This window comes from Sphingobacterium puteale (assembly GCF_003627955.1).
GTDB lineage: Bacteria > Bacteroidota > Bacteroidia > Sphingobacteriales > Sphingobacteriaceae > Sphingobacterium > Sphingobacterium puteale.
This window is the reverse complement of record NZ_RBWS01000005.1, coordinates 173,014-230,684: the sequence shown is the minus strand read 5'-3', so window position 1 is coordinate 230,684 and position 57,671 is coordinate 173,014. Positions and strand designations below refer to the sequence as shown.

37 protein-coding genes (2 of these 37 only partly in view) are annotated in these 57,671 nt (G+C 43.8%); 31 read left to right on the top strand and 6 right to left on the bottom strand.

Going from position 1 to position 57,671, the window contains the following annotated elements; all coding sequences use genetic code 11:
- Together D7322_RS06500 and D7322_RS06495 are read left to right on the top strand one after the other, a co-directional pair.
- A protein-coding gene (locus D7322_RS06500) for a Crp/Fnr family transcriptional regulator (protein WP_245971270.1) crosses the window boundary here: on the top strand, positions 1-99 show its end. It extends 516 nt beyond the left edge of the window; the window shows 99 of its 615 coding nt (coding positions 517-615); its start codon lies off the left edge, out of view; its stop codon occupies positions 97-99.
- A gap of 155 nt (positions 100-254) precedes the next feature.
- Positions 255-1,064, top strand: coding sequence for a helix-turn-helix domain-containing protein (locus tag D7322_RS06495; protein WP_220700026.1), 810 nt, complete (start codon positions 255-257; stop codon positions 1,062-1,064).
- Here the strand turns inward: D7322_RS06495 and D7322_RS06490 are convergent.
- Positions 1,048-2,193, bottom strand: a complete 1,146-nt coding sequence (locus tag D7322_RS06490) for an MBL fold metallo-hydrolase (RefSeq protein WP_121122440.1) — start codon at positions 2,191-2,193, stop codon at positions 1,048-1,050. The two genes, D7322_RS06495 and D7322_RS06490, sit on opposite strands and share 17 nt — an antisense overlap.
- A gap of 236 nt (positions 2,194-2,429) precedes the next feature.
- Positions 2,430-2,618: a hypothetical protein gene (locus tag D7322_RS28900; RefSeq protein WP_245971268.1), complete on the bottom strand. Its 189-nt coding sequence runs from the start codon at positions 2,616-2,618 to the stop codon at positions 2,430-2,432.
- A 358-nt stretch (positions 2,619-2,976) separates the two neighbouring features.
- Between D7322_RS28900 and D7322_RS06475 the strand changes: the two genes are divergently transcribed.
- From D7322_RS06475 to D7322_RS06450, 6 genes are all read left to right on the top strand, one after another.
- A complete protein-coding gene (locus D7322_RS06475; RefSeq protein ID WP_121122436.1) occupies positions 2,977-5,583 on the top strand; it encodes a hypothetical protein in 2,607 nt (868 codons plus the stop codon).
- Between the two features lie 250 nt (positions 5,584-5,833).
- Complete coding sequence (locus D7322_RS06470) at positions 5,834-9,031, top strand: SusC/RagA family TonB-linked outer membrane protein (RefSeq protein WP_121122433.1); 3,198 nt, start codon at positions 5,834-5,836, stop codon at positions 9,029-9,031.
- A gap of 18 nt (positions 9,032-9,049) precedes the next feature.
- A complete protein-coding gene (locus D7322_RS06465; protein WP_121122431.1) occupies positions 9,050-11,023 on the top strand; it encodes a RagB/SusD family nutrient uptake outer membrane protein in 1,974 nt (657 codons plus the stop codon).
- A 10-nt stretch (positions 11,024-11,033) separates the two neighbouring features.
- Positions 11,034-11,765, top strand: coding sequence for a DUF3823 domain-containing protein (locus tag D7322_RS06460; RefSeq protein ID WP_121122429.1), 732 nt, complete (start codon positions 11,034-11,036; stop codon positions 11,763-11,765).
- A gap of 169 nt (positions 11,766-11,934) precedes the next feature.
- Positions 11,935-12,915, top strand: a complete 981-nt coding sequence (locus D7322_RS06455) for a family 43 glycosylhydrolase (RefSeq protein ID WP_220700025.1) — start codon at positions 11,935-11,937, stop codon at positions 12,913-12,915.
- Between the two features lie 95 nt (positions 12,916-13,010).
- Positions 13,011-15,266 (top strand): GH92 family glycosyl hydrolase, encoded by a 2,256-nt coding sequence (locus tag D7322_RS06450; protein ID WP_121122427.1) that lies wholly within the window; start codon positions 13,011-13,013, stop codon positions 15,264-15,266.
- 169 nt (positions 15,267-15,435) lie between these two features.
- Here the strand turns inward: D7322_RS06450 and D7322_RS06445 are convergent, their stop codons facing one another.
- Entirely contained in the window at positions 15,436-17,916 is a 2,481-nt protein-coding gene (locus D7322_RS06445) for a glycoside hydrolase family 95 protein (protein ID WP_121122425.1), read from the bottom strand.
- A gap of 3 nt (positions 17,917-17,919) precedes the next feature.
- Positions 17,920-19,161, bottom strand: a complete 1,242-nt coding sequence (locus D7322_RS06440) for a glycoside hydrolase family 71/99-like protein (protein ID WP_121122423.1) — start codon at positions 19,159-19,161, stop codon at positions 17,920-17,922.
- 253 nt (positions 19,162-19,414) lie between these two features.
- Between D7322_RS06440 and D7322_RS28400 the strand changes: the two genes are divergently transcribed.
- The 6 genes from D7322_RS28400 (at position 19,415) to D7322_RS06415 (ending at position 22,073) form a co-directional block, all read left to right on the top strand.
- A complete protein-coding gene (locus D7322_RS28400; RefSeq protein ID WP_183078621.1) occupies positions 19,415-19,555 on the top strand; it encodes a hypothetical protein in 141 nt (46 codons plus the stop codon).
- Positions 19,556-19,570: 15 nt separating this feature from the next.
- Entirely contained in the window at positions 19,571-20,152 is a 582-nt protein-coding gene (locus D7322_RS06435) for an RNA polymerase sigma-70 factor (RefSeq protein ID WP_121122421.1), read from the top strand.
- Positions 20,153-20,247: 95 nt separating this feature from the next.
- On the top strand, positions 20,248-21,246 hold the full coding sequence (locus D7322_RS06430) for a FecR family protein (protein WP_121122419.1): 999 nt from the start codon (positions 20,248-20,250) through the stop codon (positions 21,244-21,246).
- Positions 21,233-21,529: a carboxypeptidase-like regulatory domain-containing protein gene (locus tag D7322_RS06425; RefSeq protein WP_183078620.1), complete on the top strand. Its 297-nt coding sequence runs from the start codon at positions 21,233-21,235 to the stop codon at positions 21,527-21,529. The genes D7322_RS06430 and D7322_RS06425 overlap by 14 nt, the downstream gene beginning before the upstream one ends.
- A gap of 4 nt (positions 21,530-21,533) precedes the next feature.
- Positions 21,534-21,758 carry a hypothetical protein gene (locus tag D7322_RS06420; protein ID WP_121122415.1) on the top strand — a complete coding sequence of 75 codons (225 nt, stop codon included), beginning with the start codon at positions 21,534-21,536 and terminating at the stop codon, positions 21,756-21,758.
- Positions 21,759-21,830: 72 nt separating this feature from the next.
- Entirely contained in the window at positions 21,831-22,073 is a 243-nt protein-coding gene (locus tag D7322_RS06415; RefSeq protein WP_121122413.1) for a hypothetical protein, read from the top strand.
- Positions 22,074-22,283: 210 nt separating this feature from the next.
- Here D7322_RS06415 and D7322_RS06410 read toward each other — a convergent pair whose 3' ends face one another.
- Complete coding sequence (locus D7322_RS06410) at positions 22,284-25,034, bottom strand: substrate-binding domain-containing protein (protein WP_121122411.1); 2,751 nt, start codon at positions 25,032-25,034, stop codon at positions 22,284-22,286.
- A gap of 291 nt (positions 25,035-25,325) precedes the next feature.
- On the opposite strand from D7322_RS06410, the gene D7322_RS06405 reads away from it, so the two are divergent.
- The 6 genes from D7322_RS06405 (at position 25,326) to D7322_RS06380 (ending at position 35,891) form a co-directional block, all read left to right on the top strand.
- Entirely contained in the window at positions 25,326-26,648 is a 1,323-nt protein-coding gene (locus tag D7322_RS06405; RefSeq protein WP_121122409.1) for a sugar porter family MFS transporter, read from the top strand.
- Positions 26,649-26,733: 85 nt separating this feature from the next.
- Positions 26,734-27,690, top strand: coding sequence for a carbohydrate kinase family protein (locus D7322_RS06400; protein ID WP_121122407.1), 957 nt, complete (start codon positions 26,734-26,736; stop codon positions 27,688-27,690).
- Positions 27,691-27,764: 74 nt separating this feature from the next.
- Positions 27,765-30,890 (top strand): SusC/RagA family TonB-linked outer membrane protein, encoded by a 3,126-nt coding sequence (locus tag D7322_RS06395; RefSeq protein ID WP_121122405.1) that lies wholly within the window; start codon positions 27,765-27,767, stop codon positions 30,888-30,890.
- A gap of 89 nt (positions 30,891-30,979) precedes the next feature.
- Positions 30,980-32,665, top strand: coding sequence for a RagB/SusD family nutrient uptake outer membrane protein (locus D7322_RS06390; RefSeq protein ID WP_121122767.1), 1,686 nt, complete (start codon positions 30,980-30,982; stop codon positions 32,663-32,665).
- Between the two features lie 54 nt (positions 32,666-32,719).
- Entirely contained in the window at positions 32,720-34,324 is a 1,605-nt protein-coding gene (locus D7322_RS06385) for a glycoside hydrolase family 32 protein (RefSeq protein ID WP_121122403.1), read from the top strand.
- 61 nt (positions 34,325-34,385) lie between these two features.
- Entirely contained in the window at positions 34,386-35,891 is a 1,506-nt protein-coding gene (locus D7322_RS06380; RefSeq protein WP_220700024.1) for a glycoside hydrolase family 32 protein, read from the top strand.
- A gap of 62 nt (positions 35,892-35,953) precedes the next feature.
- On the opposite strand, the gene D7322_RS06375 is transcribed toward D7322_RS06380, so the two are convergent.
- Positions 35,954-37,102, bottom strand: a complete 1,149-nt coding sequence (locus tag D7322_RS06375) for an alginate lyase family protein (protein WP_121122399.1) — start codon at positions 37,100-37,102, stop codon at positions 35,954-35,956.
- Positions 37,103-37,258: 156 nt separating this feature from the next.
- On the opposite strand from D7322_RS06375, the gene D7322_RS06370 reads away from it, so the two are divergent.
- The 11 genes from D7322_RS06370 to D7322_RS06320 all read left to right on the top strand — a co-directional run.
- Positions 37,259-37,858 (top strand): RNA polymerase sigma-70 factor, encoded by a 600-nt coding sequence (locus tag D7322_RS06370; RefSeq protein ID WP_121122397.1) that lies wholly within the window; start codon positions 37,259-37,261, stop codon positions 37,856-37,858.
- Between the two features lie 67 nt (positions 37,859-37,925).
- Positions 37,926-39,200, top strand: a complete 1,275-nt coding sequence (locus D7322_RS06365; RefSeq protein ID WP_147430303.1) for a FecR family protein — start codon at positions 37,926-37,928, stop codon at positions 39,198-39,200.
- 248 nt (positions 39,201-39,448) lie between these two features.
- Positions 39,449-42,985 (top strand): SusC/RagA family TonB-linked outer membrane protein, encoded by a 3,537-nt coding sequence (locus tag D7322_RS06360; RefSeq protein WP_183078619.1) that lies wholly within the window; start codon positions 39,449-39,451, stop codon positions 42,983-42,985.
- A 23-nt stretch (positions 42,986-43,008) separates the two neighbouring features.
- Complete coding sequence (locus D7322_RS06355; protein WP_121122765.1) at positions 43,009-44,766, top strand: RagB/SusD family nutrient uptake outer membrane protein; 1,758 nt, start codon at positions 43,009-43,011, stop codon at positions 44,764-44,766.
- Between the two features lie 72 nt (positions 44,767-44,838).
- Positions 44,839-47,481 carry an alpha-L-fucosidase gene (locus D7322_RS06350; RefSeq protein ID WP_121122391.1) on the top strand — a complete coding sequence of 881 codons (2,643 nt, stop codon included), beginning with the start codon at positions 44,839-44,841 and terminating at the stop codon, positions 47,479-47,481.
- Between the two features lie 29 nt (positions 47,482-47,510).
- Positions 47,511-48,476, top strand: a complete 966-nt coding sequence (locus D7322_RS06345) for an SGNH/GDSL hydrolase family protein (protein ID WP_121122389.1) — start codon at positions 47,511-47,513, stop codon at positions 48,474-48,476.
- Positions 48,477-48,529: 53 nt separating this feature from the next.
- Positions 48,530-50,371 carry an alpha-L-fucosidase gene (locus D7322_RS06340; RefSeq protein ID WP_121122387.1) on the top strand — a complete coding sequence of 614 codons (1,842 nt, stop codon included), beginning with the start codon at positions 48,530-48,532 and terminating at the stop codon, positions 50,369-50,371.
- Positions 50,372-50,480: 109 nt separating this feature from the next.
- A complete protein-coding gene (locus D7322_RS06335; protein WP_121122385.1) occupies positions 50,481-51,764 on the top strand; it encodes a Gfo/Idh/MocA family protein in 1,284 nt (427 codons plus the stop codon).
- Between the two features lie 516 nt (positions 51,765-52,280).
- The gene (locus D7322_RS06330; protein ID WP_121122383.1) at positions 52,281-53,291 is read left to right on the top strand and encodes a LacI family DNA-binding transcriptional regulator; all 1,011 of its coding nucleotides are present in this window, start codon (positions 52,281-52,283) and stop codon (positions 53,289-53,291) included.
- Between the two features lie 195 nt (positions 53,292-53,486).
- Positions 53,487-56,072, top strand: a complete 2,586-nt coding sequence (locus D7322_RS06325; protein WP_121122381.1) for an alpha-amylase family glycosyl hydrolase — start codon at positions 53,487-53,489, stop codon at positions 56,070-56,072.
- A gap of 11 nt (positions 56,073-56,083) precedes the next feature.
- Positions 56,084-57,671 carry the 5' portion of a SusC/RagA family TonB-linked outer membrane protein gene (locus D7322_RS06320; RefSeq protein ID WP_121122378.1) on the top strand. It continues 1,379 nt past the right edge of the window, so the window shows 1,588 of its 2,967 coding nt (coding positions 1-1,588); it begins with the start codon at positions 56,084-56,086; the stop codon falls past the right edge of the window.

The window sequence follows — 57,671 nt, the reverse complement described above, 5'->3', positions numbered from 1 at the left end:
ATATCACAACGGGTACCACAATATTATATCGCATCTTATCTCGGTGTTTCACCCGAGTTTGTCAGTATCATAAGGAAAAGACTTGCCACAGGTAAGTAATACGCACATGGTTTCTTTTTTTAAGATTAAAAGCGTGGAAAGCACCACTTAAGCCCGTATTGGAATAGATATTTGCTATCTTGGGGATAGGTTCAACTTTTAGTACGGGGATAGCTAAAGTGCTATATGAATTGATAAAATTGAATATGATGAATATGGAAGAAAAAGATTTTGGAAAGGCTTTTTTATATTCCTGTTATGTGGATAAGGCATTTGGTCATGAACAGTTTATTCCTGAACATGTGGTGCTTTTCCAGTTGTCCGGTGAGACACATTTTGACCTTGAAAAGGGAAAGCTGGTGACAAAGGAAGGACAGCTATTGGTCGCCCGGAGAAATCAACTGGCAAAGGCGTTCAAACACCCTTCGAAAAATTCTGTTTATCAGTCTATCTCCATCATGCTCCATGCAGACCGGCTCAAGAAGTATGCCCTGGACCATCAGCTGTCTTCGGATAAGAAGCAGCAGTCGGACACGAATATTCTCCTGGAGGGTGATATCTTTATCAAGAGTTATTTTGAATCATTGGCGCCTTATGCGGAGGCTTCGGACCGCGTCAGCCCGCAGATGGAAACCATCAAGATCTACGAACTGATTACTTTACTGTTGGAAAGATATCCCGCTCTGAAAGATCTTTTGTTTGATTTCTCCGAACCGCATAAGATAGATCTCGAGGAATTTATGCTAAAGAACTATAAATATAATGTCCCTTTAGAAAGTTTTGCCAAATTATCAGGCCGTAGCTTGGCTAGTTTTAAGCGTGATTTTGAGAAGATGTTCCGCACCTCGCCCCGTAAATGGTTGAAGGAAAAGCGTCTTTCCGAGGCTTATTATCTGATTGAAAATAAACGGAAAAGACCTGCGGATATCTACCTGGATCTTGGCTTTGAAAACCTTTCCCATTTTTATGCTTCTTTTAAAGAGAAATTTGGGATAACGCCGGCGACAATCAATTCCATTGCTTAATCAGATAGTTCCTCCACCAATAGCTCGAACCGTTATCGGCATGATCAAGATCGACAACCTCACCGATGCGTGGGGTGATCAATATTTGCTGCTGCTGCTGGGCTTCTTTTGAAATGCGCTCCAAGGGTTCATACCATGCATGGTTGGCTAGGACAAATTTAGAGGAGTGAACGGGTAATAGTGCCGCTGCTTGTAGATCTTTTGCCGCCTGCACCACTTCTTCGGGCATCATGTGGATGTATTTCCAGCTCAGGTCATATTGTCCATTTTCGAGGATAGCCAGATCAAATGGGCCCAGTTTTTCGCCTATTTCTTTAAAATGAACATCATAACCACTGTCTCCGCCAAAGTATAGTTTACGGCTTGGCGTCACAAGCACATAGGAGGCCCAGAGTGTATTAGCCGACCAGATGCTGCGACCTGAAAAATGCCGTGCCGGTGTGACTGTTACATGAAATCCGTTTCCCAGATCGACCTCTTCCCACCAATCTTTTTCAATAATCTGATCGTTACGGTAGCCCCAATATTCCAGATGTTCACCCACACCAAGTCCAACGATTATTTTGCCAACTCGGGGTTGCAGTGTTTTGAGCGTTTTGTAATCCATATGATCGTAATGATCATGTGAAATAAAAAGGTAATCGATGGCCGGCAGGGCATCGGCTGTGGTTACATCAGCTCCCGCAAAGGCTTTGCCACTTCCCGGTATGGGCGATATGCTACCGCTTAGTACCGGATCGACAAGGATTGTTTTACCGTCTGTACGCAGTAGATAGGAGGAATGCCCCAGCCAGACCAAACCATGGGATTTGGTAAAAAGACTATCCCAATTGACCGGAACCGAAGGTATCCTACCTTTAGGGCTGGTCTCGTCTGATTTTTTGAAAAGATAATCGGATAGCGCTACCGTCCAGTTTTGTGTCAGCTGTGGTGTCGGGCTACTGTTTCGAAATTTACCATCCTTGAATTGTTTAGATTGTTCGATACGCTTAAGTCTTTCGCCTGAAGGCCTTTTGCCAAATTGGGGATGCATCATATATAAAGTGATTAATCCGATGAGAACAACAAGTGTCAGGGCGGACCATTTCAAAAACCGGAAGAAGCCTGTAACCTTGTGCTTTGATTTCATCTTGAAGTTTTTTTATAACACAAAGATAGACGGACGGGATAACGATTTTTTTTGTAAAAAGCTCAAAGTTTATGTTGTGTACGGCTCATGATTTGGTGTGTGATTCATAAGCCTGTGCCCCATTGTTCGAGCTCCGGAAAACAGCGCATTTACCCTGTGATGTGCTGCATTTACCCCTGCGAGAAAGCTTACCCGCGAGGGCGTGCATACGGGCGTAGCATAAGCATTACCAAAATTTACGGAATGTTCGACCAACGATTCGATGTATGAAACTTCCCATTAATAGCTGTTTTGGTGGTATAAAATGGTTCGGACATGTCCTGCCAGCCCAGGTCATCCACAAAAAATACGACAATATTAGGGCATTCGCTTGTGTTAGGGGCCTGTGGATGATTGGCCGACGGTGCTTGATATCCTAGTCGCATACTATTGAATAAAAGCAATACAATCGAGGTGCTGTTTTTTTTAAAGGATATCATAGCGAAAGATGAAATGGTTTGCCATCAATGGTGCTATTCGAAATTTCATCGTGAACGACGCGCTCGAAGAATAAAGACTTTTTATTCCAGTGGAAAGCCGGATATGCTCTGTTTGTCCTGATTCGATAGTTGCGAAAAACAAGAACATCCACGGATTCCGCATAGCGTATGGGGTCAAAGGAGAACAACATATGTCATAGTTGGTATCGAAAAATAGGCTGTTTTGACGAGCTGTTAATAGTTGGATAAATGTTCGGTTTCTCTCTAAAATTTTATATTTTTGAGATCAGGCTAAATCTAAATTGTGAAGGGAATATCGAACCGTCTTTTGCTGTGTTTTTTGTTTTTACTGATCTGCAGGATTGGAGCAGCACAGTATGGATTGGAATTTGCCAGCCACAATCAAGAGGCTGACAAGCGCACGAGCCTATTGATCGGTGCCCGGGAGCCTCTTTCATTTGAACACAGGCTTTCCGTTGCATTTGACCTTTCGTTTTTACCCTTTCAGCAGGATTATTTTGGTTATATCTTTCGGCTGATCACGGAAGATGGTGTCAATATTGACTTGATGTACGACCGGCGTCCCGATCAGGATAAACATTTCAAACTGGTGGTTGGCGAGGATTTTACACCGGTATCCTTTAATATTTCACCCGCCAGGCTGTATTACAATTGGACGCCTATGCGTCTGGAACTCGATGCGGACAGAAAGCAAGTCTATTTTGTGTGTGCTGGGAAGCGGTACAGTTACAAATTGAATAAAAATTTCGGTACACGGTTCAAACTTGTATTCGGTGCAAATGCCATCAAAAACTTTCAGACCATGGATGTGCCCCCCATGCGGCTCAAAGATATCAAAATCGAAGACAACGGCCGATTAAAATTCCATTGGCCATTGAATGAATATGCAGGAAACAATAGCTCAGATGTCCTGCGGAAAAATAAGGCAGAAACCATAAATCCCGTCTGGATCAAACAACAACGGAGCGAATGGAAGCAGCAGGCCGCATTTACCTTGGAAGGACAGGCAAGCGTGGCCTTCGACCAGACTGAAGAGACCTTATTTTTTGTTGGTAACAAACGTATTGTGATCGGTAAGATCGGTGGAACAGATTTGCGTACGCAGGAATATGCCAACGGGAAACTCCTGCTTGTCAATGGCAGCCAGTCTTTATTTGATCCCATACAGAAAAGGGTTCTTAATATTTCCATCGACCAGAAGATTGTTTCGGCTTATGATTCAACTACGCGTTCCTGGACGAAACAGTTTGATTTCCCCGCTGTGGGTACACATTATTGGTTGTTCAATAAATTCTTCAGCCGTTCGGATACCAGTATTTACATGATCGGTGGCTACGGCCATTTTAAATACACATCGGGTGTGTTGCGCTATCATCTTCCCAGTCAGTCCTGGGATAGTATCCCTTTTACCGGTGACGAGATCTTTCCGCATTACCTGGCAGGAATGGGGCAGGGCAAAGAAGGTGTTTATCTGGCGGGAGGATACGGTAGTTCCACGGGTGACCAGATGCTGAGCCCCCGTGTGTCAACAGATTTTCTGCGACTTGATTTTCAACAAAGAAAGGCCCTTAAAATCCATGAATTTTCAGCCCGGTTTGCTGAAACGGTCTGGGCAAACAGTCTGGTTATTGATGATAGCCGAAAGACCTTTTATGGATTGATCTTTCCCAATAATAAATTCAAAAGCCAGCTCCAATTGGTAGAAGGTGAATTAAGGGGAACTGAAACCCAATTTTTAGGAAACCCGATTCCTTTTGATTTTCATGATATTCGTTCTTTCGCTGATCTGTATTATGCCGCAAAGTCGAAATCCCTTGTTGCCATTACGCTATTCTATGATGATAAAACCGATCTGACAAAAGCATCGATTTATACCCTGATGGGACCACCTTTGGCAGCAGGGCAGGGGATGAATACTGTGGTAAATCCATTGACATCACGATATATTTTGTCTGCTTGCTTGTTCGTTATTGTCCTGCTGATCGGTTGGTGGCTTTATCAAAAAAAACGAGCAAGGGCAAGACTGTCCGCTCCGCAAATAACTGTAGATAAGGCTGTAGGTTCTCAGATAGCTGTTCAAGGGCAGCAGGAACAGGCAATCCAGCAACAGGAACAAGATCGTGATCAACAGCACAAGGTGAAAGCATTCGCTGCAGACACAATGCCGCAGCATACGGCAGGGATCTATCTCTTTGGTGGCGACATACAGATCTTGGATGGCGGTAAGGAAATCACTAAAAAGTTTTCACCTTTGTTGAAAGAGCTACTGCTTATCTTCATTATCTATACCGTACGCTGGGAAAGAGGGATCAGTTCCGAAAAATTGACCGAGCTCTTTTGGTCAGACAAAACACAGTCGAGCGCACGAAACAACAGGTCCGTCAATATTGCTAAACTCAATAGCTTGCTGGAACAGCTGGGAGACTTTAAGGTAACAAAAAAGAGTGGTTATTGGTGTATCGAACCTCTTGATGAAGTATATATCGACTACCTGCGTTTCAGTAGACTGGTTTCGAACAAGAAAAGTTTTACCGAAACAGAAATCCGGGAACTGTTGCATATAATTGATAAAGGCGGTTTCCTCTTTGAAGTGGATTACGAATGGCTCGACCATTTTAAAAGTGAGATGTCCATACAGGTATTGACGACCCTTGGAAACTTTATAGAAAACCTGCAGGTTACCGAAAATGCTGAACTGATTATCGAGATCTGTAATAAAATATTTTATTTTGACGAGATCAATGCCGAGGCAATGGTTTATAAATGCCGTTCACTGCTCCAGCTCGGCTATCACAGCCTGGCACTGCAGTGTTATGATAATTTTTGTCAGGTCTACCGGAGATTATATGGTGAAGCTTATCCAAAGAGCTTCAAAGACAGTCTGGAATAAAAATATTAATATTTTAACAGGTTGATATATAGGTTGTAAGGTGGTTTTTTGCGCTTTGTTAATATTCTGTTAATCTTCTGTTATACCCCTTCCGATATATTCGCTTTCATACTTAATAACCAATCCAATGAAAGCGAAAAAAATACTTACATTCTTCCTGAGGGAGTAGTGGTTATGGACAGCTTAATATAGTGATGTCCATTGCACCGAATAAACCTTTATAGCATTTAAAACCAATTTAAAACAATTCATGAAAACAAACTTCATTTTTAATGAAAGGCCTCTACTGTGGCATAAACTCAGCAAATACCCCCGGCAGTTGGCCTTGTCTTCGCTGATCTTGCTGGCGCCACTTGCTGCGCTCGCACAGCAGCAACAGATCGAGGGGAAGGTGCAGACTCTTAACGATAAACCGATTGCGGGTGCCTCAATAACCGATCTGAGGACGGGGCAGACAACCTCCTCGGATAGTAAAGGGCGCTTTACGATCGACGCTTTGCCCGGAGATAGGCTGCTGATTACCTATGTGGGGTATCAGAAAACTGAAATGATCGTTGGACAACAACGCCTGATGGACGTACTGCTCAACGAAGACAATACGAGCTTAGAAGAAGTCGTGGTGGTGGGCTATGGTACGCAAAAGAAAGCATCATTGACCGGGGCTATTTCTTCGGTCAACAATAAGGAAATTGCGGTCACCAAAAATGAAAATGTGGTTAATATGCTTGCCGGAAAGCTTCCGGGCGTACGTATCAGCCAACAATCGAGTCAGCCCGGATCCTTTGAATCGAATATCGATATCCGTGGCATGGGCGAACCACTCATAGTGGTGGATGGTATTCCCCGTGACAAAGACTACCTATCCCGTATGGATGCCAATGAGATTGAAAGTGTATCGGTGCTCAAAGATGCTTCGGCGGCGGTATATGGGGTACGTTCGGCAAATGGAGTGCTCCTGGTTACCACCCGAAGGGGGAGCAGTGCAGATGGAAACTTCGAAATAAATTATTCTTACAATCGCGGTTGGCAGAAGTTTTTATATGTCCCCAATACAGTGGATGCACTGGCTTATATGCAGCTTAAAAACGAACAGATAGGTCGTGATTTTAATAGCAATTATCCGGTTAAGATGCCCAATATCTTTGGCGAAACGGACTTCGAAGCATACCGCAACGGTGCAAAAAAGACATCCAATTATGTCGATGCCGCTTTTGATAAAGTATCACCCCAGTATCAGCACAATTTGTCCATCAATGGTGGTGGTAAGAAAGTGAACTACTTTTTCAACTTGGGACATATGGATCAGATGGGAGCCTACAAAAGTAAAAGCCTGAATTACAACCGCTGGAATTTTAGATCCAATATTGATGCGCAGATTACCAACCGCCTCCGGGCTTCGCTCGATCTCGGGGGTTATGCAGATGAAACAAACCAGCCGCGCACGGATATCTGGGCGGTCTATAAGCAGGCCTGGCGTCAGCGTCCAATCGTACCCATTTACGTCAACGATAACCCGCTCTATCCCAATTTTGAGATGATAGATAATGAAAATCCGGTTGTTGTGACGGACTCGAAACAGACGGGGTACCGCAAATTTCTGCGGAAACAGTTCAATGGTATTATTGCGCTCGATTATAAAGTACCTTTTGTGGAGGGATTGAATGCCAAGGCAACCTATAACTACGATTTTAAATACAGTGATAATACGGATTATAAAAAGTCGTACTTTCTCTATAGCTATACACCACCGGTCTACGATGGGAATGGCCAGATCATTACACCCGAAAAGTATAATGCACATGAAAAAAATGCGCCTACAACAGTACGTCGAAGTGCCTATCCGGACACACATTCCTTAATGCAGTTTTCCCTGAATTATAACCGTCGTTTTGCAGATAAGCACCAGGTATCCGGCTTACTTTTATTTGTTGAAGAATATAATAAGTGGGATAGCTTCTACGCACAACGGGAGATTATGGTCAATTCCGAATACCTTTTTGCCGGGGAAGACAAAAACCAATTGGCCAATATGGAAGGGATTGGGGAGCGAACCGCAAGGGGGCTTGTGGGCAAATTCAATTACGATTACTCGGGCAAATACCTAGCGGAATTCAGCTTTCGCTACGACGGGTCCTCTAAGTTTCCGAAAGAATCCCGCTGGGGATTTTTCCCTGCTGCTTCCTTGGGCTGGCGGATCAGCGAAGAGTCGTTTATTAAGGACAACTACAAATTTATCAATAACTTAAAAATCCGGGCTTCCTATGGTAAGCTCGGAGATGACCGTTCGGCAGGAAATTATCCATCGACTATCGTGGGGTACGCACTAGAACCCAATGAAACAGGTTGGATTTTTGGCGGTAATCTTGTCAATGGTGCATTGCCAACAGCGATCCCCAATCCAAACTTAACTTGGTATACTTCCAAAACAGCTGATCTGGGCTTGGATCTTGATCTCTGGAATGGAAAGCTAGGGATGGTATTTGATTATTTTAACCGTAGCCGTACGGGATTATTGGCGACGAGCCTGGATCTTATTCCGGGGACAGTAGGGGCAAATCTTCCGCAGGAAAATCTGGAAAGCGATCGGACCTTTGGTTACGAACTATCCTTGACCCATCGTAATAAAATAAATGATTTCCAGTATTTTGTGAATGCACAGGTTTCATCAACAAAAAATCAGTTTGTGGACCGTGTCGAATCCAAGGCCGGAAATTCATACGATAACTGGCGCAATCGTAATTCCAACCGTTATAAAGACATCTGGTGGGGAAAAGAATATGCAGGCCAATTTGGGTCCTATGAACAGATCTATAGTCACCCGACTATGGTCAGCAGTGGTACACTCCCTGGTGATTACTATTATCAGGACTGGAATGGTGATGGGCTGATCAATGATGCGGATAACCATCCCATTGCAACTTACAATATGCCTTTGATCAATTATGGGCTTAGTATTGGCGGCTCATGGCGCGGTTTTGACCTGGCGATGAACTTTCAGGGGGCCGCGAAAGTATACGTCCAATATAGCGAGGTGCTGGCCGGACCGCTCCAGTTTGACGGTGGCGCATTGACGCAATTTTTGGATCGTTGGCGTCCAGCAACAGCCGGAACAGATCTTTTTAACCCAAGTACACAGTGGATCCCGGGATACTACCCATCGACAGGCTCAGCGATGGCCGAAGGAACCCGTGCGGTACAAAATGCATCGTACCTCCGGTTGAAAACATTGGAATTCGGGTATTCCGTACCCAAGGAGTGGCTCAAAACACTTAAAATCAAGAACCTCAGGATCTATGCCAGTGCGTATAATTTGCTGACCTGGACAGGGTTGAAATATACCGATCCTGAGCATCCCGGATCTGCTGGCGGCTCATCATCTGGAGACATTGACGTGTACAAATACCCGATCAATAAAACGTATAACCTGGGCGCATCCATTAAATTTTAATTTCAAAACGTACAAAACATGAAAAAATCAATCACGATGGCAATAATTGGCCTTTTCCTGTGTTCGGGGATGCAATCCTGTAAAAAAATGGACCTGGATCCGCTTGGGGTACTGGGCGAGGATGCTCTTTTTGGAAATGAGGCTGGTGCACGTAAATACGTGGCCGGAATGTATAGCTACTTACCCATAGAAGACTTTGTTTATCATCCGGAACGTGGATTTAGATGGGATAACTATTGGCAGAATTCGGAAACACTGGCTGCTATGAGCGGCGAGATGACGGGGCAATTTTGGGGCGTAGCGGGCGCTCAGGGCTTTGGATACTGGCCTTACGACCGTATACGGAATGTTAATACCTTGATCGCGGGTCTGCCCAAATATAAAGCCAATTATACGGAGCCTGGATATAACCAAATTTTGGGCGAAGCCTATTTTCTGCGTGCTTTCTATTACTTTGCCTTAGTCAAGCGATACGGTGGGATACCGATTATCACCGAGGTACAGGATCCTACAGGCGATAAAGAACAGTTGCAGGTAAAAAGAAGCAAGGAATCGGAGGTATACCGTTTTATTTATCAAGATTTGCAGCAGGCAATGACACTGATGGCCGCAACGAGTGAACGGGGACGAGCCAACAAGTATGTTGCGGCGGCATTATGTTCGCGCGCGATGCTCTATGCCGGCAGTATTGCCAAATACAGTGGGTATAGCAATCTGGCCGGAGATGCGACAGAAAAGGAACTGGTCGGTATCAAAAAGGAAGAAGCCGAATGGTTTTTTAAACAGGCCTACGACGCGGCAACACTTGTGCTGACCGGACCTTATAGCTTGTACAATAAGAACGCTCAGGACAAGGAACTCAACTATGTTAACCTATTTTTGGATCTGGATAGTCCCGAAGATATTCTTATCAAAGAATACAGCCTCACAGCACCGCACAACAATCGACTTAAGCACAGCTATGATGCCACGCATTTACCCAATCCGACTTTTTCGAGTGACAATGAGTCTGCGGCATACCCCGTATTGAATATGGTGGAACTCTTTGGCGAGCTGCCCATCACGGATGCGACCGGTAAACCCATTCGTTACTCTGACAGGAAACAACTTTATTCGGAGCTCGAACCACGGCAGCGGGCTACTTTTTACTTTTCGGGAATGGAATTGCGCGAGGGGGCCGAGCGCCGTGCTTTTGACATCCAGCGTGGACTCTATAAAACTTTTCCGGGAAAGGCCGCCGATGCACAGATGGGCTCGGGAACCGCAGCGATCAACAGCGAGTCAAACCGGATCCTCGCCGGACCCAAAAATAGCCTGTACGATTACAACGGTACTAAGATCAATATCACGGGTGAGCACGGTATGTGGAAAGATGGGCATGCCAACAACACCCGCACAGGCTTTTATATTCGTAAATACATCAATTATAAAATGTCAACCAAGGATGTTAAGCTATACAACAGTACGCAGCCCTGGAAAATATTCCGGCTGGCTGAAATCATGCTGAACAAGGCCGAAGCTGCCTACGAACTAGGTCTGATCAAAAACGATGAAACACTCAAACAGGAAGCTTTTCAGTATATCACCCAAATTCGGGACCGTGCCGGAGCAAAGCCTTATCGCTACAATAGTGCTGCGGCTAACCTATCGGGCAAATATGGATATCCTCTGGACGGTAATCTACAGTTTATCCGTGAGGAACGAGAGCGTGAACTTTGTTTTGAAAATCACCATTGGTGGGATATCCGTAGGTGGCGTATCGCCGATGTGGAGCTCAACAACTTTGTGCCCAATTCACTCATGCCTTACCTTGTACTGGATGAACTGAAGTATGCACCCAATGGTGAACGCATCAACTCCTTTATCTTTATCCGTGAAAAGGAGCCTTGGAACAAAACCTTCAACTTTGAGAAAAAATGGTATTATGAACCTATTCCGGGCGGGGAATTGAATAAAAATCCCAATCTATATCCGCAGAACCCTATTTATTAAATGAACGACAATGAGAACGTTATTTTTATATACAGCTTTGGCAGGCCTATTTTTTTTAAATGCCTGTGCAAAAACAGATAACTACGATGGCCCCAATGCTAGCATGCAGGGTCAGGTGATCGATAAGGTGACCAAGAAACCTTTATTGACGGGGCAGGGTGAATTTAGTATCCGCCTGCTGGAAACCAGCTGGAGCGACAATCCAGCGCCACAGGATCTTGCTGTCAGGCAAGATGGCTCATACAGCAACAGCAAACTTTTTCAGGCTACCTACACGCTGCAGCCCTATGGTGGAGCCTTTTGGCCTGCTGAAAAAATCGAAGGCTTTCAATTGGGGGCCTCTGCCGAACAGAATTTTGAGGTGACACCTTACTTACAGATTAAAAATGTGAAATGGACCTTGAAAGCTGAAAATAAATTGGATGTATCCTGCTCACTGACGGCTCCGGTTACGGCTGGGTTGCCGCAGGTCATCGAAGTACGCCCATTCCTGAGTTTGACACCTTACTGTGGCGTGGGAAATCGGATTGATGCTTATTACAAAGATGAATACCGGACATTGATCAATAAAAACTGGTCCGAGATCGGCGATATGCAGACTGGAGAAGGTAACGAAACATATACCATCAACGGCCTGCCACTTAAATCGGGATACACCTATTATGTCAGAATGGGGGCAAAAGTTCGTGACACGTACGAGAAATTTAACTACTCGGAGATCGAAGTGATCAAGGTCCCTTAATAGCAGCTGATGATCATCGCTGCGATATCCAGGTAAAGTTCCTCCGTGAGGAGGAGCGTTTACTTGATAAGAGATCAACGCGGATAGCCGATCAAAATTGCTATTAAACAGGCTGTTTCAGCAGGAATGATTTCATGATAAAACAATTAGTGAACAAAATAATATGAAGATGAATAAATTAATCAAAGCCGGTTCCAGATGCTTATTGGGCATGTCATTACTTTTTACCGAAAATCTGAAGGCGCAGGAGAATCCATTTATCAAGCATATGTATACCGCAGATCCTTCCGCACGGGTATGGGCGGATGGTCGCCTGTATGTTTATGCATCCCATGATATTGCCCCACCACAGGGTTGTGATCTGATGGATCAATACCACGTTTTTTCAACTGCCGATATGAAGACCTGGACCGATCATGGTGAAATATTACGTGCGTCGCAAGTACCTTGGGGTAGGAAAGAGGGCGGGTTTATGTGGGCTCCGGACTGTGTTTTTCGCAATGGGACCTACTATTTTTATTTCCCGCATCCCAGTGGTACCGAATGGAACAAAACCTGGAAGATTGGGGTTGCCACCAGCAAGTCGCCCGCAAAAGATTTTGTCGTCCAGGGGTATGTGACCGGAGCAGATGCCTTAATTGATCCACATGTATTCATTGATGACGACGGCCAGGCATATTTCTATCAAGGTGGGGGCGGTGTGTGCAAAGCGGGCAAGCTCAAAGATAACATGATGGAAGTGGATGGTCAGCTGCAAAAGATGGAAGGACTGGAAGACTTCCATGAAGCTTCATGGGTACATAAGTATAAGGGGAAATATTATCTTTCCTATTCCGACAACCACGATGATAACCAAAAAGATGGTGTTAAAGGTGACAACCGCATGCGGTATGCGATTGGCGATAGTCCGCTGGGACCTTGGAAATCGATGGGGATTTATATGGAGCCGACAAACAGCTATACCAACCATGGCTCGATCGTTAAGTTTAAAGGCAAATGGTATGCCTTTTATCATAATAGTGAACTTTCACAAAAAAACGGCGAGTTCAATGATTGGTTGCGTTCGATCTGCGTAGACCGCCTGGAGTATAATGCTGATGGTAGCATTAAAAAAGTAAAGCAGACCGGACTTTTAACAGGGCCCAAATAATGTAAGCTAAGACAATAAATGTGGTCAAAAAAAATTAACTTTAAGGGCGAAACAAATGTTTTGCCCTTAAACCATTAATCACTTAATAATTTAGAATGCTAAACAAGAATATCAATCTGAAACATAAAACCTTTCTACGGACAGTCTGTTGTTTCTCTTTTTTGTCTATCTTTTTGCTAAAAGGTTTTTCCCAATCCCAAAAGCCGAAAGACTTTGTGGATTATGTGAATCCATATATGGGTAATATCAGTCATTTATTGGTGCCCACTTATCCGACTGTTCACCTGCCGAACAGTATCTTGAGGGTCTATCCCGAAAGAGGGGATTTTACCTCGGACCGTCTCTATGGTCTTCCACTTATTGTTACAAGCCACCGTGGATCGTCAGCTTTTAATCTGAGTCCAATGCTACAGTTGCCCAAGGAACTTAAACCTGTGCAGTTGTACAGTTATGATCAGGAAGAGATTAAGCCTTATCGCTATGCTGTTGTGTTAGATCAGGAAGATATTAAAGTAGATTATGTGTTGTCGCATCAGTCGGGTATGTACACGTTTACTTTTCCAGGCGCAGCGGCAAAATACCTGCAATTCAATTCGCGTGACGGGGAATTGAATTGGGATGGACAAGCCCTTTCGGGCAGTCAGGAAATTGGTAACGGCACACGTGTATATATCTATGCCGTTCCCGAGATCAAGCCGAGTGTGGTGAGTAAGCTCCAGGGAAAACAGCTGGAAAAAGGTACAGGTGCAAAAGGCAGAAATGCCTGTCTGATCTTGCAATTTGATAAGGCGGGGGCCGGTTTAAAGATGAAGTACGGTGTTTCCTTTATCGATGCCGCACAGGCTAAGGTTAATCTAAACCGGGAGATTGCTGATTTTGATCAAGAGAAATTAGCGGAAAATGGCCGTAAAATCTGGAATCAAGCACTTGGAAAGATCGCTGTCGAAGGTGAGAGCGAATCGGATAAAAATGTCTTTTATACCTCTTTGTACCGCACTTATGAGCGCCCGGTTAATATTTCCGAAGGTGGTCGTTATTTTAGCGCATTTGATGGCAAGGTGCATTCGGACGAAGGTAAACCATTTTTTACGGACGATTGGATCTGGGATTCGTACCGCGCGCACCATCCTTTACGCGTTTTGCTGAACCCCGCTGCGGAGTCGGATATTCTCAATTCTTTTGTGCGGATGTCAGAGCAGATGGACAAACCTTGGTTACCCACTTTTCCGGAAATCACCGGGGATAGTAGAAGGATGAACTCCAACCACGGTGTAGCAACTTTGTTGGATGCCTATCGCAAGGGAATTCGTGGTTTTGATATACAGAAAGCATATCTCGCCGCAAAAGGAGCGATCACGGAAAAAACCTTAGCGCCATGGTCGGATAAGCCGGCGGGAAAAATGGATGACTTTTTTAAAGAAAAGGGATATATCCCAGCTTTGTACCCAGGTGAAAAGGAGATTTATCCCGAGGTACATGGTTTTGAGAGACGTCAGCCGGTAGCGGTTACCCTTGGTACTTCTTATGACCTGTGGTGTCTTGCGCAACTGGCGAACGAATTGGGTATAAAAGCGGATTATGAGCTATTTATGAAGCAGTCTTTCAATTACCGAAATCTGTTCAACGAACAGACTAAATTTTTCCACCCCAAAGATGAAAAAGGTAATTTTATCATGCCTTTTGACTATGTTTTCGCCGGAGGACAGGGAGCCCGGGAGTATTATGGTGAAAATAATGCCTGGATCTACCGTTGGGATGTACAGCACAATATCCCGGATCTGATTAAATTGATGGGTGGCAACCAGCTGTTTGTCCAATATTTGGATGAAATGTTTCAACAGCCATTAGGACGTTCCAAATTTGATTTTTATGCGCAACTGCCAGATCATACAGGAAATGTTGGTCAGTTTTCGATGGCCAATGAGCCCGCCCTCCATATTCCGTACCTCTATAATTACGCTGGACAACCCTGGATGACACAAAAACGCATCCATAAACTGATCGGCGAGTGGTTTAGAAATGACCTCATGGGGGTACCGGGAGATGAAGATGGCGGTGGTATGTCGTCCTTTGTGGTTTTTTCGCAGATGGGGTTTTATCCCGTTACACCGGGACTGGCATCCTATAGCATTGGGTCACCATTTTTCCGGAAAACAACGCTAAGCCTGCCAAATGGAAAATCTTTTGTCATTATCGGAAAAAACGCTTCAGCAAAAAATAAGTATATCCAATCAGCTACGCTGAATGGAAAACCATTGAATAGCACAGAGCTAAAGCATGCAGATATCCTAAATGGCGGTACACTTGAGTTCATTTTGGGCGACAAAGCGAACAAAAACTGGGCAAATTAAAATCGCTCTTTTTCTTTTTGTTTGTCGGTAGCTGATACGCTGGTTTATGGCTATTATATTACTGATAGCGCTGTTACTTAATAAAAGGTCCTTTGGTCAATTGACCAAAGGACCTTTTTCGTTAAGTTTTTCCTTAGCTCATTTTTGTTGCATATAAAGCTTGCTCAAGCTAAAACATCTGAGATGTAATGTGGATAGATTTTCCTTTGATTCCTTCCACTTGGATCTGCTTACCTGCATAACTGATACAGATCGGTCCATTTTTGCTTGGGATAAGTTCGGCATGTTCAAGTACACCATTGCTCCACTGGATATTGACACTGATATTGCCGCGTGCTTTCAACCCAGTGATACTGCCTTTATTTATATGTTTGCTTAAAGCGGGTAACAATTCGATTAAATAATTGTTGTTTTTATCGCGTACCTGACTCTGTAGGAGCATTTCGGCGATGGCAGCTGTAGCACCAAAATTGCCGTCAATCTGAAAAGGTGGATGATTGTCAAATAAATTGGGTAAGGTCTTTTCACTGATAAGATTGTAAAGCAACTTGTAGGAATGTTCACCGTCATGCAGGCGGTTCCACATATTGATTTTCCAGGCCAGGCTCCAGCCGGTGCCATGATCACCCCGGCTCAGCAGAGTCTTCTTTGCTGCTTCGGCTAGATCGGGTGTATTGGCAACGGAGATCTGATTGCTCGGGTGTAGCCCAAAAAGATGTGAGGTATGTCTGTGATTCACTTCCGTTTCCTGATAATCTTCGATCCATTCCATAATCCGTCCGGTCTCTTTGCTGATCTGCGTAGGAATCAGTTTTTGTAGGGCAGCCTGGCATTCTTGCCTAAAGTCTGGATCGTTGTCGAGCAAGGTCGATGCTTCAATATAGTTTTGTAGAAGATCGCGGATAATCTGCGTATCCATCGTAGCACCATATGTAAAACTGGAAACCTCACCTGAAGGTAAGATAAAACTGTTTTCGGGAGAATGGGAAGGATTGGTTGTCCAGTATCCCGCAAACGGTTTATCAGAAGGAATCTGTATCATGAAATCCAATATAAAGCGGGCGGCGCCTTTCATAATGGGATAAGCCTGTTCTTTCAGAAACTGACGGTCGCCAGTATAACTGTAATGTTCCCAGGGATGTTGCGCTAGCCATGCTGAGCCCATGGGCCAAATCCCCTGTACGCCATCCGCCGGAGCGGTATAGCCCCAGGCATCAGTAAGGTGGTGCACTACCCAGCCCCGGGCCCCATAAATGGTGCGTGCTGTGCGTTTACCAAAGGGAATCAGGGCTGAAGTGAGGTCAAAGAGGGGCTGATGCAATTCGGACAGATTGGTTAGTTCAGCAGGCCAATAATTCATCTGCAAATTGATGTTGGTATGAAAATCGGCATTCCAGGGCGGGTCCATCTGCCAGGCCCATAGACCTTGCAGGTTTGCCGGCATATGCCCTGGGCGCGAGCTGCTGATCAACAGGTAGCGGCCATACTGGAAAAACTTGCTGATGAGTGCGCTTGGAATCTGCTTTTGTCCACGTGTAAGCTTAATCAGTGAATCCGTGGCAACCTGCTCCCATTTTTGCTGCTCTGCATCAGCGAGATCTAACTGTACACGTTTGAAAAAATGCTGGTAATCCGCAATATGCGCTTGCTTTAACTGTTGATAATCCGATTTTGCCAATGCGTGAATTGTCTCACGACAGCTTACCAACGGATCTATGCCAGCTTGTTTTGCGGAATAGCTGATCTGCTTTAAACCCGGATAATCTGTTGCTGCAGTGATCAGTAGTATGATCTCATCCGCGCCAGTAATAGTTATCCGGCCAGCCGTGTTGGTCAGCCTGCCGCCTTTAAGAAAAACTTTTGCAATAGCGGAAAATTTGGTACCCTTCTCGCCTTCGCTGCTTGACTGCCCGATCTGGCCTTGAAGCAGCAATTGGCTGGGATCTTTTGGATCCGTAAGACAAGTGAAATCCTGGGCACGCTTCCAGCTGAAGTTCAGGTCCAGTGCCTGCTTTTTGTTGGCACTATACCGAATGACCATGGCATTGGCTGGTGCTGAAATAAAGGATTCACGCGTGTATTTTATGCCTTTATATTGGTAACTGCTCTGCTGTATGGCGGTCTCCATGTTCAAAGAACGTTGATAGTGTTCAACGTGGAGATGCGGCATATCGAGCCACAATTCACCTAGCGATTGATAGGGCTTAATCCTTTTTGGAGTGCCCATCAGCGTGCTATCAGCCAGTTCGACGGCTTCCTTGTTTTTTCCTTCAAAGAGCAATTGTTGGATACGTGGAAGGTAGGTTTTTCCTTTTGGGTTATTGGGATCCTGAGGCGCACCGGCCCATAATGTACTTTCGTTAAATTGGATACGCTCATCGGCAATTCCTCCAAAGACCATGGCGCCAAGCTGTCCGTTACCCAGGGGCAGTGCTTCCTCCCAGACCTTCGCCGGACGCGTATACAGCAGGCTTAAGGGCGCTACGGAAAGTTTTTCCAAGGGTTTAATCTGCGCTCGGTCGGTCCAGAATTGATCTATCTTTTGTTGCCGTTGACTGGCAGCTGTGGTATTGTTTTTCTGTTGTTGTGCCTGACTTTGGGTAAAGCATAGGAGTGCCAGGAGCGTACTGCTTATAAATTTTATAATCATCTTTTAGTTTCTTTTTGGTTGCGTAACGGGTGCTGCGGTTTTAGCCTTCAGGTATTTGCCAGCTTGTCCCGTTAACCAAAGATAATGATCATTGGGTAAATTATCTTCAATTCCGATAAATGAACCTTCTCCATTGAGCGGAACATCTTTTTGATGCAGGGTTTTGAATATGGCCGTACCTTCATCGACCTCGTCAAACATGGCAATATAGAGCATTTCGGCACCAATAGAAAGATTGTGCTGTAGCTGTTTCCAATAAAAGTTGCCCGAGTCACGTGGTACAAAGGCGCGAGAACTTCCGGTCATATTGGTCCATGAAAAACCCGGAAAGCAGAGCGGAACATAGTCTACCTTGTTTTTTTTGCACCAGTCCATGTCGGCTCGAATCAAAGGTTTGAACTGGTCAAATCCGGCTTGATTATAACGGCCGACAAACCAGGGCATAATGATGTCGGACTTTTTGATCAAGCTGTGTAAGAAGGGATCAGATTCGGTGTCCTGGCGAAGTTCGCGCCAGTAGCTCGGAACACCCAATAGCACACTATAGCCATTTTGTTTGAGGTAATTGACAATGCGTTCGGCTGTTTTGAGGTTATACTTGCGGCCATCGTTGAAACCTACGCCCCACACGGCAATCAGTGGTTTGCCTTGATGGAACAGGTAGGTATGCGCTTTACTGCGTCGTTTTAATTCCCATTTCTTCTCCAGTGCAGCCACATCATCCATGAGAATCTTCTCGTCACCGTCCTTGATGCCACTGAGATCATACATGATACAGACTGCGCGGTCCGATTCATTGGCCGACTCAATTGCAGATTGCAGCACCTTGTTGAAATGATTTAACCCACTTGGATTGGCGATTTCGCCAACAAAACGTTGCATAAAAACCCCGTCAATACCATACTGCTTCATCCATTTAAAATGAAGATTGACGGAAGAATAATCATGAGCGCTGTACAATTTTGCGGGTTTGCCCGCCTTGGTCATAAAGGGACTGTCGTAGGTCTTCTGGTAGGCGCTAACATCAGGCCAAAAGTCGATATTCGTTGATCCGGGCTGAAAACCATTTTTTCCCCGATAATGGTACCACCCGCGGTCAGCACCGTCTCGTGGACTATTAAACCAGCCTTGGTAACCGGCCATGACCAGACCCTTGTAGGAATCGTATTGCTTTTGAGCCAATAACATGTTTGTTGGTAGCAATAGCATGCCGAGCACATAAAGTTTGAGCGTTTTAACTAGCATAAAGATTTATATTGTTTGTAACTCCCAATATCAACGGATACCATTAATAGTCCATTAACAAAAGCATTAATATACATAGAAGAACCAAAAGAAGGATGAAAATAAGTGTATTCGACGATCTAAAGCAAGCAGTTAAAGATCGCCACTGAGCCGGATGATGACCCAGCGAATGGATATGTTCAGTAGTAAAATGGGGGAGCATTTGACTTAACAGAAACATAATACTAAACAAACACTACCCACATATTTCTTTATGAATTTAGTCATGGAATATGTACACCTGTCGATCAGCTCCATAACAGAGATGAGCCAACTTCGGGTGGATGAAAAGATTCTTGGGGACGACTCGCTCCTGAAGACAGACATGGACAGATATAGCATTATATACGATTGAAATTATTAACCAGGGGTGAATTATCATAGCGCATCAGATCGTGAATTATTGGAAAGCTGTTGTCTTTATGAAGACCTGAAAGCTTATAATGAATTGGTGGCCCGTTACTCGCCCAAGCTTTATGCTGTCTGTAAGTATTATCTAAACGATACTTTTCTAGCAGAAGAAATTGCACTCGATGTTTTGTTCTGGCTCTGGAAGAAACGGCAGCAGCTCGAAATCCCCGTAAACGTATCGGCTTATCTGCACCGTGCTGCCCGCAATGCTGTCATCAGTCACATGCGGAAGCAAAGTCAGCATATTGTTTCGACAATTGAACAATATGCTGAAGATGATGTTGTCGAACAGCACATGGCTGATTATGCCATTATTTGCCGGGAAGGAGAAGATCAGTATAAACAGCTTCTCGCAGAACTCAGCCCGCAGCGCAAAGAAGTCTTTGTACTCAGTCGGGAAGGTGGCTTCAGCTACAAAGAAATAGCACAGAAGACCAATCTTTCCATCAATACGATCGAAAATTATATTTCCTCCGCACTCAAACATTTTCGAAAAGGCATCTTGCCGATTGTTATCCTCCTCCTTAATCAGCTTGTGTAGTGAGTTTTTTTTGTTGATTATCAGTTTGTTGTGATTTTCGCTCTTTTTTTATTGATCACGGTAGGTGGTAGGCAGTTATTTCTGCGCCTACAGTAATGAAGGAGCAAATAATGGGCGAACAAATGATTACAAATGAGCTGTTGAAGCGGTATCTTCAGGGAAAATGTACACGAGCAGAGAAGAAACTTGTTGCGGATTTTCTCGCAGATCCTGATCATACTGCTGTTCTTCATCGGCTGATGGAGACAGAAACAACATTTATATGGGATCGGCCCGAAGAAGTCGAACCTATCGATGCAGCGAAGATTTCCGAATGGCAGCTGCGGTTGAAGGAAAGAATAGGACCCGTACAACCCATGGTCCAAGCAGAAGAAACACAGCCTCCGATAAAATCAAAGATTGTTGCTATTGGAAAGAGAACAATACGATATGTTGCGGCGGCACTTCTATTCGCTATGTTGGCCGGATTGATTTGGTCGCTAATGCAACGCGATGATTTTAAAGAAAATCAGATTGCTGACTTAAAAAAGGAAATCGTCCCCGGAAGTGAAAAAGCCATCTTGAAATTGGCGGATGGATCCACGATCTCTTTGTCAGATGCAGCCAATGGAAACATTGTGGATCAAGGCGGCGTGAAGGTCCAAAAGACAGCGGAGGGTGAAATTGTCTATGCCGCTTCAAATAGGAATGCATCCCCGCAATCTTATAATAGTATTAGCACACCCAATGGCGGACAATACCGTGTCACATTGCCCGATGGAAGCAAGGCCTGGCTCAATGCGGCTTCTTCATTGACCTACCCTGTGGAATTTGAAAAAAAAGAACGTCGGGTAAAAATGACCGGTGAAGTGTACTTCGAAATAGCCAAAATCAGTAACGAAAATAAGGAACGTGTACCATTTTTTGTGGAGACCGATAAACAGGTAATCCAGGTGCTGGGAACCACCTTCAATGTCAACGCTTATGCCAATGAACCTTTTGACTGTACAACGCTGGTGGAAGGGAGCGTGTGTCGTCAATTTTTAACATTTACTATAACTACAAGACAAAAGTATGAATTTTCATCAAGTCATGCGTGTTATGAAACCAAGTAATGAAAAAAAGACGAAACGTTGGATTCAGACCACTACGATCCGTGGGCGGGTACTGGACGGAAGTACAGGACAGGCTTTGGCTGGAATTTCGGTGAGTGTCAAGGATACCAGGAATTCGACGTCAACGGATGCAAATGGAAATTTCGCTATCGGAATTTCCGGACAAAATGGAGTACTGGTTTTTACCTCGCTAGGATATCAGCGTAAGGAGTTATACGTCAATGTGAAGCAAGGCGATGTGACCGTTCGGCTACAAGCGACACACCCTGACATTTTCGGCTGACGTGATGAATCTGACCAACTTACTTTCCAGAAAATGGGGAGTACAGTACTTTTCGCCGAATACATTCAATTCCACCAGTTCGGTGGGATTGACACCGACGCTTTTTTCACCACAGCAGAATGAGGGAAATTGGCCTGTATTTGAATTCCGGAACCCCGGAACCCCGTATAGTATTGATTATTTTAATTCGCGGGCCCAGGTACAGCTCGGCTTGCGCTATTCATTTTAGATCATGTCACAGGATGAGGCATCCTGGGTTTTCTTGCCCCAGATGTCTATCTTGTTTAAATAAAAAGAAAATTTGGCTACCGGAATAGATAAAAAGCAGCATAAATTGCTGATAGAATGTATCGATAGGTTGCTTGAAGGAGAGACTGACCCACAGGAATGGCTCAAACGCAAAGAGGAACTGGAAGATAGATTTGGAGAATTACTCTGTGCGATACGACAGGTCGAACAGTCCATTGTTAATTATAAAAATTTGTATGCAAGTATTCGGCCTTTAGCGGCCAAAGCCCATCGGAGGCGCACTAGGAAATCATAAAAGTCTTTTCACAAAGATTCTGACGAAGGTAAGCAACATAAATTCCATTTTATAGGGATTAAACAATCGATTCCATAAAAGCGCTGATCTGTGGTCTTTAACTTCATTTCATAATGAAAACCGTTCTGGATAAACGCGAATCTCCCGATACCTAGGTCTTTCGAAGCTGCTGCCGATCCTATTTTTTTTAGTTTACGGCATTTGTTGCTATTATTTTCGGTCCAGCTCTTTTTTAAAAGTGCTTGGCGACTGTCCATATCTCTTTTTAAATGCTGAAGCAAAATAGGAAGCCGATGAAAAACCGACACTGCTGAAAATCTCATTGATATGGAGGCCATCTGCCATCAGGCTTTTGGCTTTTTTGAGCCTCCTTTCTACAATATATTCGCTGATGCTACAGTCGAGCAACTGTTTAACCTTTCGATAGAGCTGCACGCGCGATAAGTGAAGTTCGCTGGCAATATCGTCGACGCTCAGCCTTGAATCAGCCAGCTTTGATTCAACAATCGTCGAAAAACTATTGAGAAAGCGTCTGTCGCTCTCGTTAATGCTATCAGACTGTGAAGTATCAAATTGCTCCACAGTGCTGCTATATTTTTCTTTCAGCTGATGCCTCGATTGTAGGATATTGGCAATCCGCACCTTAAGGAGGGCTGCATTGAATGGTTTGGTAATATAGTCATCTGCTTTTAAAAGGCTTCCCTCAAGGATAGTCTCTTCGTTGGCAAGTGCACTCAACAGAATGACTGGAATATGAGCGGTCTGATAGAAGGTTTTAACATCTTTGAGGATATCTAGGCCGCTGCCGTCAGGTAGCATAATATCGGTGAGTACCAAATCGGGGAAGTGCGTTTTCATAAAATTATTGGCTTGACGCGAATCTCTGGCCAACAATAAATTGTAGTTGCTTTCTAAGATAGATCTGAGGTAGTCTCTGATTTCATCATTATCTTCGACAATCAGAATGCTTTTTGATTTATCAGAATGAAAGGAAAGATTCTTTTCGGGGGACTTGACCTCAGGCTCCAGATGTTCTTGCTGCTTGAATACGGGCTTTATGCCAGATTCATCTTTCAGGAGCTCTTCCTGCTCGTAATGAGCATTGCCGATGGGCATCCGTAGTGTAAAGATCGAACCATGGCCTAATTTGCTGCTGGCCGTGATCTGGCCATGATGTAGCTCGACAATCTGTTTGGCGTAAGCAAGACCAATCCCAGAGCCATTCCTGCTACCGGTCCCTTGATAGAAAGGATCAAAAATATGCTCTATATCAATAGGAGCAATTCCTAAACCATTGTCCAATACGCGTAAGTAGAAGTAATCTTTGAAGCTATTTTCTTCCAATGAGATTTCAATTCTTCCACTGGCTGCGGTATGTTTTATGGCATTGGAAAGGAGGTTGGATAGCACCTGTTCCATCAGGTATTCGTCAATCCATACTTCTTTTAATATACTTTTGTTAACGTAGCTGACGGATATTCTGTTTTTTTTGAGCAGCGGCTTGAAGCTGTTGATTACCTGTTGTATAAAAGGGTCAATCTGTACTGCTGAAACTTGAAGCTTGATCTTTGCTTTGCTGATGCGATGGATATCGATGAGATCGCTTACCAGGCGTTGCAATTTTTTCGCACTTCGTTTGACACGTGACAATTGATCTTTGATATCGTCGGCAAGATCCTTCCGTGTTTCGAGATCCTCTATCGGCGCCAGGATAAGGGTGAGGGGAGTTTTGAACTCGTGGGAGATGTTGGTAAAAAAATTGTTTTTAATTTCCGCTGCCTGCTGAATCTGACTGTTCATCTCAACGATTTGTTGCTGCTGGGACAAGATTTCGCCATTTTTGATTTCGAGATGTTTGTTCTTCTCCCAATTGCTTTTGATGACAATGACTGAAACACCGCCAAAAACGACTGCGAGCACCAGACTGACAACAAGGACATTGAGTACAGACTTTTGATTCTGATAAATACGGTTCTGTTCGGTAATAAATTCCTGTCTTTTGTCGATATCTATTTGTTGCTGTTGGATCTTATGGGATTGCAGTGCGAGTAGTTCTGCATTTGTTTTGTCAATAACGGAGGTAGCAAGGATGTTCTCGCGTTTATAAGGCTGATTGTTGATAATCGCTAGCGCTATTCGGATTGCTTCAGTGCCGCCTGTGGGGTACAGCATGGAAGCATACATATGGCCTTGCATAATCTGTTCCAAACCATTGCCTGGTCCGGGCAGCGCATCTACACCGATGATTTTAATATCTTTTTTGGACTGCGCTTCGTCCAGGGCTTTTTTTACGCCCATGGCCATTTGGTCATTGAAAGTAAAAATGACATCGCATTGCGCCATCTGACTGATGTGCTTTCGCGTTTCGGCATAGGCAGTATTTTTTTCCCATCCCCCGTGGATAATACTGCTTATTTGCATGCCAGATGCTGCCAAAATACTTTGTTTAAAACCCTTTTCGCGCTCGATGGAAGCCGATGTCCCCGATAGTCCGGTCACTAATCCGACTTTGCCTTTGCCTGGAAGGACAGTTTGACTATATTGACCTGCAAGTTTACCAATGGCCAGGTTGTCTGCCCCTACGTATGCATTATATTGACCCGAGGAGGTTTTGCGGTCGGTTACGATCACAGGGATATGAAGCTGGTATATGGAATCAACGATGGGAGTAAGCGGCTCGGCCTCATTGGGTGAAACGATCAACAAGTCTATATCTGCTTTGGCAAGTTCGCGTATCTGGTCAATTTGCAGTGCATTATTGCCATGGGCATCCCGGTATAAGAATTCAATGTCGGGATTAAAAGAGAGTTCGCGTTTCATTTCCTCGAGCATAGTCTGCCTCCAGGCATCGTTCCCAATGCATTGCGAAAAAGCGATGATCCGCTTCTTTTTTTGGCTTACTGATTGACAACCCAAAAAAAGGAATAGGATCAATAGGCTATAAACGGTGTGTCTTCCCATGATTTTTTTCCCTTTACAATCCGAATATACATCATTTCGCTTTTTTTAGATAATCAGTATATGGTTAGTGTATTCATTACACTAAAGTGGATTGAGATAAATATGTATCATTTTCTAAAGGATATGTCTAAAAACTAACAGTTTTAAAAGATTGTTTTATTGTAAATTATTGATATATAAAGGTTTATTGTGTTTTTTAAAATGTTACATAAATATATGTTTTTGCTGTGTCCAAATTTAAGTTAGCATGAATCCTGGGTTAAATTTGAGTTAATCAATTATAGGGAAAACATGAACAAAAATACCGTATTAGCCTGGTCATTTGTAGTGGCATTAGGCGGATTCTTATTTGGCTTTGATACAGCAGTGATTTCTGGAGCTGAAAAGGCAGTACAGGAGCATTGGCATCTAAGCGAGTTTCAGCATGGGCTTACAATGGCTATTGCCTTAATAGGTACTGTTGTCGGTGCTGCATTGGGGGCGTTGCCTTCGGATAAGCTTGGTCGGAAGAATACATTATTTGCTGTGGCGGCACTTTATTTTATTTCCGCCATTGGGAGCGCATTGGCGAATGACTGGACTGTATTTATTTTATTCCGTTTTTTGGGGGGAATCGGGGTCGGTGTGTCTTCGGTGACGGCGCCAATTTACATTTCGGAAATTTCCCCTGCGGCTTCAAGAGGCAAGTTGGTGGGCCTCTTTCAGTTTAATGTGGTATTGGGAATTCTGATTGCCTACTTATCCAACTATTTTATCGGACAATTGGGAGAAGAATCCTGGCGCTGGATGCTGGGTGTGCAATGCTTTCCGTCGCTCTTGTTCTTTATATTGATCTTCTTTATTCCCGAAAGTCCGAGGTGGCTGTTATTGCATAAAAATAATTTGTCCGAAGCAACGAAGATCATGAAAAGAATAAATTCTGAAGATTACGAGCTTGAAATCGAGAAAATTCAGGAATCCAATGATAAGATGGCGGGCGAAGGTAAATTATTTATACGTGAAAATGCCAAACCGATTTTGTTAGCCCTCTGTTTTGCGCTATTCAACCAGCTTTCGGGTATCAATGCGATTATTTATTATGCGCCGCGTGTCTTTGAGATGGCTGGCCTCGGCTCGCAGAGTTCGCTGCTATCCACAGTCGGTATCGGGGTAATCAATTTTATTTTCACCTTGGTGGCGATCAATTTTATTGATAAGGTAGGCCGCAAAAAATTGATGCTTGTGGGTTCTCTGGGTTTGATCGTATCGCTAGCATTGGTCTCGCAGGCTTTCTACACCGAACAGACAACAGGATTCGCCATTACCATTTACCTGATGAGTTTTATCGCTTTTTTCGCCTTCTCGCAGGGAGCAGTGATCTGGGTGTTTATTTCCGAAATTTTTCCAAATGATGTAAGGGCCAAAGGGCAGACATTTGGTAGCCTGACGCATTGGGTGATGGCAGCAATTATCACTTTTTGTTTTCCAGCACTGACGGAGATTCTTGGCGGTGGTGGCACCTTTCTGATGTTTGCCCTGTTTATGGTATTGCAGCTTATTTATGTAGTGAAATTTATGCCCGAGACAAAAGGACGGTCTTTGGAAGATATGGGGCAGACCATCAATCTGCATTAAATAGGTATTTGTAAGGGAAATTAAAATAATCAATTCGGTACACTGTTTTGGCACTCAGCCAAAGCGCGTATAAAAAAGAGTAAATATGAGAAACGGAGATAAATCAATACAGGGTATTTGTTTTGGAGAGGTTCTTTGGGACAATCTACCTACAGGCAAAAAACTGGGTGGCGCTCCTTTGAATGTAGCGTATCACCTGAATAAACTAGGTGTTGTGACGCGTATGCTGACACGCATAGGGCGTGATGAAAATGGAGATGAACTGCTTTCTGCGTGTGAGCAACTGGGAGTTCCGACAACATTTTTTCAGTTTGACGACAGTTTACCCACCTCAACGGTCGAGGTTACGATTGATGCGGAACGCAATGTACAATACGAAATCGTTTATCCTGTTGCTTGGGATAGAATAGCGGTGGATACTGTTGTGCTGGAAGCGGTTGCGGCCGTAGACTTTTTGGTATACGGCAGTTTAGCCTGTCGGGATGAGGTAAGTTTTCAAAGCTTGTTGTTGTTACTGGAAAAAGCACGTTTCCGCGTGATGGATGTCAATTTGCGCGCTCCATATTTCGGTCCTGAAAAAATACATAGCCTTTTAAAATACGCTGATTTTGTGAAAATGAATGCGGAGGAACTGCACATTATTTCGGACTGGAATGGTGCTACAGCTACCTCTACTGATCAGCAGCGTGTAGATCTAATCATGGAACGTTTTGCAATTCAGGAAGCTATAGTAACGTATGGTGCAGACGGAGCAGTGTATCATTTTAAAAGAGACAATATAAGTTACCATTTTCCGGCATTGAAGGTTCAGGTAGAAGATACGATTGGGAGCGGGGATTCCTTTTTGGCAGCTTTTCTGGCCAAGAGGTTTCAGATGCAGGATGGTGTTCAACTTGAGGAAGTACTGGAATTTGCTGCTACGCTCAGTGGTTTTGTGACGCAGAGCAGCGGTGCATGCCCCGCCTACAGTCCTGAAGATATCAACCGCTTCCATTGGCTGAATCCAATCTTTCGCGATAGCGACCTAAAGCTGAAACAATAGCTGTTTATGACAAAATAAAATAACCAACAACAAGACAAATAATCTAATTAATAATCTACTTATAATAACCAATTATGTTTACAAGACAGCAAGTGATGTTGCTCCCGTCTTTGGCGCTCTTTTCGGTAGCTGCTTTCGCGCAGCAGACAGAAATTCGGGGGCGGATTTCGGACAGCGGAACAGCAGCTCCTATCGCTGGAGCGTCATTAGTGGTCAAGGGCACCACTCAGGCAACCAAATCGAATGAAAAAGGGGAATTTGTGTTGCAGGTATCGGGTAACAAAGGTACTTTGGAAATAACCTATGTAGGCTATGAACCTCAGACTATGCAATTGGGTGATCGGAAATTTCTGGATATCCGATTGATCAGCACCGAAAAGGGACTTGACGAAGTGGTTGTTACAGGCTACCAGACCGAGCGCAAGAAGGACCTGACTGGGGCGGTAAGCGTCGTCAATGTGACAGAAATGATGAAAGCGCCTGAAAATAATCCAATGAAAGCACTTCAGGGACGCGTAGCAGGTATGACGGTAACCTCTGACGGTAGTCCCAGCGGAGCTGCCACGGTACGGATGCGCGGTATCAGTTCGATCAACAGTAGCCAAGATCCACTCTATGTCATCGATGGCGTACCTACACAGGGTGGAATGCATGAGCTTAATGCTAACGACATCGAGAGCATTCAAGTCCTGAAAGATGCCTCATCAGCAAGTATCTATGGATCACGCGCAGCAAATGGCGTTATCGTGATTACAACCAAAAGAGGAAAACCCGGCGCAACAAAACTTACGGTTGATGTCTATGCAACCAGCACACATTTTAACAACCGCATGAAAGTCCTTAATGCCCAGCAGTATGGACAGGCGCTATGGCAGGCTACGATTAATAGCGGTGGTAATCCAAACAGCAATAATATTGGCTATCAGTTTGAGTGGAACAATGACGCCAATGGTCTGCCACAGCTGAACAAGGTCGTTATACCACAATATATCGATCGTGAGCATACTATGTATGCCGCGGATACCGATTGGTTCGATGAAGTTTCCAAACCAGGTCTGCTCCAATCCTATAATGCCACTTTGAGTTCGGCGACGGATAAGTCGAGTTCATACTTCTCCTTGGGTTATCTGCGTAATGATGGTACTCTTCGTTATACAGATTTCCAGCGCATATCAGCTCGGATGAATGCCGATTACAAACTTTTTGATGGTAAACTGGTTGTTGGGGAGAATTTTACGGTGAACAATACAGGTGAAGTACAGGTACCCGGAGATGTGCTTGATCTATCCCTGAAAGCATTGCCTATCATACCGGTACATACTGTTGACGGCATTGGTTGGGGCGGTCCAGCGCTGGGAATGAACGATCGCCATAATCCGGTACGCCTGCTGCATGACAACAGAAATAATAAATACAACTATTGGCGGTTATTTGGGAATGTCTATGCCGATTTGCAGCTTATTAAAGACTTGCATCTCCGGACAAGCTATGGGATAGATTATGGTAATTATTATAAACGTAACCTGCAAGTTTCCTACCGTTCGGGTTTTATGAGCAGCGATAGAAGTGCTGTTAATATGGAACAGTCACATGGAATGAAATGGACTTGGTCGAATACGGCAACCTACCGAAAAGAGATTGCTAATCATACGATAGACCTATTGGCTGGTGTTGAAATGAATCGTCAGAATGATATTAATTTTAATGCATATACCGGTGGCGATGGGTCTTTTTCGATCGAAACGCCTGAGTATATGTGGCCTGGCGTGAGCACTGGAATTGCTGCCGTCGGTGGTACCTCGACAGGCTTTTCGCTCCTCTCTTATTTCGGAAAGGCAAACTATTCTTTTGATGACCGTTATTTGGCTTCCTTTACAGTGAGACATGACGGCTCTTCCCGTTTTGGCAAAAATAACCGCTTTGCAACTTTTCCGGCCGTAACAGCGGGCTGGCGGATTTCATCCGAACGTTTTATGGCGAATACCAAAGATTACATTTCTGATCTTAAATTACGTGTGGGCTGGGGGCAGACTGGTAATCAGGGAATTGGCAATCTAGCGACTTATGCACTTTTTGTGCCTGAGTATGGGATCGGTGACCCAACATGGAATATCGTCGACGGTACTGCTTATGATCTTTCGGGTTCGGGAACCGGAATCTTACCTTCGGGATACCGGAAAATTCAGACAGAAAACAACGACCTAAAGTGGGAAACTACGACACAAACCAATATCGGTTTGGACTTCACGCTGTTTGGCCAAAGTCTTTACGGGTCGGTTGATTGGTATGTCAAAGCAACGAAAGATATGCTGATTAATCCCGCCTATATTGGTGTTGTAGGTGAGGGTGGTTATCGCTGGGCCAATGGGGCCTCGATGGAAAACAAAGGCCTGGATTTTACTGTGGGGTACCGCAATAAGACCGCTTTTGGTTTGGATTATGATGTGACTGCTGTCTTATCGTCGTATAAAAACAAGGTAACTCACTTGCCTGTAGCCGTGGAAAACTCCTACGGTGGACGCCAGGGGGATAATATTATTGGTAGACCGTTGGGTTCGTTTTATGGTTATTTAACCGATGGAATCTTTCAAAATCAGATGGATGTTGACAATCATGTCAACCAAACGGGGAAAGGGATTGGGCGATTGCGCTACGTAAATGTATACGATGCAGATCAGCAAATTACAGACATGGACCGTACTTGGATCGGAAACCCACACCCTGATTTTTCCTATAGTTTGAATATCGCACTGAAATATAAGGGCTTCGACCTTTCAGCCTATTTTCAGGGGGTACAGGGGATAGATGTTGAAAATTGGCTGAAAAAACAGACTGATTTTTGGAGTGTAGATGATGTAAATTCCAACAAGGGCGTGCGCCTGCTCAATGCTTGGACACCGCAGAATCCAACTTCGACAATTCCAGCATTGCAGACGACAAACAATAATGATGAAGGCCGACTGTCCAATTACTTTATTGAAAACGGATCCTATATGAAACTTCGAAACCTGTCTATTGGATACACGTTACCCGCAGCAACCGCTTCTCGTTTGCGGATGAACCGGTTACGCGTCTACCTTACGGGACAGAATCTGTTTACTGTCAAATCGAAGAATTTTACAGGTGTAGATCCGGAGAATGTAGGCTGGGGCTATCCTATCCCTACGACATGGACTGCGGGAGTAAATATTGGCTTTTAGCAAAAAGAAACCGGGAATCCTTAAATAATGGACAAAATAACCAAAAGAATCATACATCCATATGGAGCATGTTAATAAATAGAATTCCAATGAAAAAAATAACCAATAAACTAGCGATAATAATGATGCTGTCAACCGGTCTACTTTCCGGATGTACCAAGTTTCTGGAGCAGACCCCCAATGCTGTACTCAGCTCCGACCAGGTAAAGGAACCTGAAAGATTACTGACGGCTACATATGCCGCTTTGGGCAATGACCATTATGATGTACCTTTTAGCCTCTGGCCTTATGGTACAGTAAGGTCTGATGACGCGTACAAAGGTGGTTCGGGGCCGCAGGATATTCAAACGTTCCATTTTTTGGAGGTATCCAGCAATATTACGACCAATTTTGCGGAGTTGGATAAACTATGGTTTCAGCTGTATGTAGCCATTTCACGTGCCAATACGACGATCAAAACGATTCAGGAAATGAATGGTTTTGAAGGGAAGGAGGGAAAATTGGCCGAAGCAAGGTTCCTGCGGGGGCACTTCTATTTTATGCTTAAGACGCTCTTTAAGTATGTACCCTATATCGATGAAAATGTGCCAATAGACAATTATGAAACGGTATCAAATCGAGCGTTGAGCAACGATGCACTCTGGCAAAAAATTGTCGATGACTTTCAGTACGCGGTAGATCATTTGCCGACCGCGCAAACGGCAATTGGTCGTGCCAACCGAATTGCAGCTGCTGCCTATCTTGCGAAAACATACTTGTATAAAGCTTATCGTCAGGACAATGCCGAGCGACACGCCGTAACAGGAATTAGTTCGGACGATCTGAATAAAGTGTTGGAAAATACAGACATTGTACTTTCCTCAAATCATGTACTTGAAGCGGACTTCGCTTTCAACTTTTTGCCCGGGAAATATGAGAACGGTACAGAAGCAATTTTTTCAGTTCAATTTTCAAAAGATGATGGAACTAAGTTTGGCCGTGTGAATTTCTCGGATGTGCTCTCTGTGCCAATGGGTGTGGGCTGCTGCGATTTTAATAAACCTAGTCAGAGCTTGGTGAATGCATTTCGCACGACAGGAAAGGGGGTACCCCTTGATAACTATAATACTTTAAATACGTTCAACGCTTCAGAAAAATATGATCCCAGGTTATTTCACACCGTAGCGATTCCGGGACTGCCTTATAAATACAATACCAAACGCACCTATCAAGAGAGCTGGAATCGTAATCCGGCAGACTATTCGGTCTATGCTTCGCTGAAAGAGAACGTTGATCCTGATTGTGATTGTTTTGTACCAATGGCTCCCTTTTTTGCGAATACGAAAAATCGTATTGTGCTGCGTGTGGCCGATGTCTTGCTAATGCGTGCCGAAGCACTTATAGAATCGCATCGTTCGGCCGAAGCCTTACCTCTGATCAACCAAGTACGTCTGCGTGCAAAAAATAGTGCCACAATGACGGGGTATGCTACAGATAAAATGCTGATCGAAACGTATAAAAATGGTGACAATATCATATGGAATGAGGAAAATGCACGGAAGGCTTTACGTTGGGAACGCCGTTTGGAATTGGCGATGGAAAATGGCCGATTCTTCGATCTGGTACGCTGGGGAATTGCGGATCAAACCATGAATGCGTATTATGAAACGGAGAAGTCACGGCGTTCTTATTATGCTGTAGCTCATTTTACGGCAGATAAGAATGAGTATTTGCCTATTCCCGAAGCACAGATCAGATTGAGCAAGTACCTCTATAAACAAAACCCAGGATATTAAAACACTGTAGGAATGGGCAGAACAATATGTATAATGGTATTATTGAGATCCTAAATGAGAACAAAATTATATTTAATTCCGGTGCTATGCTTGATGGCGTTGCTGACAAATTGTAAAAGTGTTGATCAAAGCTTGTCTCTCGATAAGCCGAGTGATCCAATAGCAGTAGATCGGTCTACTTCCTGTACTTCGGTACAGGAAGCCGGTCTGTTTCAGACTTTTTATAAGCCACAAGAAGGATTTGTCGGAGATCCCATGCCGTATTACAATGCCGATGATAAAAATTATTATTTGTTTTATCTCTACGAAAATGCCAATCGCCATCCGATTCAGGTGACCAAAACCAGCGATTACGCCACATTTGATGGTTTTACAGAAGTATTGCCTGCTGGGGTTATGGGAAGTCAGGATGAATGGATAGGAACAGGCAGCTTTATTAAAAAGGATCAGACCTATTTTTGTTTTTATACGGGGCATAATGGCAACCTGAATCCGGCCGAAAAAGTGATGATCGCGACTTCGACAGATTTACTGAACTGGACAAAGCAGTCCGCCTGGACAATACAGGCCGCTCCGGGTTATGACCAAAACAATTTTCGGGATCCTCATGTCTATTGGGACGAAACTCGCGGCAGTTATGTGATGTTGGTGACGACGCGTAAGGATGGCAAGGGTGCTATTGCACGATATATATCTGCAGATCTGAATAATTGGTCTAGTATAACACCCATTGTAGCGACAGATGCACAAGCTGTAGGGATGTATCAGATTGAAACGGATGCAGAAATACTGGAGTGTCCAGATCTATTTAAAATGGGTGACAAATGGTATTTAACATTCTCCCGGATCAACCGGGACGCGCATCGCAAGACTTTTTACCGCATTGCTGATTCACCCGATGGCCCCTGGAAAATATGTAGAGATGAAAACGGCCATCATGAAACTTTTGATGGCTTATACCTCTATGCTGGCAAGACAGCCAGTGATGGAACAGCGCGCTACCTATCGGGTTGGTGCTCTACAGGGCAGACCATCAATACTAATAATGAACTGCCCTGGTCTGGAAGCTTAATTACGCACAGGCTGCTGCAGGGGCCGACAGGGAGGTTATATCCGGTTATTCCCGATGCTGTGGACAATAAGTTTAATAAGGAGCTGTTGTTTGAAAAACTGAATGCCGTTGGAAATGTTTCAGAAAATAATAAAACATATCGTATAACAGCGCAGTCCAATCGGAGGAGCTATGCACAATTCAACCGGAACAAAACCGCTGTTAAAATATCAATGACGATAGATGCTTCGCAATCTGACCACTTTGGATTCACTTTTGGTGCTTGTGACAATCCTTCTGAGTTGTATAGTATTGCCTTCGACCTAACTTCTGCAAATCGCTGGGGCATGCCTTCGCTCTTTATGCATCGGGAACTCAGTCTTGTGGGAACAGCTGGAAAAACAGAACTTAACTTTACGCCGTTGATCATACCTGCCGATAAACGTTTTGACGTAAAAATTGTCATCGAAAAATCTATCTGTGTGGTCTATGTTAATAATAATGTCGCTTTTACCAATCGTATTTATAAAATGGAGCATAATCCATGGACGATTTATGCTGATCAGGGTACCATTAAAGTCAATACGATGAAAGTCGAGAAATCATAAAAATTATCACTATTTTATGGACAGACATAAATAACCTAAAATGATATAAACTAAATGAGCTATGAATAGAATAAAGAAATATGGAACTATGCTGCTTCTTGCAGGTATAACGAGTACAGCATTCGCGCAAGTTGGTTCGAAAGAAATAAAAGATACAGAGGAAAAATACCGCCCGATCTACCATTTTGCGCCCAAGCAGGGCTGGATGAACGACCCGAATGGCATGGTATATATCAACGGGAATTATCACCTCTTTTTTCAGCATAACCCCGAGAAACCAGTCTGGGGGCCTATGCATTGGGGGCATGCGACCAGCAAAGATCTGCTTCATTGGGATGAAAAAAAGATTGCCTTATATCCGGATAGTTTAGGAACTATTTTCTCGGGAAGTGCTGTAATTGATCAGGATAATACAGCCGGTTTTGGAAAAGGTGCGATGGTCGCTATTTTTACCCATCATAATCATCAGGAAGAGGATCGGAAAACAGGATTACATGAAAATCAAAGTTTGGCGTATAGTCTGGATGAGGGTGCTACCTGGACAAAGTATAAGGGGAATCCAGTGCTGCCTAATCCGGGAATATGGGATTTCAGAGATCCAAAAGTAATGTGGCATGCGCATAGTCAGCGTTGGATCATGACTTTAGCAACCAAGGATTGCATTACTTTCTATTCATCTAAAAACTTAAAGGAATGGAATAAGGAAAGCGAATTTGGTAAGGAGGTGGGTGCACATGGCGGAGTCTGGGAATGTCCTGACCTTATCTCAATGAAATACAAAGGCGAGACGAAATGGGCTCTATTGGTGAGCATAAATCCTGGAGGACCCAATGGGGGGTCGGTAACGCAATATTTTGTCGGTGATTTTGATGGAAAGCAATTCAAAGCTGACGATACAGCAATTAAATGGTTAGACTGGGGACCGGATAACTATGCTGGTGTAACCTGGAGCAATATAGGCGATAGACCTCTGATGATTGGTTGGATGAGCAATTGGCAATATGCTAATGAGGTGCCTACGACAGGATGGCGTTCCTCAACAACCATACCCCGTGTTTTATCCTTGGAAAAAGTTGGACAGTCTTTCTACGTCGCGAGTACTGTGCCCAAAGAAATTGAAACTGCATTTCGGCCTTTAAAAAAATACCATGGCGGCGGAGCGAAGGAAGTCTCATTCGAGGAACACCTCCCACAAGCGTACCGTTTGGACCTCAAGAAGTTGGAACAGCAGGCTTTTAAAGTGATCTTATCGAATGAATCTGGTGACGAAGTGGTCATTGGTTATCGTGAAGACCAAAATGCATATTACATCGATCGTGCTAAGTCCGGCAAAGTGTCTTTCAATTCGGAATTCGCTAAAACGGCTTTGGCGCAACGCCTACTGAATAATGGAACTTTGTCTTTTAGCTTGTATGTTGATGTGAGCTCTGTGGAGCTTTTTGCAGATGGCGGACTGACGGTAATGACCAGCTTATTTTTTCCGAATAAGCCAATAACCAAAATTCGTGTCGTCGGGGATAAAAAGCTGGAATTTCGAGAGTTAAGCATTGCTGAGTTTAAAAAATAAGCGCTGGTTTTGTGCAATTAAAGCGATCCTTTGTCATGACAAGGATCGCTTTATTCCATGCGTTACTTGGTCGTATTGTCCGGATGCAAGTGTGCCGGCATTAGTGTCGGGAAGGTCCACGCAAAATGATTTTTTTTGTAAGCTATTGGACGATAAATTGAGAGGTACGAATCAAATTCAGGTGTATGATAAATATCCTTCATGGCTTCAAATAGATTGGAAGGCCAGACTCCTGCTGTCCTGTCCGGAGTGTCAACATCAGGATTCTTAAACCAGGGCCATGCTGTTGGATGTTGATTGTAATAAAATAAGTAGTCTATAGCCCGCTTGATTGATTTTCCATCCTTTGTTGCTGCAAAAAGGTTTTCTCCGGTGGCGTTGTATATGCACCACATGGAGGCTGTCAATGGAGCCAAAGAAAAGTACGTATACCATAAACCTTTCTCACCCCGTTTTACTTCTTCAATAAGATGGCCATCCGCTGCGATCTTTTCAAAAAGATCAGCCTTGATTAAGGCTACTGTAAAAGAAAGCTCTTTTTGGTCATCAAGAAAATTTGCCGAAAGTAGATTAGCAAATCTTGCCCAATCCGCAATATTATTTGGTCTTTCGCGCAAGAAATGTGTCGCTTTTTGATAGACCTTGACAGTCCAGGTTTTGAAATGATCATGGTCGTTCTTCGTCCAAAGAGGATCGTTTTTAAGTAATTCAGCCGCGATCATTAATCCGGCACCAGCATAAGAAAGTACAACGGGTCCGTCAAAATCAGAATATTTTTTATTGATCGTGGCCCAGGAGTTGATGAAATATAGGGCCTTGGATGCATATTTCTGCTCACCGTTTATTGTATAGGCTAAGGCGGTACAATAGGCCGCAAAAGCATCCGCATAGAGTTTTTTTGCCATGGCACGCTGGCCTTCTTTATCGCTGTAGAAGCCCGGTACGCTAAAATCTTCGACAGCATGATGGTCGGTCAATAAAAGGGAGTCGGCCAGCATAATCAACTGCTTGTATGCAGTATACACCGGTTCGGACTTTTTGCTGATTTGGGATTTGACATCATTGATCTGGGGAATTGGATGCATTAAGGATTGGGCATGCACATGTGAAGGTGAGATAAACAGGCCCGCTAGGAACAAAGTCAATCCCATTTTTAAAAATTGGGCAGTTCGGACATAGAGGCCAGAAAATAAATAGATGAAATTTTGCATGGTTTTAAATCGATACGTTTATGGATTGATTACGCAGCTATGGGGGGATTAGCTGCTGCAAATTAAGAAAAAAATACCACAAGTTTACTGGGATTCAGAAATTTGATTTGAATTATTGCAGCGAAGTAATTAACTTCATGCCTAGAATAATCAATTATGGACATCGATGAAAATCTGCTTGAGAAGGAACTCTTGTGCCAACTCCATCATGGAGATATGCAGGCCTTTGATATTTTGTATCATCGCTATAGCCAGATTATTTACGCCAATATTCTTAAGTTTCTAAAAGATGAAACTAGCGCTGAAGATTTACTTCAGGATGTTTTTCTACGTATTTGGGAAAATAGGTCAAAGATAGATCCTGAGCAATCTTTCGCAGCATTTCTGTTTACCTGTTCGCGTAATATTACTTTTAATTTCAAACGAAGGCTGAAATTGGAGATGGAATCTGAGATCCAGCTCGCCTATGGGGCATCGGAATCCGAGAATACCATTGATAAAGTGCTGGATTCAAAGGAGGCCATGGCCTTGGTAGAAGACTTGTTGAGCAGATTGCCCAAACAACGCCAAAAAATATTCAGGCTATCTAAGCTGGAAGGTAAAAGCTATCAGGAGATTGCAGAAGAAATGGGTATTTCTATTGCTACTGTTCGTGACCATATTGTCAAGGCAAATAAGTTTATCCGAAGCGGTGCAATGCAGGACAATGGTTTCTCAGCTTTGTTACTGCTTCTGCTTCTCCATTCTGCGCAGTAAAAAAAATTTTTTCTAGAGCAGACCTTTATTCCACGCTGTGTGTATTTACTTTAAAAATACACATAGCGTGGAGACCAATAAATCTAAAATAGACCAATTACTTCAAAAATATAAAGAAGGGAACTGTTCGCTTGAGGAGATCGAATGGCTACAGCACGCGCTTTCTACTGCTGATATCCATGATCAGGATGCCATCGACCAAGCCATAGTCGCTAATTTACTGCAGCCTTCTTCTGTAGAGAAAATGAGCCAATCCAGGCAGAAAATAATGCTTGAAAACATCAAAGAGCAAATTCAGCGGGGGACCGAAGATAGCGATGAGATATCGGATATGGATGCAGAAAGTATGTCGCCGATGCAAAAGAAAACCATATTTTCTATACGATGGCCCTACTGGACTGCTGCGGCTTGTCTACTGCTCTTTGTTTTTTCAATGGTATTCCAGCGGCAGCAGACGAGTCCTGTTCACGTGGATAGCAACCTGGCTGGGATACAGGATACAAGGAAGGATATCGCACAGCCTGGCGGAAACCGTGCAACACTTCGTTTGGCGGACGGTACACTTCTGGAGCTCGATAAACATGCATCTGGGATTGTTATGGGCGAAAGTATTACTTACGAAAATGGGAAATCTATTGCTGCCGCCACATTAGGTAAACAGGGGATGACAGTAGATCCGAGCAAGGTTATGTTGGAGTTAACCACACCGCTGGGCGGGATGTACCAGATTACTTTACCTGACGGTACAAAAGTGTGGCTCAATGCGGCCTCTTCTTTAAAATACCCGATGAGCTTTGCCAAAAATGAACGAAGAGTTATCCTGCTGGGCGAAGCTTTTTTTGAGGTGACCAAAGATAGTTCACGACCTTTCAAAGTGCTGAGTAAAGGACAGGAAATTGAGGTGCTTGGGACTGCGTTTAATGTAAATGCTTATCCGGAAAATACGGCGATTAAAACAACCTTAATCACAGGTAAGGTCAAATTATCAAACGATAATCGCGCTTCACAGGCGATATACCTTCAACCCGGTCAGCAATCGATTAATACTAATAGTGGAAATATACAAGTTGCAAATGTAGATACGGCGCCGTTCACAGCCTGGAAAGATGGCTTGTTTTATTTTGACGAAACACCGCTGTCGGATGCATTGCAGCAGATTGGGCGCTGGTATAATGTAGAAGTGAGTTACAAAGCCGAAGTGCCGCAAACGCATTTCTATGGTCGTATAAAACGAAGCAAGCCACTCCGGGAAGTACTCGAAGTATTGGAAGAAGGTGGGGTACATTTTGAGTTGAGCAAAAGTCAGGAAAAAAATATCTTATTGGTGACACCATTGCAATAAAACCTTAAATATTGATGAAAAAAGAAATGACTATAGACTCCTCTTGAGCTGGGGAAAGGTATAAGCAATACAAAAAGGGCAGTGCTGGGGGGCACTGCCTTAAATTGGATGCATATACTTACAAGTGTTGCCCGAGGGCAAATTTTTGATAACCATTTATAAATAAATACAAACCGTACAAACATATGATTTTTTATCCATTTGTTAGGCTACACCCGTGGAGTTTAACTTTACGAAGTATACTGATTATGAAATTGATCGTACTCATTTCCTTGCTGACCACCATGCAACTGTTTGCTGAGGGAAATGCGCAGACCATAAACTTAACCGCTAAGCATGTGACCTTAAATCAGGTAATGCGCGATATCCAAAAACAAAGCGGGTTTAATTTTTTCTTAAATGGCAAGTCCTTGGCCCAGACTCGTTTATCTGTCAATATACAACATGCCAAATTGGAAGATGCGCTAAATGCCATTGTAACACCACTGAATCTAGAGTGGGTCAAAAAAGACGAGGTAATCGTAATAAAACCCAAAAGAAAGCTGCTAAATACCGACCGCAAAGAAATTCTACAGCGGAGCATTGGCGGTAAAGTCGTGAATGGTAAGGGACAGGCTGTCGTAGGAGCCACTATTATGGTGAAAGGAACTAATATTTCCACGATCACGGACCAAGAGGGAAGGTTCACCATTCAGTTGCCTGCGACGAATGGCATCTTAGTATTTTCGAATGTGGGCTACCAGCGTTTGGAAAAAAGTGTCACTGGAAATGACGAATTAAGTATTGTGCTTCAGGAGGAGGTGAACGGTCTGGACGAGGTTGTGGTTGTGGGGTACGGAAGCCAGAAACGCGCAAATGTGATTGGCGCTGTATCAACCGTGAGTGGAAGTTCAGTGGAAAACCGGTCAACGTCCACGCTCACGTCTTCCTTGGCTGGACTTGCGGCCGGCGTGAATGTACAGACCACAACAGGAAAACCGGGGGCAGACGGCGCTAATATCCTTATTCGTGGAAAGGGAACACTAAACAATACGTCACCCTTGGTGGTGATCGATGGTATCGTAGGTTCCATGGATGCTGTCAATCCCAACGATGTGGAATCGATTTCGATTTTAAAAGACGCGGCGACGGCAGCAATTTATGGATCCTTGGGTTCGAATGGCGTTATTTTAATTACGACAAAAAAAGGTGCCAAAGGGAAAAATAATGTGTCCTATACGGGCATGATTTCGATGCTTCGACCCAATAATGTGCCCGAATTTATTACCGATTATGCGCAGCATATGCGCCTTGTCAATGAAGGTTTCAAGAATTTGGGACAGGCTGCTGTTTATACCGATGCAACGATCAATCTCTGGGAAGAAGCGAAGAGAAATCCGACGGGGTTAACCGAATTTGGTATTCCCAATGAAGTTGCTTATCCGAATACCAATTGGGGCGATGTGCTTTTTGGACAACGCAAACTTTTACAAAACCACAATCTTTCCTTAAATGGTGGCAATGAGCATACACAATACCTCTTTTCAGTAGGCTATTTCAACAATCCCGGGACGATGCCCGAAACTGGTGCGGACAAGATCCGGATGCGTATAAACTTACAGTCGAAAGTTGCCAAGTTTTTGACTGTAGGCACCCAGACCTTTGGCGATATGCAGAATTTGAGTGTGGCTGATGTGGTCACTGCATATTCCTACCTGACCCAAACGGTGCCCGGAGTTTATCCTTATTACAATGGCGCTTATGGTTTTCCGGCTGCCGCCGAAGAATCGGCAACCGCAAACAATGCCCTAGCTTTTCTAAATGGAATGGGAGGGAAGAACCAGGTCAACCGATTCAACACCACAATATTTGCAAAGTTAAATTTAATGAAGGGGTTGGAGTTTGAATCTAAGGTAAATTACAATTATGCGTATACCGAAACCAACTCCCATCAGGTGCCTTATGAAAAATGGAATTTTGCAACCAACAAATTGAGTACAGCAGCGCTTTCGTCGGGACAAATTACAACCCAATATGGCCTTACCAAGAGCTACAATGTGATTATTGATAATGTATTACGTTATTCAGGATCTTTTGGTAAACACGATGTAGGCGGTATCTTGGGCTATAATGAACAGTATTTCAACCAATATAATATAGATGCGGCAAAACTGGGGCTCGTGCATCCCGATTTGACGACATTTAATTCGGCCACAACAATGAGTTCCATCACAGGTGATGAGCTTGATTACGGTTTGCGGTCCTTTTTTGGCCGCGCCAATTATGCTTACGATAATAAATACCTGGCCGAAGCGGTGTTACGGTACGATGGATCATCACGCTTTGGAACCGCCAAACGTTGGGGCTTCTTCCCGGCCTTCTCCGCGGGATGGCGTATTTCGGAGGAATCTTTTATGAGTCCGCTCAAATCCTTTCTGAATGATTTGCGGCTAAGAGCCTCCTGGGGGAAAACCGGAAATAATGCATCTCCGGGTAATTACGATCACCTTCCGTCGTATGGTGCTGTAAATTACTCATTCAATAATCAGGCCGTCCGTGGTTTGGCGCAGACCAAATTAGGAAATGATCTGTTACACTGGGAAACGACCACCACGACAAATGTTGGCTTTACAGCGACAGCATTGAAAAATAAATTGACAGTCGAGTTTGACGCCTATCGCGCTTACACGGATGGAATTTTATATGTCCCGACCATTCCAGCGACAACAGGGACTGCTACAGCAGCAACGATGAATATTGCTGAAGTCAGCAAACGGGGAATTGAATTGACCCTGGGATACCAAGATAAAATTAACGATTTTAAATATGGCGTATCAGCCAACTTTGCCTATAATACAAATCGGGTAGAAAAATATAAAGGAGCATTGTCGGAGGGTTATGTAACTGATGCCGCCGGTAATCGGGTTTATCAGTCAAATATCGGCATGGTTTCCAATGGTGTAAACCAACGGATTCTGGAAGGGCACGAAATCAATGAATTCTACTTGTATAATGTGTACAGAGGATCAGGAAACCATTTTCTAACGGATGGTTCCGTTGATAAAAATGGCGGACCGCGCGATGGTATGATCCGTACCGAACAGGATATGGCCTGGTTAAAGGCCATGGTGGCCGCGGGTTATTCATTCCAGCCTGCCGATGGTATAGATCCTACCAAGATTTGGTATGGTGATTTGATTTATTCCGATATGAACGGAGATGGTATTTATGGGAATGTGTATGACCAAAAGTTTATGGGCAAAAGGGCAACACCGGCATTCAATTATGGCCTTAGTATCAATATGGCCTATAAAGGATTTGATGCGTCAATGATCTGGTCGGCTTCTTCAGGCATGTCGTATTATTGGAATGAACTTTATCTCAATTCATCCATCGTCGCCCAAGGTAAGTCCGTACCGGCATTGGTCGCTAACGACCATTATTATTATAATGCCGCGAATCCCTCGGATCCCAACAATCGGATAGATGGTTATTACCCACGCTTAAAAGGCGTGACTGACGCACAGAATGGACGTACCAGCGATTATTACCTGTATAATGCTTCTTTTGTGAAACTGAGAAATCTTCAGTTGGGCTACACCCTTCCTGAAAGCTTAGCGAGCCGTTTCTCGATCGCTAAACTCCGGATTTATTTAGCTGGCGAAAACTTGCTGACATGGACCAAGTTCCCGGGACTGGATCCGGAAATTGGGCCGGCAAGCAACGATCCATCGTTGATCAACTCTTCTGTTGTAAACTACCCAACGATGCGCCAATATTCACTTGGTCTAAATCTTACCTTTTAATCCGAATGAGAACAATGAAAAAGATGAAAAAAATTCTGGCGATTGTATTGCTAACAAGTATAGTGGGGTGTAAAAAAGATCTTTTGGATACCTCTCCATATTCATCGGTCTCCACTGCAACGATGTGGACAACCGATAATTTAACAGATTTGGGCGTTGCGGGGATCTATAGTTCCTTTCGACTCTTAATGGGGCATAGCGGACTGATCTCACCTTATGAACTCTATCAGTTTGACCGTTTCTCCTATACTGGGCAAGCACGTTTTGATGAACCCCTATTAACGGGTACCATCACTGCTGGCGATCCCTTATTTATGAATGTCTGGAAGATCCAATACGAAGGTATTCAGCGGGCAAACGATGCTTTGAAAAATATTCCCATAAAGTCGCCTTCAACAGCAGAAAAAAAAGCGAAATATATAGCCGAAGCTAAATTTCTACGCGCTTACTTTTACTTTCGACTCAATCAACTCTATAAAGGAGTACCTATTTATCTTGAGCCTTTTACGGCGGCCGAGGCCATCAAAGGGCGTAGTTCTGAAGAAGAGGTCTGGAATCAAATATTGGCTGACTTGAACGATTGTATTGCGGAAACTAATTTTCCGGATCGTTATCCCGCGGGCAATGCGAATTACGGACATGCAACAAAGGCAGCGGCTTATGCCTTGCGGGGTAAAGTTTATCTCTATCGAAAAGATTGGGCAAAGGCTGCCGCTGATTTTCAAAAAGTAAAAGATGCTGGCCATACACTCTTCGGCGATTATAAAGCTTTGTTTAAGGAAGCCAATGAGCAATGTCCTGAGATGATTTTTTCCATTCAGCATCGGAGTGAGTCAGGCTATGGAAATAATATGCAATTGTTTTGCGGTTGGCCCTCAGTCTATTCAAGGGGCTGGAATTATTACATGCCTTCACCACATTTGGTCGATCTCTATGAAAATACTGACGGTTCTAAATTTGAATGGGATAAAATCATTCCCGGATACAGTAGTTTAACTGAAAATGAACGGGAAGTTTTTTTTCTACGCAACAACCTCACGGAGGCTGAGAAGGCTGCAGCGGCGTTGAGAGGAGCAAAGATGAGCCTATACCTGCCACAAGGTAACGAGGAGCGTATCAAAAAAGCTTATGAAAATCGTGATCCTCGTTTGCAGGCCAATGTGGTGACACCCTATTCGACTTTTAGGGGCGCCTATAATTTTACCAATGTGGAAAGCCTTCAGTTTATGCGCTGGCCGTTTCGTGGACAGGCACAGGCAGATGGCGATATTCAGAGTGATACACAGATCAATTTCTTTTATTTCTACCGAAAATTTGTTGCGGAAGGAGTCAATGAGATCGTGGATCGTAACTATGGCCCCATTGATTTTCCGATTTTTCGCTATGCCGACGTATTGCTGATGTGGGCTGAAGCATTAAATGAAGATGGGAAATTGAATGAGGCTATTGCAAAAGTCAACGAAGTACGGCAACGGGCTGGTGTCGCGCTGTTAAATTCAAATACTGCAACGGCTGTTGGGGGCAAGGATGACTTACGGCTGCGTATTCGCAATGAACGTCGTGTGGAGTTCCCGAATGAAGGAATCAATTACTTCGACGAACTGCGCTGGGGAACCTGGAAAGAGAAGGTGTTTCAAGCAGGGAATGGACGTAAGCAGGTTTGGGGAACAAATGTTGGGAATTACAGCTATAAGGGTGATTTCTTGACTGTATGGCCTATTCCTACCTCCGAAATACAGATGAACGTGAACTTGGTGCAGAATCCGGGGTGGATCGACTAGTTTTTGTGAAATAAAACCGGGGAGTGGGGCTATTTGGAGCTATCCCCGGTTTCATGTAAAATAAACCTAAATATGATTGTTTTTAAATATAACCTATACGTTATTTATTTTTTGACCTTTTTTTATCCTTTTCTTCTGCATGCAGATACAAGTGATATCGTAAAAAAAGGATTCGATTTAGCCGAACGACAGTATGCATTACTGTATCAAGATCATAAGGACATGAGTAAGTATCCACGTTCGGCAGATCGCAACGGGAAAACAACTTTTACGGATATCCGAGATTGGACCGGCGGTTTTTGGCCGGGCTGTCTCTGGTATGTTTTTGACTATACCGGTGACGATAAATGGCGGGACGTAGCATTAAAATGGACGAATTCATTACGTCAAAATCAATTCAATACCAATCACCACGATATTGGTTTTGTCATGAATTGTAGTTATGGAAATGCTTATCGGCTTACTGGAGATACAACGTTCAAAGCGATTTTAATCCAGAGTGCTAAATCCTTGCTGACACGGTTCAATCCCAAGGTAGGTGCTATTAAATCATGGGACGTATTTCCTTCCTGGGACGGTAAACATACCTATGAGTTTCCGGTCATTATTGACAATATGATGAACCTGGAGTTGCTTTTTCTTGCCTCCAAGTTGTCCGGGGATCCCATTTACCGTAATGCTGCCATTCGGCATGCGGAGACAACGCTAAAAAACCAATATCGTCCAGATTTTAGCTCTTATCATGTCGTTGCCTATGACCCCAACACAGGCGCTGTATTGAGCAAAGAGACCGCGCAAGGTTTTTCGGACAATTCCGCTTGGGCTAGAGGGCAAGCCTGGGGATTGTATGGGTTTGTTGTGATGTACCGTGAAACGAAGGATCCTAAGTTTTTACAGGCTGCACAAAAAATGGCTGAGTTTTATATAAAGCATCCGCGCCTGCCTCAAGATAAGGTGCCACAATGGGATTTCGATGTAAATCAAGCTGGATTTGTCCCAAACTGGAATTATCGCAAAGCAGATTTTGAGACTATTCCACGGGATGCGTCGGCAGCGGCGGTCACTGCTTCGGCATTGCTGGAACTGGTTGACTATATGGAAACTGGACAACAGCAGGAATATTTGGATGTGGCCGAGATAATCTTGCGCTCATTGGGTTCGCCAAAGTACTCCAGTGAGGTTGGAGCAAATGGCCTATTTGTCTTGAAGCATAGTGTGGGCAGTATTCCGCATAAAGGGGAGATCGATGTACCCTTGGTATATGCAGACTATTATTATTTAGAAGCATTGATGCGTTGGAACAAGCGAAGCCACCGGCTTACGCAATTGATGAAGCAATGGCAGGAGATGAATAGACAGAAGACAAGAGCATTAAAAGATTTTCAGCAGCAGAAATTTGGCCTATTTATCCATTGGGGGCTGTATGCTATTCCGGCAGGGATATGGAATGGGCAAAAAATGGAAGATTTGGGTAGCCCGAGCGTTGCCGAATGGATTCAACTGGTTGCAAAAATTCCTCGGTCTACCTATGCCAAATTAGCGGATCAATTCTCCCCGCAATCTTTTGATGCCGATAAAATTGTTAAAATGGCTAAGGATGCAGGGATGAAGTATCTTGTTGTGACGAGCAAACATCACGACGGATTTGCCCTCTATGGTTCAATGGTTAGTTCATTCAATAGTGAGCAGGCTACGCCCTTTAAACGCGATATCATTCAGGAACTTTATGATGCTTGTCTTCGGCATAAACTTGATTTTGGTGTTTATTACTCCCATAATATTGATTGGAAAGACGGCAGTGACGCGCAATATGCCGTTACGAAAGCACAGCATGATATGCTCAACAAAAAAACTGATGCCTTTGGGGCAAACCTTTGGGACCCCAGTACCAATTCCTTTGCTTCCTATCTGAATAAAAAAGCAATTCCGCAGGTGAAGGAAATCTTACAGCGTTTCAAAAAATTAAAATATATCTGGTTCGACATGCCCGGATTGATGACTGCCGAACAGAGCTTTCGCTTTTACAAAACAGTGTATGACCTCAATCCGAATATCATTGTCTCCGAACGGATCGGTAATGGGATGGGCGATTATGCCATTCCGGGCGATAATCGGATTCCCGATCTTTCGGAACATTTTACCAAACCTTGGGAAGCAATCGGGACATTCAACCATTCCTGGGGCTATAAATCTTATGATCATGATTGGAAAGATGTGGATGAATTACGGTATTGGCTCTTGGAAATTGTCAGCAAAGGGGGTAATTATATGCTCAATATTGGTCCCGACGCACAAGGAAATGTCGCCACACCAGTAAAGAAAAATCTTGCTATCTTAGGGAAATGGTTGCGGCTCAATGCTGAAGCTGTTTATGGGACATCGCCTTGGACCATCGCACACGAGGGACCGACAATAATTCGGATAACAGACACCGAACAACGGGAAAAAGAGGGATTTAAAGCAGCATTTACTGCCTCAGATTTTTGGTTTACACAAAAGAAAGATTTTGTCTATGCCATGGCTCTTGTAGTACCCAAAGATGGAATCGTCAAGGTACAGTCCCTGAACCAAAATAAGGCTAAAGTGAAATCCGTGGAAATTTTAGGGTTTGGTCGAATCGATTTCCAACAGGATAACCATGGACTGCAATTGAAATTACCCAAGAAGATACAAAACAGCAGCTTGGGCTATGCGCTAAAAATAAAACTAGGCTAATCCAGCTATTAGCTTTATCAATTATAACGATGTTGAATTTATTATTAAAAACAAAAAAAATACGCTTTTTGCCATTTTTGCTCTGCTTTAGTATATGGTATGGGCAAGCTATTGGGCAGAAAAAAACGGATATTTTTAGCTGGGGCGATGGGCAAAAAGTGCTCTTTTTGGGCAATAGCATTACCTACGCTGGGCAATACGTCGCTATGACCGAAAGTCTGCTGCTGAGCAGTCGCCCGAAAGGGAAACCTCAGTTTATTAATTCGGGCCTACCAAGTGAGACCGTTTCTGGACTCAGCGAACCGAATCATGCTGATGGAAAATTTCCACGCCCCTGTCTATTTGATCGTTTGGACAACGTGATTGATAAAATCAAGCCTGATGTTGTTTTCGTCTGTTATGGTATGAATGACGGCATTTATCTTCCTTTTGATTCCGCCCGTTTTGAAGCTTATAAAGATGGAATTATTCGTTTGCACAAATGCTTGGTTGATCAGGGCGTCAAACGCATGATATGGATGACACCCCCAGTACATGATGATCCGCAGCTTCGGCTCGATGGCTACAATAAAGTATTGGATCGCTATGCCGAATGGCTTATCGGCTATGCAAAAATGCAGTCCTGGGAAATCATAGACCTCCATTTTCGCATGCGTCGTTACTTGGAAGCTAGGATCGAGAAAGACGCTCAGTTTAAGCTGGCCGCAGATGGGGTGCACCCTGGAGAGTTGGGGCATTGGCTAATGGCTAAGGAAATTGTACAGCAGCTGATGCCTGATTTCCCGATTGAAAGCACATGGGATGACAATTTGCGCAATCAGCCAAAACTTCGCCAGTTATATACGCTTGTTTTGAAAAGGCAGACGATGATGAAAGACGCATGGCTGACCTATACAGGCCATAAACGACCAGGACTATCCAAGGGAATTCCAATGGAAGATGCAAGCAAAGCATATGCTGCTATTCAGGATGAAATTAAAGCCTTGGGTTTCTGATCGGCGATAGCTTGCCCTCCGAATAAGTGAACTTTTATGTATAAATCTATATCATGATGAAAATCAATTTTTTTAAGTGGAAGTGTGCAGCCGCAGTGGGAATGTTGCTGTGCATGAATGAAGGCGCAATTTCACAGACCAAGTCGCCACCTTATGAAGGTGCGGCTGGTTGGCAAGAGACTCAAGATAAGCGCATGGAATGGTTTAAGGAAGCCCGTTTTGGACTATTTATCCATTGGGGCTTATACAGTGCAGCAGGAGGTTCTTTTGAGGGAAAGCAATATCCACAACATTATGCCGAATGGATTCAGACTTGGGGTAAAATTCCTAGTAAGCAGTATGCTGAAGTGCTGAAACCAAAATTTGCATTACGTTCTTTTGATCCACGCTCCTGGGCGCGTCTTGCGAAAAAAACGGGCATGAAGTATATGGTGCTGACCTCCCGACACCACGAAGGTTTTAGTCTATTCAATAGCCAACAGCCTTTTGCCCTGAACAATGACGTAACGGGTACGGCAAATTTATCCCCAAAGGGAAGGGATCTTTACCGCGAAATTATGGAAGCTTTCCGCCGGGAGGGAATGAAGGTAGGTGCTTATTATTCGCTGTTGGATTGGCAGCATCCTGATTCTTATGAGGCATTTCAGTTAAACCCGAATACGAATAACCACCAGCCTGATCATGAGCGCTATAAAGCCTATCTGTATGGTCAAATTAAAGAGCTTGCCCAACATTATGGGCGCTTGGATATGTTATGGCCCGATTTCAGTAGCAAACAGCATGAAGGTGAAGCCTGGGGCACAAAACATATTCTGACCGACCTGATCAAATGGCAGCCCAACATTATTATCAATAATCGATTTTGGAATGGACTTGAAAATAAGAACGGTGATATCGGAACTCCGGAGAAATATATTCCACCGACAGGTCTACCTGGCATGTATTGGGAGGTGAGCCACACCATGAATGAAAGTTACGGTTACAGTGCTCACGATCAAAACTGGAAAAGCTTTCCCAAAATCATGCAATTATTTGTAGAAACGGTAAGTAAAGGCGGAAATTTTCTGTTGAATGTCGGTCCGGATGGAGATGGAGCAATTCCCGAACCTGCGGTGCGGATTATGGAACAGATCGGTGATTGGATGAAGATCAATAGTGAAGCGATATACGGAACAACGGCCAGTCCTTTTCAGGCCTTGGATTGGGGCTATTGCACTCAAAAGAACGGTAAATTATACCTGCATGTCTTCGACCGCCCTGCCAGTGGAAAAATAGATCTGCCTATCAAAAACCGGGTGACAGCTGCTTATACTTTGGCTTCACCCAAAACAAAAATAAAACCAGCTTCGGAGAATGGAAAACCTGTAATTCCTGTCGATACCTTTGATAAAGGTAAAGGCCCGAAAGTTATTGTTGTTGAAATAGAGGGAAAACCAATTGTAGAGGAAAGTCTGACCCAGACACAGGCAGATGGGCGTATTGTAATGAACGCAAATAATGCAAAACTACAGGAAGGGGAGGGGTTGAAAATAATTGGTGCACATACCCATGATCCCAATCGTCCAAACGCTATCGGCCAATGGAAAGATCTTGAGGACAGGGTATTTTGGGATATCAAAATTCAAAAACCCGGTAAGTATAAGGTGCTCATTAATTACCTGCCCAACAATAAACATCGAGGAAAAATTATGCTCTCGATGCTCGGTCAGCAACTTCCATGGGAATTTATAACTGAACAAGAAAATAAATTTAAGGAAATGAGTATGGGAATCATAGAGGTATCTCAGCAAGTGATTGGCGAGCCCAGTACAAAAGTGATTTTGCAAGCTACTTCCATCGAAGGCGACACTCTGCCCGAGATTGCGTCAATTACCTTGGTTCCGATTCAAGAATAAACTATCTTTAGGAAAACCTGAACAAATCATTTATAGCTAAACCATTTTGCAGTCAAAAGCCTAAAAAGTTGTCGGTAAAGACGAACAGAAAATAAATTATAAACAAAGAATGAAAAGAAGAGAATTTATAGCCAAGGGGATTGTATCCTCTTTGGCTTTTACCATTGTCCCTCGCGTTGTGTTGGGCGGAAATGGATTCCTTGCACCAAGCGATCGTATCAATCTTGGATTCATTGGTGTAGGAAAACAATCCTATACCTTGATGAATGGCCTCAATCGTTGTAAGGAAATCGCCAGTTTGGCTGCCTGTGATGTAGATCGTAACAAATTGGCCGCATTTATTGCTGCAACAACAAAAAAACAAACGGAACTGTCAAAGGCACAGACCGATCTCAAGGCGTATCAGCATTATCGGGAACTGTTGAATAGAAAAGATATTGATGCCGTCGTCATTGCAACGCCAGATCATTGGCATGCACAGATTGCGGTCGATGCCGCTAAAGCTGGCAAAGATATTTATTGTGAGAAGCCCTTGGCGCTCACCATTGCAGAGGGGCGGGCAATGGTCGATGCAACCCGAAAATATAAACGTGTATTTCAAACAGGCAGCATGCAGCGCTCGTCGTACAATTTTAGACAGGCGGCAGAATTAGTTCTCAACGGTTATATCGGTAAAATAAAAGAAATCAACGTATCTGTTGGCGAGCCGGTCAAGCAATGTGATCTTCCATCCATGCCAGCTCCAGATTATCTCGACTGGGATATGTGGGTTGGGCCTTCACCTTATAGGGGATATAACCCAATCTTAAGTCCGCCATTGGAAGATGATAAATGGGCATGGTGGCGCGGCTATCGCGATTTTGGCGGTGGTTATATCACGGATTGGGGAGCGCATATGTTTGACATCGTCCAATGGGCATTGGGTATGGATGAATCTGGCCCAGTTCGGTTTTATCCACCGAAACAACCCAATAGCACTACGGGACTTTCCTTTAGCTACGCAAATGGTGTTAAGGTAAATCATGTGCAATGGGGAGTACATAATGCGATTCAGTTTATTGGTGAAAAAGGAAAGATTGAGGTGAGTCGGGAGTTTATCCGTTCAAACCCGGAAAACCTGGCAAATCTCAAATTAACAGCTGCTGATCGCCGTCTGTATTATAGTGATAATCACTATCAGGACTGGATCGACGCGATCAAAAAAAGGAGTAAGCCGATTTGTGACGTGGAGGTCGGACATCGCACAAGCTCTGTCTGCAACGCCATTAACATAGCGTATGAACTACAGAAAGACCTGAAATGGAACCCACAGAAAGAACAGTTTGACAACGAATACGCCAACCTCATGCGCAGTCGTCCATATCGCGGCGAATGGGATTTTAGAAAGTTCTAGTAAAGAAAATGGGCGATTAATTGTAAACAGGCTTAGCAAAATACGCTAAGCCTGTTAAGCACCCACTCACAATTTTTTGATCAAATAGTGGGGAAAGATTCGTACCTTATTCGGATGCGATACAGATATGGTACAACTATTGACTAGATATTGACCAGACCCTGAACAGGAATTACTTGGTCAACTTTCGATCAATAGCCGTAGCAAGATTCTCCACATCCGAAGGTGGTACGAACACAATACGAAGACAACCCGAAGACAGCATTAGCGCTGTAGACACAAAAGGCCATATAAAACAAGTTTTTCTGTTAACGGAAAGCGGATGAAAGCAAGCATATTGGAATGATCGTTTACACGATTTGATCACTAGATCGCTTTTCTTATCGGGAGATAAAAAAAAACATGGCCCGCTGATTTAAAACAAAGAGGACAAAAAGAAAATTTGCTATTCTGGTCAGATAATTGCTTTATTTGTACCCAACAATTATTAAATACGAAAAGCAAAGGGAATCCAATATGTCTCAATTAACAATAGTAGATCTGGCCAAACGATTGGGCTTGTCAAAATCGACCGTTTCCCGCGCATTCAGGGATAACGTGGATATTAATCCGGCGACGAAAGCACGTATTTTGGCCATGGCCGAAGAAATCGGTTTTTCGCCGAATGTTTATGCGAGTAGCCTGAAAGCGAACAAAAGCCTGACTATTGCGATTATTATTCCCGAATTTGGTAATAAGTTTTTCTCCCAGGCGATCAAAGGCATAGAAGCTGTGGCGCGATCCAAGGGCTACCACACCCTGATTTATGTGACCGACCATCAAGTGCAAAATGAAGCTTCCATCGTGCGTTCGCTAGCCAATGGGCGCGTGGATGGCGTTATCATTTCGGCTTCGGGTGAAGGGAAAGACCATTCGCATTTGCAACTGTTGGCAGAACGGGGAATACCCGTTATGTTTTTTGACCGTGCTTATGACGATTGGAAAGGCGGATATATCACGGGTAATGACTTTGATTCCGCTTACCTCGCAACAAAGCATTTGATCAATAATGCATGCAAGCGGATTGCTTACTTAGCGATTAACCCAAATGTTTCCATTGGTAAAGTACGTAAAGATGGATACGAAAAAGCTTTGCAGGAAGCCGAGATGCCCATCAGGCCGGAGCTTATATTGGATACGGTCAATGATGCTGAACAAAATATGAAGGATATTGCAGGCTTGATCGAACAGGAGAAACCTGATGCCATATTTGCCTCGGTAGAGCGTCTCGCCATTTCAAGTATACGAGTCGCCAAGCGGCACGCAATTCGAATTCCTGAAGATCTCAAAATCATTTGTTTTTCTTGTCTGGATATTGCCGATCTGATTGATCCAGCACTCAGTGTGGTAAAGCAACCTGCTTATGAAATGGGCGAATTAGTAACAAAATACCTATTGGATAAGATGGAGGATCCAACTAATGATAAGTTTGCTAATTCGGTTTACCTTAATTCCCAGCTTATTTTTCAAAAATCTAGCCTCAGATAAGAAAAAAAATATTTGTTTTTTGCAATCCCATTATTTAGATTTGAATACTTTCGGGAACATTCCCGAAAGTATTCAAATAATCAATTTGTATAAAATATTGGATAAGGGAATCCAAAAAATCGCAATAAGCGATTTCTTTTTACCTTGATTTCGGGAACGTTCCCATTATCAGATTCCAATGAAAACTAATTATCGATGGGGAAGCATATCACTCGTTTAATAGGGTATCTCTGGATGATCGTCCTATTATCATCATGTGCAAATAAAAAAGATATCGTTGATATTGAACAGCCGCCTGTGAATGAGCAGCAAGAAGCTGGTCTCGTCAATCTGTCTTCTCCATTTCTTTTCTGGGATAGGGAAGTTACCTTGCAATTTGATCTTTCCAAAGGAAATGCCGCTTTAAAAGGCAGTTCAGCAGATTTGTACCTACATGCTGGATTGATTTCCGTCAATGGGGGCAATTGGCAGCATGTCGTGACAGACTGGTCAAAGAATGATAACGCTTACAAATTAAAATTTATAGCTTCCGGGCTCTATTCATTTACATTAACCCCCTCTAAATTTTTTAACCTGAGCAACGCTGATCGATTTGGTCAGCTGGCATTTTTGGTACGCAATGGCGATGGATCGCTGGTTCAACGAAACCAAAATAATTCGGATCTATTTTTACCTCTTGTGGCGAGCAATACACAAGCAATTCGTTTTGTGTCCCCAACGCTGCAACCCACAAATCCGCTCTCCACAGAGAAAATGTACACTGTTGGTGAAAATCTGAAGCTGAAGGTTCAGGCAACCCAGTCGGGAAAAATCAGCATTTGGGACAATGGCCTGCAAATCGCGGCATCTAGCGGGGCAGAGTCGTTGGAAAAGTCCTTCAGCTTAGAAAGCGGTGGACTGCATGAACTTGAAGCGCGTCTTGAAACTGGCGGCAAGGTAGCGACGACTAAAATAGAATTATTTGTACAGGCAAAACCAGCCATTGCAGCGCTTCCAGGAGGAGTTAATCCTAATGGGACGACGATCAATAAGGAAAAAGGCCAAGTCAGCTTTGCATTGGCAGCACCTTTAAAAAACAGTGTGTATTTATTGGGAGATTTCAACGGCTACAAAGCCTCGCCGGCCTATGCGATGAGCCAGACACCGGATGGTAAAACTTGGTGGATCACGGTATCGAATCTGGATTTCTCCAAAAAATATACTTATCAGTTTTTGGTGGATGGCCAATTGTATATCGCTGATCCCTATGCCGAACTGATTCTCGATCCGCAAAATGATCCGGCGTTGGATTTGGCAAGCACTGTACTACCAGCTTATCCCGCAGCTGCACATGGAATAGTTGGGGTATTGGATCTCCCAGCCAAGCCTTATTCCTGGAAAAACAGCTCGTTTACTAAACCCGCACAAGGTGATTTGGTGATTTATGAACTGTTGGTCCGTGATTTTGTCAAACAGCATCAGTATACTGTACTGAAAGACTCTTTGACTTATTTAAAGCGCTTAGGGGTCAATGCCGTTGAACTGATGCCTATACAGGAATCTGAGGGCAATTCAACCTGGGGCTACAACCCATCTTTTCATCGGGCACTGGACAAGTATTATGGATCAAAGAATGAGCTGAAAGCCTATGTGGACGCTTGTCACGAAAATGGTATTGCCGTTATCCTGGACGTTGTTTTTAATCATGCCTTTGGTCAATCTCCGCTCGTACAGCTTTATATGGAACAGGGAAATGTTGCTGCTAATAATCCTTGGTTTAATACGGTTGCTAAACATCCGTTCAATGTAGGTTTCGACTTTAACCATGAAAGTAGCTATACCCAAACTTTTGTCAAGGATGCTTTGAGTTATTGGATGCAAGAGTACAAAATTGATGGTTTTCGTTTTGATCTCTCGAAAGGCTTTACACAGAAAAATTCGGGCACATTGGAGACTGATCTGTCGGCCTGGAATGCCTATGATGCATCGCGTGTTGCGATTTTGAAGCAATATCAACAGCATATTCGTAGCATAGATCCTTCCTGCTATATTATTCTTGAACATCTCGGTGGAGATCAGGAAGAAATCGAGCTAGCGCAATCCGGAATGATGCTCTGGAACAATATGAATGCTGTATTCAACGAAGCAGCAATGGGCTGGAATGCAAATAATGGATCGGATCTGAGCCGATTGTTTGCCTCCAGTCACGGTATGGCACAGCCCTCTTTTGTATCCTATATGGAAAGTCACGACGAGCAGCGGCTGTTGTTCAAGTGCTTGAACTATGGAAACGCAGCAGGTAGCTATAATATTAAGAATCTCGGTACTGCACTAAAACGTATGGAACTGGCGGCGCTATTTTTATTGGCTTCGCCTGGACCTAAGATGATTTGGCAGTTTGGTGAATACGGCTATGATGTATCTATTGACGAAAATGGTCGAACTGGGGAAAAACCGCTTCTATGGAATTATCTGCAACAAGACGAACGTAGACAGCTCTTTGAGACTTATGCGAAACTCACGCGTTTTAAAACGCGAAATAACATCTTTCAAAATGGAAATATCGTTGCCGCGGCAGTAAAAGATGCGGTGAAATATTTTCTATTGGAAAAGGATGGGCAACAAGTGGGCGTATTGGGCAATTTCGGGGTGGAAAGTGCGGAGTTTGTATTACCACAAGCATTACAGGGACTTTGGGTAGACAATTTTACGGGGAAGGAGCTTAGCTGGTTCGCTCAGACAAAATTGAGCCTTTTGCCCGGGCAATACCAATTGATAAGCAAAACAAAACTAAATAAATAAACAGTTATTTTATGAACAAACAGCTATTACGTCCATTTTGGGCCCTGAACATGCTACTTGGAGTAAGTGCTTCGGCATTTGCCCAGCAGGCTACGCTTCGAGGGCGAGTAATGGACCAGAAAGGCAGTTCCTTGGTAGGTGCTACAGTGCGCTTTGAGGATATCCAAAAATCGCTGTCTACCAATGCGAATGGGGACTTTAGCTTGGATAGACTGCAAATGGGGAAATTGCGTCTGAAGGTGAGTATGGTCGGTTATGCCTCCCTTGATACCTTGATTCAGGTAAAAGACGGTAGTAACCCCTTGAACTTATACCTTAAATCCAATGAAAGTGAGTTGGAGGAAGTCGTGGTGATCGGTTACGGTACGCAAAAGAAAAGTGAACTGACAGGCTCAATCAGTACCGTTACGGCCAAGGATTTTCAGAAAGGACAGATTTCCTCCCCCGAGCAATTAATTATGGGGAAGGTACCTGGAGTACAGATTACCACAAGTGGCGGGCAGCCCGGAGCAGAGAGTACAATTCGTATCCGTACAGGCGCCTCATTGAATGCGAGCAACGATCCACTGATCGTCGTAGATGGAGTACCTTTAGCCGGTGGATCGGTATCAGGGATAGCAAACCCGCTGAGCTTAATCAACCCCAATGATATTGAGACGTTCACCATTCTGAAAGATGCTAACGCGACAGCTATCTATGGTTCGCGTGCATCCAATGGGGTTATCCTGATTACAACAAAAAAAGGTAGCCGTTCGGGAACGCAGATCAATTTTTCTACACAGAATTCACTCGCAACAGTAGCCAATAAAGTGAAGTTGCTCAATGCGGATCAGATTCGGGACTATGTTAATGCGAATGGTTCTGATGCCATGAAAAAACTGTTGGGAACTGCCAATACCGATTGGCAGGATGTAATCTATGGTAACGCCTTTACTACGGACAACAACGTTAACATTGCTTCTAAAGCAGGCAATATGCCTTATCGTGTCTCTGCGGGATATATGAACCAGGACGGTGTGCTGAAAAATGATAACCTAAAGCGGACAACAGCGGCATTGGCTTTGACCCCGAAATTTTTGGATAATCATCTTTCATTGGACGTAAATGTACGCGGCACTTGGTCGAAGTCGAAATTTGCAACACAGGATGCTATCGGAACAGCAATTCAATTTGATCCGACACAATCGGTCTATGTAGAGGACAAGAATAGCTTTGGGGGATACTACGAGTGGATCCAAGGTGGGAAGCCTAATCCGAACGCGCCACGCAACCCACTTGCATTGCTGGATTTACGCAAAGATAATGGCGATGTTTTCAGAAGCATCGGAAATGCAAAGGTGGATTATAGTTTTCATTTTCTTCCGGAATTACATGCCAACTTGAATGTTGGTTATGATCTGGCACGGTCCAAGGGGAATACATTTACGCCAGCGATTGCGGCCCGTAATTTTAATGAGGGCGGTGAGCGTACAGAATATAAAACCGACATCAACAACAAAACGCTGGAGTTCTATCTGAAATATGATAAAGAATTACCGGCAATAAAAAGTAATATAGACGCGACAGTCGGCTATGGCTATTATAAAAATAGCACAAAAT

Coding starts and splice junctions, on each gene's coding strand:
- D7322_RS28400 (WP_183078621.1), top strand. CDS start 19,415: ATGAATTTAGTCATGGAATATGTACACCTGTCGATCAGCTCCATAACA.
- D7322_RS06450 (WP_121122427.1), top strand. CDS start 13,011: ATGCTAAACAAGAATATCAATCTGAAACATAAAACCTTTCTACGGACA.
- D7322_RS06395 (WP_121122405.1), top strand. CDS start 27,765: ATGTTTACAAGACAGCAAGTGATGTTGCTCCCGTCTTTGGCGCTCTTT.
- D7322_RS06375 (WP_121122399.1), bottom strand. CDS start 37,102: ATGCAAAATTTCATCTATTTATTTTCTGGCCTCTATGTCCGAACTGCC.
- D7322_RS06330 (WP_121122383.1), top strand. CDS start 52,281: ATGTCTCAATTAACAATAGTAGATCTGGCCAAACGATTGGGCTTGTCA.
- D7322_RS06495 (WP_220700026.1), top strand. CDS start 255: ATGGAAGAAAAAGATTTTGGAAAGGCTTTTTTATATTCCTGTTATGTG.
- D7322_RS06440 (WP_121122423.1), bottom strand. CDS start 19,161: ATGCTAGTTAAAACGCTCAAACTTTATGTGCTCGGCATGCTATTGCTA.
- D7322_RS06420 (WP_121122415.1), top strand. CDS start 21,534: ATGAATCTGACCAACTTACTTTCCAGAAAATGGGGAGTACAGTACTTT.
- D7322_RS06460 (WP_121122429.1), top strand. CDS start 11,034: ATGAGAACGTTATTTTTATATACAGCTTTGGCAGGCCTATTTTTTTTA.
- D7322_RS06360 (WP_183078619.1), top strand. CDS start 39,449: ATGAAATTGATCGTACTCATTTCCTTGCTGACCACCATGCAACTGTTT.
- D7322_RS06390 (WP_121122767.1), top strand. CDS start 30,980: ATGAAAAAAATAACCAATAAACTAGCGATAATAATGATGCTGTCAACC.
- D7322_RS06465 (WP_121122431.1), top strand. CDS start 9,050: ATGAAAAAATCAATCACGATGGCAATAATTGGCCTTTTCCTGTGTTCG.
- D7322_RS06405 (WP_121122409.1), top strand. CDS start 25,326: ATGAACAAAAATACCGTATTAGCCTGGTCATTTGTAGTGGCATTAGGC.
- D7322_RS06470 (WP_121122433.1), top strand. CDS start 5,834: ATGAAAACAAACTTCATTTTTAATGAAAGGCCTCTACTGTGGCATAAA.
- D7322_RS06425 (WP_183078620.1), top strand. CDS start 21,233: ATGAAACCAAGTAATGAAAAAAAGACGAAACGTTGGATTCAGACCACT.
- D7322_RS06335 (WP_121122385.1), top strand. CDS start 50,481: ATGAAAAGAAGAGAATTTATAGCCAAGGGGATTGTATCCTCTTTGGCT.
- D7322_RS06370 (WP_121122397.1), top strand. CDS start 37,259: ATGGACATCGATGAAAATCTGCTTGAGAAGGAACTCTTGTGCCAACTC.
- D7322_RS06410 (WP_121122411.1), bottom strand. CDS start 25,034: ATGGGAAGACACACCGTTTATAGCCTATTGATCCTATTCCTTTTTTTG.
- D7322_RS06490 (WP_121122440.1), bottom strand. CDS start 2,193: ATGAAATCAAAGCACAAGGTTACAGGCTTCTTCCGGTTTTTGAAATGG.
- D7322_RS28900 (WP_245971268.1), bottom strand. CDS start 2,618: ATGCGACTAGGATATCAAGCACCGTCGGCCAATCATCCACAGGCCCCT.
- D7322_RS06385 (WP_121122403.1), top strand. CDS start 32,720: ATGAGAACAAAATTATATTTAATTCCGGTGCTATGCTTGATGGCGTTG.
- D7322_RS06380 (WP_220700024.1), top strand. CDS start 34,386: ATGAATAGAATAAAGAAATATGGAACTATGCTGCTTCTTGCAGGTATA.
- D7322_RS06345 (WP_121122389.1), top strand. CDS start 47,511: ATGTTGAATTTATTATTAAAAACAAAAAAAATACGCTTTTTGCCATTT.
- D7322_RS06445 (WP_121122425.1), bottom strand. CDS start 17,916: ATGATTATAAAATTTATAAGCAGTACGCTCCTGGCACTCCTATGCTTT.
- D7322_RS06340 (WP_121122387.1), top strand. CDS start 48,530: ATGATGAAAATCAATTTTTTTAAGTGGAAGTGTGCAGCCGCAGTGGGA.
- D7322_RS06350 (WP_121122391.1), top strand. CDS start 44,839: ATGATTGTTTTTAAATATAACCTATACGTTATTTATTTTTTGACCTTT.
- D7322_RS06355 (WP_121122765.1), top strand. CDS start 43,009: ATGAAAAAAATTCTGGCGATTGTATTGCTAACAAGTATAGTGGGGTGT.
- D7322_RS06325 (WP_121122381.1), top strand. CDS start 53,487: ATGGGGAAGCATATCACTCGTTTAATAGGGTATCTCTGGATGATCGTC.
- D7322_RS06455 (WP_220700025.1), top strand. CDS start 11,935: ATGAATAAATTAATCAAAGCCGGTTCCAGATGCTTATTGGGCATGTCA.
- D7322_RS06400 (WP_121122407.1), top strand. CDS start 26,734: ATGAGAAACGGAGATAAATCAATACAGGGTATTTGTTTTGGAGAGGTT.
- D7322_RS06430 (WP_121122419.1), top strand. CDS start 20,248: ATGAAGGAGCAAATAATGGGCGAACAAATGATTACAAATGAGCTGTTG.